The organism is Leptolyngbya sp. CCNP1308, assembly GCF_034932455.1.
Classification (GTDB): Bacteria; Cyanobacteriota; Cyanobacteriia; order Phormidesmidales; family Phormidesmidaceae; genus Nodosilinea.
The window spans coordinates 1-56883 of the sequence record NZ_JAYGIH010000078.1 but is presented as its reverse complement, the minus strand read 5'-3'; the positions used below and the strand labels follow the sequence as shown (position 1 = coordinate 56883).

52 protein-coding genes, 1 pseudogene and 1 riboswitch (1 of these 54 only partly in view) are annotated in these 56883 nt (G+C 57.7%); of the genes and pseudogenes, 25 read left to right on the top strand and 28 right to left on the bottom strand.

Annotated features, from left to right (window positions below; translation table 11 throughout):
• The 4 genes from VB780_RS23415 to VB780_RS23400 form a co-directional block, all read left to right on the top strand.
• Positions 1-351 carry the 3' portion of a hypothetical protein gene (locus VB780_RS23415; protein WP_323353600.1) on the top strand. It extends 252 nt beyond the left edge of the window, so the window shows 351 of its 603 coding nt (coding positions 253-603); its start codon lies off the left edge, out of view; it ends in the stop codon at positions 349-351.
• Between the two features lie 108 nt (positions 352-459).
• A complete protein-coding gene (locus tag VB780_RS23410; RefSeq protein ID WP_323353599.1) occupies positions 460-858 on the top strand; it encodes a gamma-glutamylcyclotransferase in 399 nt (132 codons plus the stop codon).
• Between the two features lie 398 nt (positions 859-1256).
• Entirely contained in the window at positions 1257-3572 is a 2316-nt protein-coding gene (locus VB780_RS23405; RefSeq protein WP_323353598.1) for a PAS domain S-box protein, read from the top strand.
• A 19-nt stretch (positions 3573-3591) separates the two neighbouring features.
• Positions 3592-5721 (top strand): EAL domain-containing protein, encoded by a 2130-nt coding sequence (locus tag VB780_RS23400; protein ID WP_323353597.1) that lies wholly within the window; start codon positions 3592-3594, stop codon positions 5719-5721.
• Between the two features lie 4 nt (positions 5722-5725).
• Here the strand turns inward: VB780_RS23400 and selD are convergent, their stop codons facing one another.
• Entirely contained in the window at positions 5726-8026 is a 2301-nt protein-coding gene (gene selD / locus VB780_RS23395; protein ID WP_323353596.1) for a selenide, water dikinase SelD, read from the bottom strand.
• A 122-nt stretch (positions 8027-8148) separates the two neighbouring features.
• Between selD and VB780_RS23390 the strand changes: the two genes are divergently transcribed.
• On the top strand, positions 8149-8862 hold the full coding sequence (locus VB780_RS23390) for a PRC-barrel domain-containing protein (protein ID WP_323353595.1): 714 nt from the start codon (positions 8149-8151) through the stop codon (positions 8860-8862).
• Between the two features lie 313 nt (positions 8863-9175).
• On the opposite strand, the gene VB780_RS23385 is transcribed toward VB780_RS23390, so the two are convergent.
• Positions 9176-10306: a cob(I)yrinic acid a,c-diamide adenosyltransferase gene (locus VB780_RS23385; RefSeq protein ID WP_323353594.1), complete on the bottom strand. Its 1131-nt coding sequence runs from the start codon at positions 10304-10306 to the stop codon at positions 9176-9178.
• 157 nt (positions 10307-10463) lie between these two features.
• Between VB780_RS23385 and fraC the strand changes: the two genes are divergently transcribed.
• From fraC to VB780_RS23370, 3 genes are read left to right on the top strand one after another with little or no spacing between them, the layout of a single operon-like run.
• The gene (gene fraC, locus VB780_RS23380) at positions 10464-11054 is read left to right on the top strand and encodes a filament integrity protein FraC (protein WP_323353593.1); all 591 of its coding nucleotides are present in this window, start codon (positions 10464-10466) and stop codon (positions 11052-11054) included.
• A complete protein-coding gene (locus tag VB780_RS23375) occupies positions 11048-12070 on the top strand; it encodes a DUF5357 family protein (protein ID WP_323353592.1) in 1023 nt (340 codons plus the stop codon). Before fraC ends, VB780_RS23375 begins: the two co-directional genes overlap by 7 nt.
• 22 nt (positions 12071-12092) lie before the next feature.
• Positions 12093-12872, top strand: coding sequence for an ABC transporter permease (locus VB780_RS23370; RefSeq protein WP_323353591.1), 780 nt, complete (start codon positions 12093-12095; stop codon positions 12870-12872).
• Positions 12873-12886: 14 nt separating this feature from the next.
• On the opposite strand, the gene VB780_RS23365 is transcribed toward VB780_RS23370, so the two are convergent.
• The 14 genes from VB780_RS23365 to VB780_RS23300 form a co-directional block, all read right to left on the bottom strand.
• Positions 12887-13765, bottom strand: a complete 879-nt coding sequence (locus VB780_RS23365) for a DUF1206 domain-containing protein (protein ID WP_323353590.1) — start codon at positions 13763-13765, stop codon at positions 12887-12889.
• Positions 13766-13910: 145 nt separating this feature from the next.
• On the bottom strand, positions 13911-14486 hold the full coding sequence (locus VB780_RS23360) for an HdeD family acid-resistance protein (RefSeq protein WP_323353589.1): 576 nt from the start codon (positions 14484-14486) through the stop codon (positions 13911-13913).
• A gap of 231 nt (positions 14487-14717) precedes the next feature.
• Positions 14718-15809, bottom strand: coding sequence for a succinylglutamate desuccinylase/aspartoacylase family protein (locus VB780_RS23355; protein WP_323353588.1), 1092 nt, complete (start codon positions 15807-15809; stop codon positions 14718-14720).
• Between the two features lie 19 nt (positions 15810-15828).
• Positions 15829-16632, bottom strand: coding sequence for a cyanophycinase (locus VB780_RS23350; RefSeq protein WP_323353587.1), 804 nt, complete (start codon positions 16630-16632; stop codon positions 15829-15831).
• Between the two features lie 160 nt (positions 16633-16792).
• A complete protein-coding gene (nhaC, locus tag VB780_RS23345) occupies positions 16793-18265 on the bottom strand; it encodes a Na+/H+ antiporter NhaC (RefSeq protein WP_323353586.1) in 1473 nt (490 codons plus the stop codon).
• Positions 18266-18319: 54 nt separating this feature from the next.
• On the bottom strand, positions 18320-19441 hold the full coding sequence (locus tag VB780_RS23340) for a hypothetical protein (protein WP_323353585.1): 1122 nt from the start codon (positions 19439-19441) through the stop codon (positions 18320-18322).
• Between the two features lie 115 nt (positions 19442-19556).
• Positions 19557-20114, bottom strand: a complete 558-nt coding sequence (locus tag VB780_RS23335; RefSeq protein ID WP_323353584.1) for an LURP-one-related/scramblase family protein — start codon at positions 20112-20114, stop codon at positions 19557-19559.
• Between the two features lie 159 nt (positions 20115-20273).
• On the bottom strand, positions 20274-21530 hold the full coding sequence (gene arcA / locus VB780_RS23330) for an arginine deiminase (protein ID WP_323353583.1): 1257 nt from the start codon (positions 21528-21530) through the stop codon (positions 20274-20276).
• Between the two features lie 163 nt (positions 21531-21693).
• A complete protein-coding gene (locus VB780_RS23325; RefSeq protein ID WP_323353582.1) occupies positions 21694-23166 on the bottom strand; it encodes a basic amino acid/polyamine antiporter in 1473 nt (490 codons plus the stop codon).
• A 55-nt stretch (positions 23167-23221) separates the two neighbouring features.
• Complete coding sequence (locus VB780_RS23320) at positions 23222-23719, bottom strand: hypothetical protein (protein WP_323353581.1); 498 nt, start codon at positions 23717-23719, stop codon at positions 23222-23224.
• A gap of 91 nt (positions 23720-23810) precedes the next feature.
• Positions 23811-24305, bottom strand: a complete 495-nt coding sequence (locus VB780_RS23315; RefSeq protein WP_323353580.1) for a DUF1269 domain-containing protein — start codon at positions 24303-24305, stop codon at positions 23811-23813.
• A 144-nt stretch (positions 24306-24449) separates the two neighbouring features.
• Positions 24450-24839 carry a response regulator gene (locus VB780_RS23310; protein WP_323353579.1) on the bottom strand — a complete coding sequence of 130 codons (390 nt, stop codon included), beginning with the start codon at positions 24837-24839 and terminating at the stop codon, positions 24450-24452.
• A gap of 308 nt (positions 24840-25147) precedes the next feature.
• Positions 25148-27766, bottom strand: a complete 2619-nt coding sequence (locus tag VB780_RS23305; protein ID WP_323353578.1) for an Ig-like domain-containing protein — start codon at positions 27764-27766, stop codon at positions 25148-25150.
• 259 nt (positions 27767-28025) lie between these two features.
• Positions 28026-29657, bottom strand: a complete 1632-nt coding sequence (locus VB780_RS23300) for a TIGR03032 family protein (protein ID WP_323353577.1) — start codon at positions 29655-29657, stop codon at positions 28026-28028.
• Positions 29658-29837: 180 nt separating this feature from the next.
• On the opposite strand from VB780_RS23300, the gene VB780_RS23295 reads away from it, so the two are divergent.
• Positions 29838-30020, top strand: coding sequence for a hypothetical protein (locus tag VB780_RS23295; protein ID WP_323353576.1), 183 nt, complete (start codon positions 29838-29840; stop codon positions 30018-30020).
• A gap of 154 nt (positions 30021-30174) precedes the next feature.
• On the top strand, positions 30175-30543 hold the full coding sequence (locus tag VB780_RS23290; RefSeq protein ID WP_323353575.1) for a Lin0512 family protein: 369 nt from the start codon (positions 30175-30177) through the stop codon (positions 30541-30543).
• A 37-nt stretch (positions 30544-30580) separates the two neighbouring features.
• Here VB780_RS23290 and VB780_RS23285 read toward each other — a convergent pair whose 3' ends face one another.
• Positions 30581-31642, bottom strand: coding sequence for a potassium channel protein (locus VB780_RS23285; protein ID WP_323353574.1), 1062 nt, complete (start codon positions 31640-31642; stop codon positions 30581-30583).
• 292 nt (positions 31643-31934) lie between these two features.
• Between VB780_RS23285 and VB780_RS23280 the strand changes: the two genes are divergently transcribed.
• From VB780_RS23280 to VB780_RS23270, 3 genes are all read left to right on the top strand, one after another.
• On the top strand, positions 31935-34019 hold the full coding sequence (locus VB780_RS23280; RefSeq protein WP_323353573.1) for a M3 family metallopeptidase: 2085 nt from the start codon (positions 31935-31937) through the stop codon (positions 34017-34019).
• Positions 34020-34368: 349 nt separating this feature from the next.
• Positions 34369-35364 (top strand): DUF2382 domain-containing protein, encoded by a 996-nt coding sequence (locus tag VB780_RS23275; RefSeq protein ID WP_323353572.1) that lies wholly within the window; start codon positions 34369-34371, stop codon positions 35362-35364.
• 111 nt (positions 35365-35475) lie between these two features.
• Positions 35476-36282 carry a DUF2382 domain-containing protein gene (locus VB780_RS23270; protein ID WP_323353571.1) on the top strand — a complete coding sequence of 269 codons (807 nt, stop codon included), beginning with the start codon at positions 35476-35478 and terminating at the stop codon, positions 36280-36282.
• A gap of 3 nt (positions 36283-36285) precedes the next feature.
• Here the strand turns inward: VB780_RS23270 and pth are convergent, their stop codons facing one another.
• The 3 genes from pth to psbH all read right to left on the bottom strand — a co-directional run bounded on the left by pth (position 36286) and on the right by psbH (position 37679).
• A complete protein-coding gene (pth, locus tag VB780_RS23265) occupies positions 36286-36903 on the bottom strand; it encodes an aminoacyl-tRNA hydrolase (RefSeq protein WP_323353570.1) in 618 nt (205 codons plus the stop codon).
• 20 nt (positions 36904-36923) lie between these two features.
• Positions 36924-37280: a TatA/E family twin arginine-targeting protein translocase gene (locus VB780_RS23260; RefSeq protein ID WP_323353569.1), complete on the bottom strand. Its 357-nt coding sequence runs from the start codon at positions 37278-37280 to the stop codon at positions 36924-36926.
• 195 nt (positions 37281-37475) lie between these two features.
• Positions 37476-37679, bottom strand: coding sequence for a photosystem II reaction center phosphoprotein PsbH (psbH, locus tag VB780_RS23255; protein ID WP_190625761.1), 204 nt, complete (start codon positions 37677-37679; stop codon positions 37476-37478).
• A gap of 74 nt (positions 37680-37753) precedes the next feature.
• Between psbH and psbN the strand changes: the two genes are divergently transcribed.
• The 4 genes from psbN to VB780_RS23235 all read left to right on the top strand — a co-directional run bounded on the left by psbN (position 37754) and on the right by VB780_RS23235 (position 39767).
• Positions 37754-37885 (top strand): photosystem II reaction center protein PsbN, encoded by a 132-nt coding sequence (gene psbN / locus VB780_RS23250; protein WP_073607618.1) that lies wholly within the window; start codon positions 37754-37756, stop codon positions 37883-37885.
• A 182-nt stretch (positions 37886-38067) separates the two neighbouring features.
• On the top strand, positions 38068-38358 hold the full coding sequence (gene rpsP / locus VB780_RS23245; RefSeq protein ID WP_323353568.1) for a 30S ribosomal protein S16: 291 nt from the start codon (positions 38068-38070) through the stop codon (positions 38356-38358).
• 32 nt (positions 38359-38390) lie between these two features.
• Positions 38391-38738, top strand: coding sequence for a KH domain-containing protein (locus VB780_RS23240; RefSeq protein ID WP_323353567.1), 348 nt, complete (start codon positions 38391-38393; stop codon positions 38736-38738).
• A gap of 45 nt (positions 38739-38783) precedes the next feature.
• Positions 38784-39767 (top strand): PhoH family protein, encoded by a 984-nt coding sequence (locus VB780_RS23235; RefSeq protein ID WP_323353566.1) that lies wholly within the window; start codon positions 38784-38786, stop codon positions 39765-39767.
• A 4-nt stretch (positions 39768-39771) separates the two neighbouring features.
• On the opposite strand, the gene VB780_RS23230 is transcribed toward VB780_RS23235, so the two are convergent.
• Entirely contained in the window at positions 39772-40671 is a 900-nt protein-coding gene (locus tag VB780_RS23230; protein ID WP_323353565.1) for a 6-carboxytetrahydropterin synthase, read from the bottom strand.
• Between the two features lie 235 nt (positions 40672-40906).
• Positions 40907-40988, top strand: a riboswitch (Glutamine riboswitch).
• Positions 40989-41033: 45 nt separating this feature from the next.
• Between VB780_RS23230 and VB780_RS23225 the strand changes: the two genes are divergently transcribed.
• On the top strand, positions 41034-41450 hold the full coding sequence (locus VB780_RS23225) for a DUF4278 domain-containing protein (RefSeq protein ID WP_323353564.1): 417 nt from the start codon (positions 41034-41036) through the stop codon (positions 41448-41450).
• A 198-nt stretch (positions 41451-41648) separates the two neighbouring features.
• Positions 41649-42731, top strand: a complete 1083-nt coding sequence (psbA, locus tag VB780_RS23220; RefSeq protein ID WP_323353563.1) for a photosystem II q(b) protein — start codon at positions 41649-41651, stop codon at positions 42729-42731.
• A 221-nt stretch (positions 42732-42952) separates the two neighbouring features.
• On the opposite strand, the gene VB780_RS23215 is transcribed toward psbA, so the two are convergent.
• Both VB780_RS23215 and VB780_RS23210 read right to left on the bottom strand, forming a co-directional pair.
• Entirely contained in the window at positions 42953-43105 is a 153-nt protein-coding gene (locus VB780_RS23215) for a hypothetical protein (protein ID WP_323353562.1), read from the bottom strand.
• Between the two features lie 88 nt (positions 43106-43193).
• Positions 43194-47369 carry a PAS domain S-box protein gene (locus VB780_RS23210; RefSeq protein WP_323353561.1) on the bottom strand — a complete coding sequence of 1392 codons (4176 nt, stop codon included), beginning with the start codon at positions 47367-47369 and terminating at the stop codon, positions 43194-43196.
• A gap of 202 nt (positions 47370-47571) precedes the next feature.
• On the opposite strand from VB780_RS23210, the gene VB780_RS23205 reads away from it, so the two are divergent.
• On the top strand, positions 47572-48159 hold the full coding sequence (locus VB780_RS23205; protein WP_323353560.1) for a DUF2726 domain-containing protein: 588 nt from the start codon (positions 47572-47574) through the stop codon (positions 48157-48159).
• Positions 48160-48203: 44 nt separating this feature from the next.
• Here VB780_RS23205 and VB780_RS23200 read toward each other — a convergent pair whose 3' ends face one another.
• Positions 48204-48545, bottom strand: a complete 342-nt coding sequence (locus VB780_RS23200; RefSeq protein WP_323353559.1) for a XisI protein — start codon at positions 48543-48545, stop codon at positions 48204-48206.
• On the bottom strand, positions 48533-48949 hold the full coding sequence (locus tag VB780_RS23195; protein ID WP_323353558.1) for a XisH family protein: 417 nt from the start codon (positions 48947-48949) through the stop codon (positions 48533-48535). The genes VB780_RS23200 and VB780_RS23195 overlap by 13 nt, the downstream gene beginning before the upstream one ends.
• A 183-nt stretch (positions 48950-49132) precedes the next feature.
• Between VB780_RS23195 and VB780_RS23190 the strand changes: the two genes are divergently transcribed.
• Positions 49133-50395, top strand: a complete 1263-nt coding sequence (locus VB780_RS23190) for a lipid-A-disaccharide synthase-related protein (RefSeq protein WP_323353557.1) — start codon at positions 49133-49135, stop codon at positions 50393-50395.
• Here VB780_RS23190 and VB780_RS23185 read toward each other — a convergent pair.
• Entirely contained in the window at positions 50365-51711 is a 1347-nt protein-coding gene (locus tag VB780_RS23185; RefSeq protein WP_323353556.1) for a D-alanyl-D-alanine carboxypeptidase, read from the bottom strand. The genes VB780_RS23190 and VB780_RS23185 overlap by 31 nt on opposite strands.
• A gap of 203 nt (positions 51712-51914) precedes the next feature.
• Between VB780_RS23185 and VB780_RS23180 the strand changes: the two genes are divergently transcribed.
• From VB780_RS23180 to VB780_RS23170, 3 genes are all read left to right on the top strand, one after another.
• Positions 51915-52577 (top strand): Fe2+-dependent dioxygenase, encoded by a 663-nt coding sequence (locus VB780_RS23180; RefSeq protein WP_323353555.1) that lies wholly within the window; start codon positions 51915-51917, stop codon positions 52575-52577.
• 224 nt (positions 52578-52801) lie between these two features.
• The gene (locus VB780_RS23175) at positions 52802-54085 is read left to right on the top strand and encodes an imelysin family protein (RefSeq protein ID WP_323353554.1); all 1284 of its coding nucleotides are present in this window, start codon (positions 52802-52804) and stop codon (positions 54083-54085) included.
• Entirely contained in the window at positions 54082-55485 is a 1404-nt protein-coding gene (locus VB780_RS23170; RefSeq protein WP_323353553.1) for a di-heme oxidoredictase family protein, read from the top strand. Before VB780_RS23175 ends, VB780_RS23170 begins: the two co-directional genes overlap by 4 nt.
• Positions 55486-55506: 21 nt before the next feature.
• On the opposite strand, the gene VB780_RS23165 is transcribed toward VB780_RS23170, so the two are convergent.
• Positions 55507-55872 carry a hypothetical protein gene (locus VB780_RS23165; protein WP_323353552.1) on the bottom strand — a complete coding sequence of 122 codons (366 nt, stop codon included), beginning with the start codon at positions 55870-55872 and terminating at the stop codon, positions 55507-55509.
• 506 nt (positions 55873-56378) lie between these two features.
• On the opposite strand from VB780_RS23165, the gene VB780_RS23160 reads away from it, so the two are divergent.
• The gene (locus VB780_RS23160) at positions 56379-56597 is read left to right on the top strand and encodes an NblA/ycf18 family protein (protein WP_323353551.1); all 219 of its coding nucleotides are present in this window, start codon (positions 56379-56381) and stop codon (positions 56595-56597) included.
• 199 nt (positions 56598-56796) lie between these two features.
• Here the strand turns inward: VB780_RS23160 and VB780_RS23155 are convergent.
• Positions 56797-56883, bottom strand: a pseudogene (locus VB780_RS23155) (IS5/IS1182 family transposase); the annotation flags it as partial.

Genomic DNA, 56883 nt, shown 5'->3' with positions numbered 1-56883 from the left:
ACGCGGCGGGGCTATGCGGTGTGGGCCCACGAACCCGGAGCTAGCTATGCCCCCCCGGCCCAAAAGCCAGGTTACACAATTCGCCCGGTGTTTGGCCCCCAACCCTGCCTGATGGTGAGCGACGAAACCACCTACCAGACCTGCCGACTACAGGTGCCCGACGTGACTAAGCCACTGATGGCGCTCACCTATAACGATCGCTACTACAGCTTTTTTAAGCAAGACATCGATGCCGCGAAGGTGTTGGATATTGCCGCCAAACTAGCCCGTCGGGGCGATGAAACCCTGCTGGTGATTGAGCCATCCACATTTACGCTGGCGCTGCTTGAGCCCAATGGCCGACTGGTTTAGCCGCTAGATGATGGACTGTATACAAAAAACTGTGTCGGTGGCGGCGTGATCCCCTAAGGTAATAACTTGAAACCTTTTCACGCTATCTCCGGCACTGGATCGCTCGCCATGACTGACAATACCGAAAACATTACGGTCTTTATCTGTGGTTCGGCCCTGCGCGGCCAGCCCGACAACCAAAATCTCCAGGATGCAGACTTTATGGGAGCGGCGGCAACGGCGCCCATCTATCGACTGCACGCCGTTAAGGATGGCTGGCACCCCGGTATTTATGAAGTTGAGACGGACGGCATTTCGATTCCCGGTGAGCTGTACGCAATGACACCGGAGCAGTACGACTACCTAAAAGACAACGAGCCGCCGCACATGTATCCCCACGAGGTGAAGCTGGCGGATGGGGGCAGGGCGATCGCCTTTCTCTACCCCAAAGCCCTGATCGACGAGCACGGCTGGCCCGATATCTCGGCCCACGGCGGTTGGGCGGCCTATAAGGCAGCGACGGTATAAATTGCTGAGTCAAATACTTAATTTTGTTGGCAAAAAACGCTGCTGTAATGCCCAACTAGAGACCGGCCTCTAGTTGGGTGTTTCGTTTCAACCGCTGCTTGGCTGAGGTTTAGACGCTAACAGCAGGTGTAAATCTACCCAAAACCTTGGCCTACAACTCTGTGGACTATTGTTAATTTGCCCCCAAGGAAACGTTGTTTTAAGTTTTCTCGGGAATTATACGTAAAGTCTGGCCAGATGTTACAGCCCAGTCGCCAGGGTCATCCAGCACAATAAACCAAGTCCAGATCCAGATCCCGAGCTGGACTTGGTATAGCTCAGACCAATCGCCTCGTTGTGTCGGTGCTATGCCAAACCTCTAACCCATTGAATTGTTGGCGATCGCCAGGGAGAACCCCATGACCCAGGCTGAGAGTTCAGTCAGTTTTGCCCGACAGCGGCAGGTGCAGCAGCAGCTCGCCGAAATTGAAACCATCTACCAGTCGGCCCCCATTGGCCTGGGAGTGCTCGATCGCGAGCTGCGCTTTGTGCGGGTTAACCAGCGACTAGCAGACATGAATGGGCTGCCAATCGACGCGCATCTGGGCCGTACCGTTCGGGATCTGTTGCCCAATTTGGCCGACCAGGCCGAGGCCATGCTGCGCCCCATTCTCGAGACAAGCGAACCGCTGCTGAATGTGGAGATCAGCGGCGAAACCCCAGCCCAGCCCGGCGTACAGCGCGCCTGGGTCGAGAGTTTTTGGCCACTCAAGGATGGCGATCGCATGATCGGCATCAGCATCGTGTGTGAAGAGGTGACCGATCGCAAACGCATGGAGGCCGAGCGTCAGCAGGCCCTAGACGACCTGCGCCAGGCCAAGGACGAGTTAGAACAGCGGGTGGCCGAGCGCACCGCCGAACTCTCTGAGATCAACGCCGACCTACGCCAGCGAAAATCGATTCTGCGCAGCTTCTTTAACAGCGCGGCCATGCCCATGGGCATCGTAGAGCTGCATGACAACGATATTTTGCATCTTTCTGACAACTGGGCCACCGCTGAGTTTTTTGGCACCACTCCCCAGGCGATGGAAAATCAGTTCGCCAGTGAGTTAGGGGTACTCCCGGCCACCCTTGAGCGGTGGATTACCTCCTACCGCGAGGCCGATTGCACCCAGGCCCCGGTGCGGTTTGAATATTACCAAGACACTGGCCCTGGGCAGGGGCGCTGGCTGGCTGGCAGCGTGTGCGCCGTTGCGGGTAGCTCTGGCGGCCCGCCCCGCTTTTCCTACATTCTCGAAGATATTACCGAGCGCAAGCAGGCCGAAGAGACCCTGGCCCGCCGCGAAGAACAGCTGCGGCTCACCCTCGAATTTACCCATATTGGCACCTGGGACTGGGATGTGCAGCAGGACACCGTGATCTGGAACGACAACCACTTTAAGCTGCTGGGGCTTGACCCCGATCACACCGACGACCCCTACCAAAGCTGGCGGCAGGCCATTCACCCCGACGATTTAGACCGGGTTGAGCAGGCGCTGCAGGATGCCCTGCACCAGCACACCGATTACGAAACCGAGTACCGGGTGTTTTACCCCGACGGCACCATGCGATGGCTGGTGGGTCGGGGCCGGGGCCTGTATGACGCAGACCAACAGCCCATTCGCATGCTGGGGGTGATTCTTGACATCAGCGAGCGTAAACGCGGCGAAGCCGAACGCAAACGAGCCGAGCAAATGCAAGAATTTCAGGCGGTGATTACCCGCAATATGGCCGAGGGGATTTGCGTAGTCAGGGCCGACAACGGCCTGATTTGCTACGCCAACCGCAAATTTGAGCAAATGTTTGGCTATGGCGTGGGTGAGCTAGACGAAAAGCATGTTTCAATCGTCAACTACGCCACCGAGGCGGTGAGTGCCGAAACGGTCAACCAAACCATTCGTCAGGCGGTGCTAGACAACCTGGAGGCCACCTACGAAGTGCACAACGTTAAAAAAGACGGCACGCCGTTTTGGTGTAGCGCAACCACCTCAGTGTTTGATCACCCAGAGTATGGCTCAGTGCTAGTGGCCGTGCATCAAGATATCAGCGATCGCAAAGAATTCCACGAAAAACTCCAGGCGTCTCTACGAGAAAAAGAACTGCTGCTCAAAGAGATCTATCACCGGGTCAAAAACAACCTGCAAGTGGTCTACAGTCTGCTCAACTTGCAGTCTCGTAAGGTGTCTGACCCAGTGGCTCTGTCGGTGCTGAGAGATAGCCAAAGCCGGGTGAGGGCCATGGCTCTGGTGCATGAAAAGCTCTACAAATCTGATGATTTAACCCGCATCGATCTGGCTGACTATCTTCACAGTTTGGCCTACAGCCTGCTGGAGACCTATCACTCTGGCAGTAACCCCATCGCCCTGCGACTAGAGATTGAGCCCTACAGCTTAGACATTGAAACCGCCCTGCCCTGCGGCCTGATTCTCACCGAGCTGATGTCAAATTCCCTTAAATATGCCTTTGCTGACGGTAGGTCTGGTGAGATTGCCATCACCTCATCCCTGGGTGCTGACCAGCAGCTTACCCTTAGGGTGCAAGACAATGGCCTGGGTCTACCCGGCGAATTTGATCTGCGGCACATGTCTTCGCTGGGGCTGAGTTTGGTGCAAAACTTGGCTAAGCAGCTAAAGGGAACTGTCACGATTTTGCCCCAGCCCGTTGGCACTGCTTTTCAGATTACCTTTCCCTCGTAGAGACGGTTTTAGGAATAGCATGGACAAGAAGACCATTTTGGTCGTCGAAGACGAAATTGTGATCGCCATGGACTTGCAGGCGACGCTAATTGATTTGGGTCATGAGGTGCCCGAGATTATCACCTCCGGTGAGGCCGCCGTTCAAAAAGCGCTAGAGCTACGTCCCGATCTGGTGTTAATGGATATCCACCTCAGCGGAGCGATGGATGGCATTACTGCTGCTGCCGCCATTACTGAAGCCCTGGACATTCCAGTGATTTATTTAACCGCCTACGCCGACGAAGACACCCTGAAGCGGGCCAGCTTCACGGCCCCCTTTGGCTATATTCTCAAACCCTTTGAAGCGAGGGAACTGCGCGCCAATATCGACATTGCCTTCTATAAACACAGTCTTGAAAAGACCATTAAAGAGCACCGCCAGTGGCTGCTAGCCGTCTTAAACAGCATTAGCGAAGGGGTGGCCGCCAGCGACACCAGCGGCCTGATCAAATTTATGAATCCGGTGGCCGAAGCGCTGACGGGCTGGACTCAAACTGACGCCGTGGGGCGATCGCCCGCCGAGGTCTTTCGTTTTCTAGACGAGGTGACGCGCAACCTGATCGACAGTCCCCTGCTGAAGTCGCTGCACGAAAACCACACCGTGTACCTGCCAGAGAACGCGCTGCTGCTGTCTAGGCAGGGGCGTGAAATTCCGGTAGCAGACAGTGCGGCCCCTGTCTACAACGACCAGGGCCACCTGGAGGGGGCGGTGATGGTGATGCGCGACAGCACCGAGCAGCGGTACATGGAGGCCCAGCTAGAGCACAATGCCCTCCACGATGCCCTCACCGGGCTGCCCAATCGCGCCCTGTTTTTAGACCGCCTACAGCAGGCGATCGATCGGTCGCGGCGATCGCCGGAGTTTGGCTTTGCCGTTATGCTGCTCGACCTCGATCGCTTCAAAAGCATCAACGATACCCTTGGCCACCTAGTTGGCGATCAGCTATTGGTGGCGATTGCCCCTCGATTGCAGACCCACCTGCGCAACATCGATACCGTAGCCCGCTTGGGCGGCGACGAGTTTGCGGTGCTGCTAGAAGACGTTACCGACGTAGCCGTTGCCTGCCGCACCGCCGAGCGCATTTTAGAGGATCTCGCTCCCTCTTTTATGATTGGCAACCACGATCTGTTGATCACCGCTAGCATTGGTATTGTGCTGAGTTCGATTCCCTACGAACAGACCACCGATCTCCTGCGCGATGCCGATATTGCCATGTATCGCGCCAAGGCCCGGGGGCGCGGCGACTACGAACTGTTCGATCTGGCGATGCACAGCCAGGCCCGAAAACTCATGGAGCGAGAGCACGCCCTACACCATGCGATCGCCCATGATGAACTCGTGGTGCACTACCAGCCCATCGTTTCTTTGGCCACCCACGAGGTCACCAGCCTAGAAGCCCTGGTGCGGTGGCAAAAGCCTGACGAGCCGTTGATCTATCCAGACGAGTTCATTACCCTGGCTGAAGAGATGGGCCTCATCACCACCCTTGATCAGTGGGTAATTAGGGAAGCCTGCCAACAGCTACAAGCCTGGCAGCAGTTGGGAGCAGGCGCCTGGGTCTTAGCCGATAGCCACTTGGCCAGACGAGCCAACAGCACCGAGCCAGCCCCAACCCTATCAATCAATGTCAACCTATCGAGCAACCACTTTGCCCAAAAGAATCTCGTAGAGACCTTCGCCAGCATTCTGCAAGACACCGGCCTCAGCGGTCACCATTTGAAGCTAGAAATTACCGAGAGCGTATTTATTAAAAATGCCAAAGAAGCCGCTGCCATGCTCAAGCAGCTCAAGCAGCTCAACGTGCAAATTTGCCTGGATGATTTTGGCACCGGCTATTCATCGTTTAGCTATCTGCATCAGTTCCCCATTGATATTGTCAAAATCGATCGCTCCTTTATCCAAGACATCGGCACCGATGCTGAAAAGCTTGCCATTGTGCGGGCCATAGTAGGTCTCTGCCACACCCTGGGCATGGCGGTGACCGCCGAGGGCATCGAAACCCCCCAGCAGCGAGATATTTTGCAAGATTTGGGCTGTGAGTACGGCCAGGGCTACCTGTTTGCCAAGGCTACCGATGGGGCCACGATTACCCAAAGTCTGCGGATGTAGCCAGTCATCCCTCCCGGTTGAGTTTCAGCAGCCACCCAGCATCGGTGCCAGCCCCCACCTTGCCGACCTGAACGGCAGCGCTATAACCTCGGCTGTGGAGAACATTTAGGCAATCTTGGACAGCGAGGGCAGGCACAGCGGCCAACAGCCCGCCAGCGGTTTGGGGGTCAAACAGCAGCGGATAGAGGGGATGGCTCGTCGTAGCAGGATCTATGAATTCAGCGACCTGAAGATTCTGGGGATGGAGGGTGCTGAGCAGGCCTGCGGCCAGGGTATCTGTGGCACCAGCGAGAACGGGGAGCGCGTCGAGGTCTAGGGTCGCCGTGACCTGAGAGGCCCGCACCATTTCGAACAGGTGCCCGGCCAGGCCAAAGCCGGTGACGTCGGTGCAGGCGGTGGCCCCGTGGGCGCGGAAGATCTCAGCGGCGGCTTGGTTGGGGGTGAGCATGTGGGCGATCGCCCCTTCAATCCACCTCCCCTTGGCCTTGCCCTGCATATCGGCGGCGAACAACGTCCCGGTTCCCAACGGCTGAGTGAGAATCAGCCCATCGCCGGGCTGCATTCCCCCTTTGTGCAACAGGGCGTTGGGGCTGGCGATGCCGTTGCAGGCGAAGCCGAGGGCTAACTGGGGGCCAACCGTAGTGTGGCCGCCCACCAGCGGAGTATTGGCGGTCAGCAGTCCTTTGTAGGTGCCTGCCAAGATTTGGTAGAGCATTTCGGCCTGCTTGGCGGGGGTGGCGTAGGGCACCTGCACTAGGGCCAGCACCGTGTGGGGAGTCGCACCCATGGCGTAGAGATCCCCCAGGCAGTGCTTGAGGCAGATCTGGGCAAAGATAAACGGATCATCGACCAGGGCGGTGAAGTAGTCCACGGTCTGCACCATCACTTGGCCAGGCGGCACGGTGACTACGGCAGCATCATCAGGGGCATCTAGGCCAATCAAGACAGCATCGCTAGCCACTTCAGGAAAGTCTTGGCGCACCCGGCGGAGGGCTGCGGTCAGGGCGGTGCTGCCCACTTTGGAGCCGCAGCCGGCGCACTGGGGTTGGGGGGGTGAGGGAGGGTGTAGGGCTTTGCCCTTCTCGAAGATTGGGGGTGGGGGTGTGGGGCGGGACATCTGACCCACGGGGAGATCGCGGAAGCGGGCCATGAATTTGCGATCGATGTGGTCTTTCCATCGGTGGGCTAAGGGCGACTCGATGGAAATCGGGCCTCGGTCGGCGATCGCCCCTCCATGCCCCGTTTCGATCAGGCTGAGAAACTGGCGCTGGGGGCGAAAGGGTTTGAGCGGTTCGCCCTGCACAAAGCGGCGCAGGTTGTCGGTCAGGGGTGGCCCCTGGCGCACAGCAAACACCCCGGCCTTGGGGCGAGGATGGTGCACCATGGTGGCCACATCCCCGGCAGCAAACACATTGGGGTGAGAGATGGTTTGCAGGGTATCGCCCACCTGAATAAAGCCTCTGTCAGTGAGGGATAGACCAGAGTCTTGCAGCCAATCGGGGGCGCTGGCGCTGGTGACCCAGAAGACGCGATCGCACTCCACTGCCAGCCCTGACGATCCCCTCACCACGCGCTGACCGCTGGCTTCATCCAGGCAAATTTCCTTAACCTCTTCGTTGAGGTGGAGGTGAATGCCGCGATCGCGCAGCACTCGCTCCAGCCGACGACGCGTCCACCGATTGCGCTCGGGGGCCAGTTCCTTGCCCCGGTGAAACAGGTGCAGCGTCAGGTTATTCACCGACTGACCCAGATCCTCTAGTAGCCCCACCAGCCGTTCTTGGATACCGATAGCCAGCTCCACGCCGCCTACGCCACCCCCTACCACTGCCAAAGTGAGCAGTTTTTGGGGATTCACCGCCACACTGTCAATCAAGTGCTGCCACTGGCGCAGCAGAGCGGGCACGGGTTTGGCGGCGATCGCATACTCTGCCGCCCCCGGCACCGACAGCGTCGCCGGGGTGCTGCCCGTATCGATCGATAGCACATCGTAGGCCAGGGGCGGATGGTTGGCACACAGCACTCGCTGCTGGGTCAAGTCGAGCCCTGTGGCGCGATCGACGACTAGGCGGCACTGGGCAAAGCGGGTCAGCGGTCGCAGGTCGATGTGGGCCTCGTCAAAGCTATAGCGCCCGGCCACATAGCTGGGCAGCATGCCCGAGTAGGGCGTATCGACCAGGTCGGTCAGCAGCGTCAGCCGCACTCCAGGCATGGGAGCCATACCCCATCGCCGCAGCACCAGAGCGTGGGTGTGGCCACCCCCCACCAGCACCACATCCGTTGAAATTGTTGGTTCAGTCTGCATCATGGCCTATATCAATTCTCTCAATGTATGCCTCTTGGAGCTAGGCCCGTCTATCTGTTGAGCGATGGAGAAGCCTTACATTTTCGGTAGTTTTTAAGGTAGGACAAACCAAAGGAGGCTTCACTATGCCTTTGCATCGACTCAAAGATTACTATCCTAACTACCGTGGGACTTTAGCTGACGGGCAGATGGATAAAATAACCTCCTATTCTGTTTATGCCCAGGGCGAAGATAAAGTGGGGTCGGCCAAAGATTTGTTGGTAGATGATTCCGGTCATTTTCGCTACTTAGTAATTGACACTGGCCCGTGGATCTTTGGGAAAAATGTGCTATTACCCATTGGTCTAGCCCAATTTAGCTACGATAACACCTGCGTCTATGTCGATGGCTTAACCAAAACCCAGGTCGAACATCTGCCCGAATACCATGACGATATGGTGGTGGATGAGCACTACGAAGAGCGCGTCAGGGGGGTCTATCAACCCATTGCTCAGGGGCGTTCTAGTCGTCAGTTTTTAGGCCACAACTACATTCCTTCTGAGGCACAAAACTACTCCCGGGCGGGCGATTTGCGGCAGATGCCGCCTCTGGGCAATATGGCTAGCACAACGGACGCCGGCGATGATGCCGTAGCCGGAGATCTGCGACGCATGGGGCCGATCGCCGCCCCAGCGCGTCAAACGGTGGGAACCCCGGCGACGGTTCACCCTGGCGACGAACCGCACAACGCTAATGTCTACGATCAGCAAACTGGCTTCTACGGCCTGAGTGATGAAGATAACCACGGTTTACTGCGTTCCTACGAGGAGCGCTTAGCCGCGCACCGCAAACGCAATTGAGTGAAATAAAGTTGGCCAAGTATCCTGGGGCAAGAACTTTGGGATAGTGCTGACAATCACGCTTTTTGCTTGGATTGTAGAACTGCGATCGCGCCTCGCCAAATCGAAGCAAGATTCTGTAGATTGGGAAAGTCCCAGCAACTCCTCAAAGTGCATGCTGGATTGGATTATACAGTTGCGTTGTCCAATTCAACAACCAATAACCCGCCAATAAAGCCCTGACCGAAATCACCACTTCGGCCAGGGTTTTTTGCTTGAATTTGTGAATCTCTGCGCTTGTTCTTGTGGGAGAGTTAGCGAAATTAGTTCAGCTTTAAAAGTCGACGCCGCGCTTTAGATCAATGCCTTTTTCGGCGTAGTGCTTGTGGTTGAACACCTCAGAGTGGGTGCTGGCCAATTCAAAATAGGCGGGGCGATTTTTGCAGCGCCCGGTGATAATCACTTCAGTACCGCGAGGTTTGCGCAGCAGCGCCTGAAGAATCGGTTCCTCGGGCAGTAGCTCTAGATCGACGGTGGGGTTGAGTTCGTCGAGGATAATGGTTTTATAGAGGCCCGAGGCGATCGCCGTGCGAGCAATCTCCCATCCCCGTTCTGCCTCCACGTAGTCAATTTCCTGCTGCTGCCCCCGCCAGACGATCGCGTCCCGACCGCAGCGCTGGTGATCGACCAGGTTGGGGTAGATTTTGCGCAGGGCCGCGATCGCCGCATCTTCCGTATAGCCGTTGCCCCCCTTGAGCCACTGAATAATCAGCACCCGGTGGGAGAAATCTTGGCTAATGCCTCGCCCAATCGCCTGGAGTGCCTTGCCCAGGGCGCTGGTCGATTTGCCCTTGCCCGAGCCGGTGTAGATCTCAATGCCCTCGATGCCCTCAATGCCCTCGGGTTTGGGCTGGGGTTTCATCTCAGAGTGCAGGTTGGCGACATCGAGCAGGGGCTGGGGGGCCCCGCGCCCGGTGGCAATGATCTCCAGGTGGTCGGGTTTGTTACGCAGGGTTTTGGCCACCTCATCCACGTTGAGCAGGCCCAGGTCGAGCACCGGGTTGATTTCGTCGAGCACCACGACCGAGTAGAGGCCCGAGGCGATCGCCCCCTTGGCCACATCCCAGCCCCGCTGGGCCTCCTGCTTGTCAAATTTAGTGATTTCCTCAGGGCCAAAAAACTCGGCCCGCCCGGTGCGCACCTGGTCAATCAGGTGGGGAAAACCCCGCTGGAGCGCCTCAATGGCGGCATCTTCGTCGTAGGTGCGGCCCGGCCCCTTGAGAAACCGCAGCAGCAGCACCCGGCTCTCCAAAAAATTCTGAATGCCCAGGCCAATGGAGCGCAGCACCACCCCCAGCGCCACCTGAGACTTACCCTTGCCCTCGCCGTCATAGACGTGAATTTGCCCTGTGATCCGCTCGTTGCCCTGCTGGGCGGTGCGAATGCCGATGCCGGTTCTAACCATGGGTGTTGCGGATTGCGTAGGTAGGTGTGCGGATGTGTGGATTCTTGAGCGGCCCGATCTAAAATCTTAGCGAAAGCCGGGCCGAGGTTATACCCTTGAGAGTGCACCGGGAAACTCCCACCAGGGGTCGAGATTTGCGACCCATCCACCGCGCCCCATGCCCATCAACGATTTGCTATCAGAACTTGGCATTTTGCCGCTGCGGGCGATCGCGGTACAGAGCATGCTGCTGATGGTGGCCATTGTGCTAGAAGCCATGGTGCTGCGCCAGCAGCTACAGCTAGGCTACCGCCCCAGTATGCAGTATGCCGCCACCCTCAACCTGCTGGCCACCAGTTTGGGCTGGGTCGCGTTTTTGGCCATTGAGGCGGTGCTGCCCCTGTCCCTGCGCAGCCAGATTATTAGCTATGTGCTGTTCAATCGGTTTTATACCAACACCTGGTACGACGCGCTGCCGGTAGTGGTGGTGGTGGTGGCGATCGCCGCCTTCTTTATCACCTACTGGATCAAGCTCCAGGGACTGCTCTGGCTGCTACAACTGCTGGGTCAAAAGCCCGTAGAAACCACCCCCGAGGCCATTGAAGGCGATCGCCGCCAGCGCTACGAGCGGGCCCGGCAGGCTCAGCTGGAAGGGCGGCAGGGCCACTCGCCCCGCGCCCTAGCGATGCTCCAGGCCAATGCCGCCAGCTTTAGCGCCATCTTGGTGCTGCTATTGCTAATCAACCAGAGCGGGGTGCTGGGATGGTAGGGTTTTTCGGTTTTTTGCGGCAAACCCTGATTGAACTGTGGCAGGCGGTGCTGCCGCCGCGCTACTTTTCCTGGCAGACCGTCATCTACATGAGCCTGTTTTCGTGGCTGATGTCGCTGCTGGCCCGCCTGCTGGAAACCACGGCCTTCACCATTGGGCTGCTGGCCACCATCAGCTGGATCTGCCTGGCCCTGGGGGTGGGCTGGGCTTTAGAAACCAACAAAGTCAGGCTGTTTGGCATTCCCGTTGCCCCCTGGGTATCGGGGGCGATTCTGTGTATCTTTTTGTTTGGGTCGTGGGGCGGGCGGTGGCTCCAGCCAGCCCTGGTGTCCTGGCCCCTGGTGTCCTTTGCGGTAATTGCGGTGCCCAGTCTGGTGAGCTGGGATTTTGCCCTAAAAAAGCCGTCACCCATCGTGCGTCAGCAGCTGGCGCTGCTGTTTTGCCTCAGCCTGTTGTTTAGCAGCTGGTTTCAGTTTTACTTTCGCATTCAAACCTGGGTGCGCGAGTACCCCAGCCTGGTGGCCGACAGCGTTGACCACAGCGCCTTTGTCTACCGCTTTCCGGGGCAGGGGGTAGCGCTGCCCGCCGGGGTCACCCACCTTACCATCGCCGAAGAAATGCTGCGGGAGCAGATCGACAACAAGCCCTGGCCCTCGGTAGAGCGGTGGCTGCTCAACCTCGAAGGCCAGCGCCAGGCTATGCAGCGGCGGGTGCAGTCGCAGATGGGTCGCGACGCTGACCTAGAAGATTCGCTGTGGCAGCTCGATTTTCAGCCTATGTCAAACGGCGACGGCTACACCCTCAATCTGTGGGCGATTTGGTCGGGGCCAGCGGCCAACCCCAGCGGCTACTACCTAGAAAAAACCTGCCTGCTGATGCCGGTCAACCGGGGCGGCCTGGTAGACGCCGAAACTGCCGCGCCCGGCTACACCACCACCCAGTGGTCTAGCCTCACCTGCGAGCTGCAAACGCCGCGCCAGGCTGGGCATCCTAGGGACACACAACAGCAGGGCTAGGGAGATGGGAGTGGTTAAACCAGTGGTGTTATCTCGGGTGGGGGTGATTGCCCGCACGGTGTTTTTGGAGGTAATTCGCGATCGCATTCTCTACCTGGTGGCCCTGTTCGCCCTGCTGCTGGTGATCGCGCGGGTGCTGCTGCCCGACATCTCCGCCGGAGCCGAAAACAAGATTTTGATGGATCTGGGTCTAGCGAGCATTCACCTGCTGAGCGTAATTGTGGCGGTGTTTGTGGGCACCGGCCTGATCAACAAAGAAATCGAGAAGCGCACGGTGCTGGTGCTGATCGCCAAGCCCGTCAGCCGGGCCGAGTTCATCGTCGGCAAGCACCTGGGCCTGACGGCGGTGCTGGCGGTGCTGATTGCCGCCCTGGGAGCCATTTTTATCGTGGTACTGGGGGTCAGCGGCGTGCCCTTTTCCCTGGGCAGCATTGCGCTGGCGCTGCTGTTTATGACCCTGGAGGCGGCGCTGCTGGTGGCCGTGGCCATGGTGTTTGGGGTGTTTACCAGCTCGCTGCTGGCCACGCTGCTCACCTTTGCGGTGTACCTGATGGGCCACCTCAGCCAAGACCTGGTGGCCTTTGGCAACCTCAGCGAAACCCCGGCGGTGCAGCGCCTCACCAACGTTCTCTACCTGATACTGCCCGATCTAGAACGCCTCAACCTGCGCAATGGGGCGGCCTACGGCTTCGAGTTGCTGCCCACCGCACCAGAGCTTTGGGGCCACGCCCTCTATGGGCTGCTGTACACAGCGCTGCTGCTGGCGATCGCCAGCCTGATCTTCTCACGCCGCCAGTTTTAAGCCCCAAAGCAGCGTTAGGGCTGGCGGGGAAGGGTCGGAAATTTGCGGTAAAAGGCGGCAATTATCATATAGACCGCGTAGGCAATAAACCCAAAGGCGATCGCCCCCAGCCAAATTTTTCCCCAATAGTCATCGTCTAGCTGATCAAACACATAGCTAAGACCTCCAGCAGAATCGAAATCTAAGAAGTAAGCGGCCTTAATTAAATAGCTACCCACTAAGATAAAGCTGATTCCCCGAGCCGTAATGCCAAGTTTGCCAATCCAGATCACCCACCGCTTCACCAAACTATCGAGCTCGGCGTGAAACTTGCTGATGTAGCTGCCGGTAAACGCCCCGTAGAGGTAAGTCAGGCCCACCCCCACGGTGCAGCATCCTACCCCCAGCAGCAGCCAGGGGCCAATGGCACGCTCAAACAAAACCTCCGCCAAATCTTCGACGGTGTCATCTAAATCAATGGCCAGGCCCAGGGCCAAATTGCCAGCGGTGCGGGCAATCCCCAGGTAGGCCAGGCCGCTAATCCCATAGGCACACCGCTGAATCACCTGACGAATATCGAGATCTTCTGAGTGGCCTGGGTCGAAGAACGCCTGAATAAAGCGCCACAGCACATACCCCAGCAGCCCTAAGGCTAGCAGCCCCAGAATCAGGCTACCCAGGTATTGGCGGCCTAGGGTGAGCAAAACCCCCTCACTGCCAGTAACCTGCTGGCTGTAACGCAGGTCATGGATGGCAAACAGTCCGATTAAACCGTAGAGCGTGCCCTTAGCTCCGTGGCCGACGCGGATAAACTGCTGCACCTGGGGAACCTTGACCAAGCCGTAGGCCAGCCGCTGCGCTGCACCCATCACCTGCGGCAAGAGATGACGAATTAGGCGTTTGGGTAGGCGCATGGCGGTGGGCAGGTTCTATCCAACGACGAAAATGGCATTGTACGAACTGGGGCGATCGCAGGGGCAGCAGCAGGGTCTCGACAGACTGACCCGAATCTTGAATTGCGAGTTGTGGAAGACCTCAATTAGACAGCAAAACCAGCCCTTAAACATCTACCGAAGGAGTATCGCCCACAGCTTTGCGAGCAGCTAGCGCCGCAGCTAGCAGGCTAATGCCAGTCAGCAAAAGGCTAATGCCCACGTATAGCCCAATCAGCCAGAGGGCGCTGACGGGCCAGCGATTGATCACCATAATGCCGAGAATGAGGGTAACAACACCGTTGAGCACCACCAGCCACGACATGCTGCGGCCCACCTTTTGGGTAATCCCCATAATGATGGTGTAGATGCCTTCAACAATAAACAAAATACCGAAAGCCAGGGTGAGGGCGAGCAGGGCGGCACCCAGATTCAACAGAATATAAAGGCCAGAGATGGCGTAGAGAAGACCCACAATCAGGTTAAGCCAAAAGCCCCTGACCGGATGCGATCGGAAGGATTGAATGACCATCAAAATACCGCTAATTAGGGCAATCCACCCCATCATGGCGGTAAAAAAGGCCGAAGCTACCATCGGCGAAATGATCGCCAAAATGCCCAGTACAATCAGCGCAACGCTAAGAAAAATTACCCAGCTAGTTGACTTTTTGATCTCGTCACTAGAGAGAAAATCAGTGGTCATGATCGTTTCCTGCAATTTTGTTATTAAGGGACGGCCAAATTGACAGACGTAAACTGAAACGACTGTAGAAATTGTATGCGGTGAAGAAAGGCGGCGAAATTAATAGATGTAAACCATCTTGACCGGAGTAATAAACCTCATCCCAGGCCAGAAGTGGAGTTCTGCCTGTGGAAAAATTACAGATCCCGATCTGGACTCGGTCTGGACTGGGTATAGATGTCAATCAGGTTCCTAATCTGCCCCGTGGCCCCGGCTGTAGAGAATCTGCACCACCCGCGCGCCGGGTTCGCAGAGGGCGTCACGGGCCACCACAGCGACTTCGCCCGTCACACTGGCCCGGTACTCGGCCACCACATCGCCAAAGGCATTGCGCTGAAGCGCTACGGGCTGACCGGGGATGACGCGATCGCGCAGCCCCACCAGCAATTCTAAAAACCCGCCCACCGTCGCTCGAATAGTCTCTAGGGTGTCGCCAAACACCGTGCCCACATCGGCGGCGGTGCGCCCCAGGGGGCCATCTACCATGCCGAAGTGCTTAAGCACGTTGAGACTGCCCTCCACCGCCAGGGCAATTTTTTCGGGTTCAAAGCGACGGCCCTCGCCAATTTCAATAGTCAGTGCCGGAATGCCCGCTTCCACCAAGGCCGTCTCTAGGGTGCCGCCCAGACCGGGATCATCTTTAATCTGCTCGACCGGAAACAGTTCCGCCATCTGCCGCACCGCTGGCTGGCGCAGGTCGGCAAACAGAAACAGGGTAAAAGCGCTGCCCGTAGTAATCGTGTGGTAGTCGAGCACCGCCTCTACATTGGGCACAAACAGCCGATGCCACAGCAGCCCAGCGTGGCGGGCGGCAGCATTGTCGGCGGTTTCATCGCCGGGCCAAACCCGGTTCATGTCGATGCCCACGCCCCCCTGCTGGGCGCTGGGCCACAGGGATCGCGTATATTCAAGGGCCGGGCGCGATACGCCCAGCACCGCCACCACCGTGCCGGTCATCGCCGCCGGGTCGAGCTGGGCCATCACACGCTGCACCGCGTCGATGCCGCTAACCTCATCGCCGTGGATGCCTGCCACCAGGGCAACGCAGGGGCCAGAGCCCGGTTTCCCGGGGGAGCTGCCTAGGCCCCTGGCCACCAGCACCGGCACATACCAGGGCTGCCCCGTGCCCATCTGCACTCCCTGAAAGAAAAAACGATGGGTCTGGCCCGCCGGCAGATCGGCCACCCCCAGGTGACTGATCACCGGTACCCCCTGAACAACATCGCCTGTGTAGATCGTTTTGACTGGGGTGGGAACGAAGGCGGGGTTGATCAGGGTGGTCATGGTTAGTTGCGATCGCGGCTTACACCAGTGGCTGGTGGGTCTTTAGATTAAACCGATAGCCCTGGGGTAAAATGTGCAGCTTAACACCACACAGCGCGATCGGCTCATCGTGGAGCAGACCTTCCAAGTTATTGTGGGTGGCGCTGGTTTCATCCACCACCGTAACGGCTCCCCGACCAATCACGGTAAACTCGTCGCCCTCCACAATAATGCCCGTGTCTTCGTCAATGCCCAGGCCCAGCACCGCCGGTTGCAGCACCAGGGCGGCCAGCAGACGACCTAGGCGACCCCGCTGGGCAAAGTGCTGATCGACCACAATGCCCGGCAAAAAGCCCATGCCCGGCCCCATCTCAACCGCATCGACGCTGGGGTTAGACACTGACGTACCGCCCACAATCATCTCATCGGGCATCATAGCGGCTCCGGCGCTGGTGCCGCCAATCACCGCCCCTTCTCGGTAGCGCCGTTGAATGGCCTCGTCTAGGGGCGTGTCCTTAATAAAGTCAACAATCCGTGACTGGTCGCCCCCGGTGAAGAAAATGCCGGTGGCCTCTGACACTTTGCGAATGCCGTCTTCCCGCTCAGAGTCTTCGCGGCGCTCGGTGTTGACGATTTCTACCGACTCGGCCCCGATGCGCTCAAACACACGAATATATTGGTCGCCGACTTCGCCAGGCAGGCTGGTGGCGGCGGTCATAACGGCAATCCGGGCGTTGACGCCCCCGGCAGCGCGGACAAATTCGCGCAGTACGGTGCAGTCGCCTTCCTTATCTTCTGCGCCGCCAATAATAACCAGCGCGCCGGGTTGTTGATCGGTACCCATAGTGATGACTCCTTGAGGTGTCTATAAAGGGATTTTTGGGGTATCTGTTGCTACAGAATTCCAGCATCCCAGATTGACGAGCCAGTTGTGCTATATCCATCGGCTGAGTCTTGGGGGCACGGGTGGGTGGGCCGGGCTTGCCTGGGTGGCAGGGGATTGGCTAAACCTCCTCCATCAGGTCGGTGGCGGGGGGCAGCTTGGCAATTTTGAAGCCGGTAATACCGTAGGCCAGCGAGAGCAGCGGGCTGGCGATATTGAAGATGGCGTAGGGCAGGTAGAGAAAGGTGGACACGCCCAGGGTGACCGACATAAAGGCTCCGCAGGAGTTCCAGGGAATCAGGGCCGAGGTGACGGTACCGGCATCGGCGGCGACCCGCGACAGGTTTTGGGGCTGCAAACCCCGCTTTTCAAACTCGACCCGAAACATGCGGGCGGGCAGCACCAGGGCAATGTACTGATCGCCGGCAAAAATATTCAGCCCAATGGCCGTGGCGACGATGGTAAAAAACAGCCGCCCGGTGGTTTTGGCCCGCAGCAGCACCGGGTTGATCAGCTTGGCCAGCAGGCCAAACTCTTCCATCAGGGTGCCAAAGGTGACCGCGCCAATGATAATCCAGAGGGTGTAGAGCATGCTGTCCATGCCGCCCCGAGACAGTAGGCGATCGACGTCGGCAATGCCGGAGTTTTCTTCAAAGCCGTTGGCCATGGCCAGCCAAATGCCTTTGACAAACACCAGGGGAGCGGCGGTTTCGGGCTCGTTGACAAACCGGATGATCGCCTGGGGCTGGAGCATTACCGCCGTGCCCCCGCCCACCAGGGCCGCCACCATAATCGCCAGGGAAGCGGGCACCTTGCGGTAGGAGAGAAAGCCCAGCACAAATAGGGGAATCAGGGCCAGGGGCGTAATCCAAAACAGCTGGTTGAGCTGGGTGAGGTCGGTGGCGGTTTCGACCCCGGCGGTGACTTCGGTTTGACTGCCCAAAATGGCAAACACAATCAGGGCGATGACAAAGGCTGGCCCAGAGGTCCACAGCTGGGCGCGAATGTGGGTGTAGATATCGACCCCCACCAGTTGGGCGCTGAGCACGGTGGTCTCTGAGAGGGGAGAAGTTTTGTCACCAAAGTAGGAGCCTGAAATGACGGCTCCGGCGGTGACTACCGGGGAGACCCCCAGCAGGGAGGCGATGCCCACCAGCCCGACGCCAATGGTGCCTACGGTGGTCCAAGAGCTGCCGATCGCAACGGAGACGATGCCGCAGATCACCGCTGAGGCCAGGTAAAACCAGTTGGGTTCCAGGATCTGAATACCGTAGTAGACCAGGGTGGGAATGGTGCCCGCCATGTTCCAGGTGCCGATTAGCGCCCCCACCGCCAGCAGAATAAAAATAGCGCTGACAATGGAGGAGACGGCCCTGCCCCCGGCAGCGCTAATCTCGGCCCAGGGATGGCCATTTTTGAGAATGACCAGCGAGGCCACCATGGCGCTGAGCATGAGAGCGACCTGCACCGGGCCATCGATCGCATCTAGTCCAAACAGCAGCACGGCACTGCCAATCAGCACCACCAGCACGAGCAGGGGAATAATGGCGTCTAGAAACGTAGGCGATCGCGGTACCGGCGGGGACTGAGCCATGGGTGCCTCCTAGGTGAGCGGTGGGGCCTTAGCGGTCTCTATTGCCCCCTCGATTTAGTAGCGCAGCGTTAGGGCAACGCGATCGTAGTCGGCCAGGGCACCGTCGTCCATCAGCATCACCTCGCCGCCCTTGGCGAGAACGGCTTCGATGATTTCGTCGATCGCATCATCCATTACCTCGGTGCCGCCCTTTTCCTCGACGACCTGAAGACCGCCTTTTTCATCGACCACGGCGGGAATGTGGTAGCCGTTTTCGACCAGCAGCAGTTGGCCGCGCCCTTCGTTGGCCAACTGCCAGATTTCCCCTAGGGCAGAGGCCACTTTTTTCTCGCCCATGGCGGTGTCGAGGGCGGCCAGGGCGTCGGCCCGCTGCTGGGCGCGCACCTGCTGCACAATGGGCCATATCTGGGGCATCAGATCGGCCTCGGTGGCGCTGTCAAAGTTGCCGGTGATGGTGCCCGCAATCTGAGACTGGTACTGCGACACTTCTTGAAAGAAGGAGATCTGGCGAATTACCCCGCCGACGATAATCGGCAGCGAGTCGTCTGCGGCGTAGGCGGTAAAGGCGCGATCGACCGACTGAAAGAAGCGGCGATGGCGATCGTCGATGTAGGCCGAGTCGGCCAGGTCGGGCAAGGCGGTGGTGGCTCCAGGGCCTTCCATTTGCAGCGGAAAGTCGGTGTTGTTGACCTCTTCGAGGGTTTCGCCGGTGCCCGCCAGCAGACGGCTGGCGTTTTGGCTGAGCAAAAACACCCAGTAGCGCTGGGCGCGGTGCAGCCCGTAGACCAGGTCGCGGGTGGCGAAGCTCTGGTCGATAATCACCCGCTTGGGCACGGTGAAGGGCAGGTAGAACTTTTTGGCAAAGTCGTGGGCGACAAACAGAGCCAGACCGTCGAGGGCGTAGGCGTAGTCGATGTCCTCCACCAGCGCGTCCAGATTCTTCAGCAGCGGCTCTAGCTCGCGGGTAGAGAATTCTTCGGAGAGGCGATCGCTGGCTTCTTTAACCAGGTTTTTGACTCCGATCGGGTCCTGCTTATTGTCGGGGGAGGTGCGGTGGGTGGGCAGCAAGATCGACAGGGCGGGCACCTTGGTGAGGGCTTGCAGCTCCTTAAGGTCGTGGCGGGTAATCATGGCGGCAATCCTGTGGTGTTGAGCGGTAGGGTGGGCAATGCCCACCGTTAAACTTGCGGAGTGGCGATCGCCTCGGTGGGCAATTTCACGGTTGGGTCTGGGGGCTGGCTTTGGGGGGGTGTGGGCAATGCCTACCCTACGGGAATGTTGGCAGTTAGGCTTAGGGATGGGCCATACGATCGAGGGCGACGGTGACGGCCAGAATCAAAATGTCGTTCTGCGAAAGCTCAATCTGCACGCCGTAGGTATTGGCGATGCGAAACCAGCGTTTAGAGACTTCGGCCACTTTGCGCCCCTCTTCGCCGATGGTGTATTCGTAGTCGAGCACGTTGCCCCGCACGGCCAGGTCGGGGCCGTCGCCGACTTTGACCGTCCAGCGATCGCGCAGGGGCGAAATCAGCGCCTTCTTCACCGTGGCCAGGGGCTCATCGTTGGCCCCTTCGATGGTCATGGTGTCTTTGATGGTGAGCAGCTTTTCTTGGATTTTGCACACCCGGTTGCCCTGCATGTCTTCAAAGAAGAGGGTGTTGCGAATCCGCAGCAGCTTGCCGTCCACCTTAAAGGCTCGCTTGCCCTCGCCATCTTCAATCCAAAAGTCATCGCCAAGGGAAAACAGGCTTTCCCGCAGGCGGTACTGGGTGGCCGTGCCCCGGCGGCCAAATACCTCCCGTTCCTCTTTACGCTGCTCGCGGCGGCTAGGTCGATCTTGGTTGAACATTTGGTTTCCTTAGGTAGGGTGGGCACTGCCCACCATTAAACTGAGGGTCGGCGTAGGAGATTTGGCAAACACGGCCTTGACCAGAGGCAGGGCGAGTTGAACCGTTGGTAGATAAGGGTTGATGGTGGGCAGTGCCCACCCTACGATGAAAGGCTATGCCTAGAAGTCGACGGCGTCACGGATGATGGGGCAGGTCATGCAGTGGCCGCCGCCGCGCCCGCGCCCCAGCTCGGCCCCGACGATGGTGACGACCTCGACGCCTTCTTTGCGCAGGGCGGTGTTGGTGACGGTGTTGCGGTCGTACATCACCACCACCCCCGGCTCCAGACATACAGCGTTGTTGCCGCTGTCCCACTGCTGGCGTTGCTCCTGGTAGGCGTTGCCGCCGGTTTCTACCACGCGGATTTTCTTCAGGCCCAGGGCGTCGGCGACCACTTCGACAAAGGTTTTGGATTCTTTGACAATCTCGTAGCCAGGGGCCTTATCGCTGGGGTAGATCGAGAAGGGCACCACCTGATCCATAATTGGCGGGAACAGGGTGACTAGGTCGCGATCGCAGAACGTAAACACCGTATCCAAGTGCATGGCCGATCGCAGTTTGGGCATGCCCGCCACAATCACCCGCTCGGCCCCACCCTTGGCAAATAGGTTCTGCGCCACCTGAGTAATCGCCTGGTAGGAGGTACGCTCGCTCATGCCCACCAGCACAATGCCCTTGCCAATGGGCATCACATCGCCGCCCTCAAAGGTGGCAGTGCCGTGGTGCTCGGTGGGGTCGCCCCACCAGATTTGAAAGTCGGCATCTACAAAGCTGGGGTGAAACTTATAGATCGAGGTGGTCAGCACCGTCTCTTCGTGGCGGGCGGGCCAGTAGAGCGGATTGAGAGTAACGCCACCGTAGATCCAGCAGGTGGTGTCGCGGGTGTAGAGGGTGTTGGGCAGGGGGGGCAGCAGGTAGCCCGCGTAGCCATCGTTATCCTGGGCCAGCTTGAGCAGCTCGCTGCCAAAGTCGAGGGGCATGTCGTAGACCGCCAAACCGCCGATCAGGTATTCGGCCAGCTTGGCCGGGGGCAGCTCATCGAGGAAGGCCCGCACGTCATCCACCAAACCCAAACCCACCTCGTTGGGCACAATCTGCTGGTCGAGAATCCACTTTTTGGCTGCGGGGATGGCGACGGTTTCGGCCAGGATCTCGTGCATTTCGATTACGTCAATGCCGCGCGATCGCATCTTCAGCACAAAGTCGGCGTGGTCGCGCTTGGCCATTTCCACCCACAGCACGTCGTCAAACAGCAGGTCGTCGTTGTTGCTGGGGGTGAGGCGCGAGTGGGCCAGTCCGGGCGAGCAGACCATTACCTTGCGCAGCTTGCCCACTTCGGAGTGGACGCCGTAGGTTGGGGTAGAGGTTGTTGTCATAAATAGCTCCGTTGAGAGGGGAAGGGGAACTTCAAAGTTCAAAAGGCAAAAGGCAAAAGGCAAAAGGCAAAAGGCAAAAGGCAAAAGGCAAAAGGCAAAAGGCAAAAGGCAAAAGGCAAAAGGCAAAATTTTGAACTTTGAATTTTGAACTTTGAATTTTGAACTAAATCGAGATTTGTCCGGAGATCAGCCCTACCAGAGCAGTAATCGCCGCGATCGCCGTCACCGTAAACAGCACCAGTTCCCAAAAGCCAAACACCCGCAGCCCCTGCTCCCGCCGCGACAAAAAGAACAGCACCGTCCCCGGCACCAAAATCAACGCCGCCAGCAGCAGTTTTTCGAGCCCCCCGGCCACCAGCATCAAAATGGAATACAGCACGGCCACAATGCTGATCACTAGTTCGCGGTTGCGGCCACTGGGTTCGGTTTCGTAGGTTTCGCGGGTAAGGGCTAGCTTGAGCGCAAAGGCCGCCACCAGCAGATAGGGAATCAAAGACATGGCGCTGGTGAGTTCCAGCGCGAGGGTAAAGGCGTTTTGGGCAAACAGCGTAACGATCAAAAAGCTCTGCACCACAATGTTGGTCATCCAGAGCGACCTAGACGGCACCTTCTGAGCATTCTCATGGTTCAAAAAGTTGGGCATCAGGTTGTTTTTGGCGGCCATAAACGGCACTTCCGCCGCAAACAGCGTCCAGGCCAAATACGCCCCCAGCACCGAGATAATCAGGCCGATGCTGACAAAAATATTGCCCCAGCGCCCCACCACGACTTCCAGCGCCCCCGCCATCGACGGGTTGCGCAGCTCCGCCAGCTCCGCCCGAGGCAGCAGGCCAAAGGGCAGCATCGTCACCAAAATCAGCAGGCACAGCACACCGACAAAACCCAGCACCGTGGCCACCCCCACATCCGATCGCTTTTCGGCATAGCGAGAGTAAATGCTGGCCCCCTCAATGCCGATAAACACAAACACCGTGACCAGCATGGTGTTGCGCACCTGCTGCCAGAGGGGTTCTGAGTAGCCCTCGCCCCCTAGCAGATTGGCCATAAACACCTCGGGGTTAAAGGCAAACAGCAGAATAAAGAGAAACACCAAAATCGGCACAATCTTGGCGATCGTGACAATGGTGTTGAGCCCGGTGGCCTGCTGCACCCCACGCAAAATCATGAAGTGAAACAGCCAGATAATCACCGACGACACCGCCACCGCCTGCACCGTGTTGCCGTCGCCAAACACCGGGAAAAACGTGCCCAGGGTGGACTTGATCAACACAAAATACGACACGTTGCCGACGCAGGTGCTGGCCCAAAAGGCCAGGGCCGCCAAAAAGCCGATGTAGTTGCCAAAGCCCGCCTTGGCGTAGATAAACACCCCCGAATCTAGCTCGGGCTTGCGCTGGGCCAGGTTTTGAAACACAAAGGCCAGCATCAGCATGCCGACCCCGGCGATCGCCCAGGCAATCAGCCCGCCCACTACCCCGGTCGCTCGACCAAAAGCGGAGGGCAAAGTAAAAATACCCGCCCCCACCATTGAGCCAACTACCAGGGCCGTCAGCGCCCAAACCGACAGCGTTTGCTTCTCAGTTTCAGTGCCATAGCTAGGGTCTATAGCAGTTCCAAAGTCCTGATCTGAGGTCATACTTATCTCCTGCGTACCTAAATCGGGGTGCTGCTAACGGGCTAGGGGCTACTGACTAAAACTGCTCTAGCCCTAGAAACTCGGTCTTGCTGTTGTCGGCGATCGTGCTGCAATCGCTGGAGATCACCCGCGCGTCAAACACCTCAATTCGGCAGGTGCCAGTGGTGTTGGTAATAATCCGCAGGTTCGCCGAAGAATCAAAGCTTCGTACCCGCGTAAACAGACTAAAGCTGTTGGCACTGGCCGGGTCATCGGTGCGCCGGGTAATGGCCCCGCGATACTGCACCCGCGCTGGCGACTGACCGCGCACATTGGACGGCAAAATCTCCGTCAGCTCTAGGCCAAAGTTTTCGCCATCGAGGTTGAGCGTCACATTGGCATTGCGGCCTCGGTTAAAGGAGGCTCCCTGCGCCACCCCTCGCCCCTGGGCCAAATTGGCTGGGGCAGGCCGATTGGGAATTTGGGCCTGGGTTGCCCCTGGGGCAATTAGAGCAATGGCGAGGGGCAAAATTGCCACCCCTAGCCCGATGCGTGAATTGGGTTTCTTAAACATTTAGTGCTACTGCATCACTGAAAAGTTGGAAGAGCATGAGGGGATTCGGTGCGTCATGCCAAGCGATGACGCACCCTGCTGCTGGGATGGCTTACAGCTCAGCGCCGAAGTCTTCGCGCAGCTTGGCCTCTTGCTCCGCTGAGAGGTTTGACTGAATCAACTCGCCCACCTCCTCAGGGGCAAAGGCTTCGCTGACCTTGTCCACCGTCACCTGGCCGGTGAGCAAAAACAGCGCCGAGGTACCTTCGGTCACTTTGGATCGCAGATCTTTGATGAAGTCGTCGTTGATACCGTAGTCGGTAAATTTGCCCGATAGGGCACCGGCAGTGGCACCCACAATCAGGCCAAACAGCGGCACCAAGAAAATCAGGCCAAACAGCATGCCCCAAAAGGCCCCACCCAGAGCACCGACTCCGACGGTGCTCACGGCCTGGTTAGTCTTGGGCTTTTTACGCCCCACGGGCCAGGTGACGATCGCCGCATCTAGCACTTTGACGATCTCCTGCTTTTGCAGGTCTCCCAGCTTAGCCAGCGCCTTTTCGGCCCCCTCGGGGGTATTAAATTTCCAAACCGTTAACGTAGACATAATGTTCTCCTGTTAGTTCTTTTCTTCAGTTCATAACGAAATTTCAGGAGCGGCATTTCAGCCCATTCTCCTGAGCCAAAACACCATAGCGCACCTGCTAGGCTAGGGAGTAGGCTTGACGCTACAAAGCGATAAATTAAACAGTCAGTCAGCAGACTTATTTAAACTCATCAGTCGAGATACCTGTGACGACAACGTAGATGGATTAAAAGGCTTGCTAATCGCGCCAGAAAAACCCATCTGGCGAAACTCTTTTAGCGTGAACCAGTTGGCCCGATCGCTAATTAAAAGTATAGGCACTGACTCGCTTACAGAATATCGCTTTAGCTGCTCAACAAGCAGTAAAGCATCGTTTTCAGGGGTAGATGCATCAATCAAAATGACATCTGGACGCTTCTCTTCGCATAGTTTAATGCCTTCTTGAATAGATTCCGAAAGCCTAACCTCCCAATCCCCAAGCTCACTTAGGCAGTCGCCTAAAACATCTCGAAGACCAGCTTCGTTCTCAATCAAAAGGATTGAATGACTGGGCATATTTAGCCCCTTTATATTCCCTGAGAAGGAACGCCCTATGCTTGGAATTGGTCTATCTTCCAAGCATAGGCAAAGCGAGATGACTTAAGGCTTAGAGTAAAAGAATCCTATAGGAAAGTTATAGGAGCAAACAGATAATCTACAACTCATCTCATTTAGATTGCGGGGCGACGCTCCCTCACCAGCCATACCGCCCAAAAGCGGCAACCCCAGCGGTAGACGCACTCTCAAGGAGCTGTCTACCGCTGGGGCTGGGATAGAGGCAAACTATAGGTCTCTAATTATCTGATTCTCTATTGAGCAGAGCGCTAGGCGATCGCCAAATTGGCCAAGCTACCGCTGAACCCGGTAATCTCAATCACCCCGTCGCTGGCAGATTGGAACCCGGCGGTACCATCGTTAAGGGCAACAAAGGTACGAGAGCCGAGGCTAAAGGTGGCGGCCCGGTTAGCCCCAAAGCTGCCGTTGGTCAGCACAGCCCCAATGCCCGCCTGTGTTAGGGCATTCACGGCTCCCAGTTCGGCGACATTGGCGGCGCTGACGGTAGTAGGGCCATCGATGACATCGGTGCCAATTTGCAGATCGGTGATGCGATCGAAGTTAGCGAGCAACGAATCGCCCAGGGTGAGATAGCGGAACGTATCTGGCCCATTGCCGCCAGTTAACACATCGCCACCCCCACCACCGACCAGCACGTCTGGACCATTGCCGCCGTCGAGGATGTCGGGGCCGTTGTTGCCGGTGAGGGTGTCTTTGCCGTTGCCGCCTGTTTGTCGAGAGCCGATTAACAGGTTGACTGCGCCGGGTGTGGTGCCGCCTTTGCCATCGCTCAGGGTGTAGCTAAAACTGCCATTGCCACTGCCCGTCGGGTTAAACGTGATGAAATCATCGGCAGCGTTGGCAGGGGTGCCGTTGTTATTGAGCACAACGCTGCCACCTGCTGGATTGCTCACCCCGGTAATGGACAACACATCGCCTTGGTCAATATCGCTGTCGTTTGCCAATAGGCTAGCCACCGAAATCGTTAGCGGGGTGCCCTGGGTGGCAACCAGAGAGTCTGCGCCCGCTACAGGGGCATCATTGACGCCATTAATCGTAACGGTGATGTCCTGCGTATCGGTGCCATCGAATGAGGTGACGGTAAAGGTTTCGGTCTTGGTCGCCATAGCACCGAGCGATTGCACCGCACTGTTAGCGACGCTATAGCTCCAGGCTCCGGCTTCGGTAATGCTGAGGCTGCCCAGGTTGCCATTGGCGGAGGCAACGGTGGTTTTGAATTTGCTCTCTCCGGTATCCACATCCGCAACGGTAAGGCTACCCGTAGCGCTGAGGTTGCCGCTGACCACATTCAGGTCTTCAGTGACGGCCCCGGTTGCCGTGCCGCTGATGCTGGCGGCATCGTTGACGCTGTTGACCGTTAGGTTGACGGTAGCGGTTGCCGTGCCGCCATTGCCATCGCTGATGCTGTAGGTAAAGCTGTCGCTGCCGTTGTAGTTGGCATTGGGTGTGTAGATCAACTGGTCATCGGTCAAGTTGGTCGGGGTACCGTTGTCGTCGCGGGTGACGGTGCCGTTGGTGGGGTTGGTGAAGCTGGTGAGGCTGCGGGGGTTGCCATCTGGGTCGGTATCGTTAGCCAGGACGTTAATCGTGACGGCGGTGTCTTCGTCGGTGGTGGCGGTGTCGTTGGTGGCAACTGGCGGTTGATTGGGAGGGTCAGCCAGGGTAATCGTGGCAGTGGTGTTTGCACCCAAGGTGTAACCCAATTGATCGACCAGCGTGAGAATTACTGTTTCGCTGCCTTCTGCCAGATTGTCAGCGATCGGGGCAACCGTGACAGTGGCAGTGGTCGCTCCTGCTGCAAAGGTGACCGTGCCAGGAAGGTTGGTGTAGTCAGTCCCATTGGTGGCAGTGCCGCCCAGATTGTAGGCAACGGTGAGACCACCAGCTGGAGCCGCTTTGCTGAGGGTGAGGGTGAAGCTACCCGGTGTACTGGGTTCAACCGCATTGTTGCCAGCCGCGACGCTAAGGCTGGGGTCGTTCGCCGTGTTCTCGAAGAATCTGGTATCGCCGAGAAGGTCTCCGATGAAGGCATCGAGGTCGCCATCGTTATCAAGATCGGCAAAGGTGGGAGTGCTCCAAAACCCGACATCGCTCAACCCAAAGGGGTTGGCGACGGGAGCGGCAAAGCTGGGCGCTGTCCTCGTGCCTGTGTTCTGGAAGAAAAACGTGTTGCCATCATCTTCTCCGATAAAGGCATCGAGGTCGCCATCACCATCCACATCGGCCAAGGTCGGAGCGGCGTAATCAACCGAGGCAGTAAGATCGCTCAGCCCGAAGGGGTTGGTGACAGGAGCGGCAAAGCTAGGCGCTGTCCTGGTGCCCGTGTTCTGGAAGTACAGCGTGTTGCCAGCACTGTCTCCGATGAAGGCATCGAAATCGCCATCACCATCAATATCGGCAAAGGTGGACTTGTTCCAATCCCCGACACTGCTCAGCCCAAAAGGGTTGAGGACGGGAGCGGCAAAGCTAGGCGCTGTACTCGTGCCTATGTTTTGAAAAAACGTCGTGCCACCGTAATAGTCTCCAACAAAGAGATCGAGGTCGCCATCGCCGTCAATGTCAGCAAAGGTGGGACTGGCATAAGTCCTGAACCTACCCGGTGTTGTGACATCGACTAGCCCAAAGGGGTTGTTGACGGGAGCCGCAAAGCTGGGGGCTGTCGCCGTGCCGTCGTTACGGAAGAAAAACACACCAGCGGGAATGCTGTTGATGGTGTAGCCGACAAAGAGATCGAGGTCGCTATCGCCATCAATATCGGCAAAGACCGGATCGCTGAAATAGGCATTGCGAGGATCGGGAAGGATATCAATAATATTTCTCAAGCCAAAGGGATTGGCGATCGGGGCGTTGAAACTAGGTGTTGCCATAGTTATTTTTTGGGTGAAGTTATAAAGAGCAGTTGAGAAAATACCCTGGAGCTGTGCTGTAACGGGTTCCCTCACCTCAGATTGCACAGGGTCAGAGGCAGGGCTGGTTTTGCCCACCGAAGTGACTTAACCCGAGCCACGCCGATGGTTTGTGTTTTGTGGGCAAAACGTTGTGTTTTGATCTCGACAGATCATGGTTTAACCTCGGTACGACATGATTTGAAATGATGTGATTTGAAATGGCGCGCCTCACGCACGGTCACTGGCGATGATTCAAAACTTTGAGCGATCGCCGCGACGCACTGACTCCATCCACAGCCTCCGGTAGCGACCACTGGTGCTGATGCAGCAACGGCTCTAACGCCGCACTGGTGAGGGGTGTCACGGCATAGGTCAACTCCACCTCAACGCAGCCCTGCCCCACCAGGCTTTGCTCCAGGTGGCTGACCAACCGCTTGCCAATGCCCTGTTGCCGACAGGCGGGTGCCACAAACAGCGACAGCAGCTCGGCTCGCTGATCGGGCAAGCATTCGGCGATCGCCATTCCTACCATCTCGCTATTGATGGCGGCAGAGATGCCCACCAGCTCACCGCGCTGCGGCTGAGAGCCCCAGCGCCTTTGCAAGCTAGGAAAAGTAAAGGCATCGTAGTTCGCCAGGTTTTCAGGGTTGAGGTGAAAGACCCGCTGAAACTTGACGGCAAGGGGCGTGGGGGAGGAAAGCAGCTGTGGCAGAGGGGGCGCAGGTTGCGGCGCCTCCCAGGCTTCCTTGGGCAAACCGGGAACTGGCGCGATCGCGCCTTGGCTGGGACGTTTGACCGTGGGCTTGGTGGTGACAATGCCGTTGGAACCTGGAAAGGTCACCAGTCGCTGAATGTCTTCGCTCTGAAGGCCCAATGCTTTGGGCTGAAGCACACCGGGCAGCATCACCACATCAAACAGTTCTTCGACCACCCCGTCGAGGTGCAGCCAGTGAACGGTTTCACTTGTGGTCAGGTCGATCACCATCAGACCACACTGCGGTTCTCTGCCCTCTTTGGCGAGGCGTTCTTCGAGCAGCAGTCCGCTAAAGGTGCGCGATCGCAGCTTCGACAAGCCGACGAATGCGTACTGTTCAAAAAACGCTAGACCGCGCACAAAACCAGGGCAAAAGGCGATCGGCACAAATTCGTGCCCGTCGAGATAGCCCAACTCACCTGTCCCGGAGTTGAGCAGCCACAGCTTGCCCCCATACCATCGGGGCGAATGCGGCATAGATAACCCCGTTGCCACAATCTCACTACTGGGCACATGAATCACCACCCCGCCATTCACCCGCTGGTCACGCCAGCCTGCGGCGGTGTTGGTAGCGCTACAGGCTGTGACATAGGCGGGTTGGCCTTCCCTTATGGCTAAACCGTTGAGATGACAACGGTCTTCGGCAACCAGCTTAGAAATAAAGGGCGGCTGCCAGACGGGGGAAAAGCTATAGCCGGGTTTGAGAGTGGCGAGGCAGCTAAAGTCTGTATTGACAAACAAAATGTCTGGGTGTTCTGCCCCCGGTTGCTCAGCAGACCGGTGAGTAAGCACGACATCGTGAATATTCAGGTCACCCGTCGTATAAGCCAGCCTGGGAACGTAAAGCCGATCTGCCCCAAGATGTTGAGTGCCTGGCTCAAGGCAATTTTCAAACTGCCAAAGCTGGTAGCGGGTGCTCATGTAAAGGCGATCGCCCTGGGCGTAGAGCCCCATGGGTTTATCGAATAGCCGTTCGTGCAATGCCAACCGATTGTCTGGGGTAGTGCCCACAAAAAACAGGCGGTTGGTTTGGTAGGTGGTAAAAGCAACGCTGAGCGATTGCTCCCGCAGCCAGGCAGCTAAGTCAGGAGACGCCGTGAGTTCTAATGACGCCATTTTGAGATTAGGTTGAGAAAGTTAAGGTTTTAGCCGTGTAAAGCGAACGAAACGAACTTTGTGACTAGGCATGTTCAACAAAACCAGATGCAGTTGAACCCGGTCAAAATGTCAAATTGTCCATGGCAAATTAGCGCGACGAGCGCCGCGCTAATTTGCTATAGAAGGAGATTAAAAATTGTGCTGGCAACAATTGCCAACATATTAAAGCTAGGCTATGGCTGCTCAAACAAAATGAATCAGGGCAGACTGATCATGCCTTGCGCACCTAAAATCCAAATGAAAGACAGCCTCCTAAGGGTGAGCCTTGCTACTTTTATTGAAAGTAAATTAGATGGTTTCACGGATGCTATCAAGGCCTAGCAATTTTACTTTATACAATCTTTAAGACCAGATACGGACGATCACCACTATTCCTAACCCTTAAAAGCTAAAAATCGTCTTTCAGCACTGATATTCGCCCACCAAGGCACTTACCCCTAGAATCAAGGATGATATTCATAACTGAGGATGCGCTGTGGCCCCCAAGCGACTGATTATTGAGATGGGAATGGGCGTCGATCAGCACGGCCAGGATCCCACCGTGGCGGCGGCCCGGGCAGTGCGCAATGCGATCGCCCACAACGCCCTCCCCGGTGTCTGGGAAGTTGCCGGGCTCAGTCACCCCAACGAGATGCTGGTCGAAGTGCAGGTCGCCGTTCCCTTTCCCGACCAGGTGCGCCAGGAGGAGGTGCTGGCCGTGCTGCCCTTTGGCCAAAAGACTCTGGTGCTGAAGGAGGGCGGCATGGTGGTAGCCGGGCGCGCTATCCCTGAACTAGACGATAAGAATGACGATATGTATGTGGCGATCGCTGCCGTTACCGTATCAATTCCCGACCAAGGCTAGCGATTTTGGATTTTGGATTCAGGAGTTCAAAATCGCCCTACCTCAACCGCGCCCCCCGGTAGCGCATCTCCTTCTTGATTGCGCTCTGCTGGGCAAAGTTGGGCATATCCCCCTGGTGCCCCATCAAAATAATCGAGTCACCCAGGGCCAGATAGGTGGCCCGGCTGGGGTGAATGATCACTTCGCCGTCGGCCCGACGCAGGGCCACAGTAATAAACGTGCCCTGGCCCTTGACCTCAATGTCGCCAATGGTGCCGCCAATCAGCGGCGAAGCAGCATCAACCACCAGCTCGTTGAGCTGAATGTCTAGCTCGGCCAAAAACTCGTTCAGCCCGTGCTGGCCGTCGGTCTGCGATAAAAAGTCTACCGCTGAGGGATGGCTGATCAGGTGGGCCATCCGCAGGGCGCTAATGCTGGCGGGCAGCACCACGTGGTTGGCCCCCGCCAGCCGCAGCTTTTTCTCGGTGGAGGGCATTTCGCCCCGGGCCAAAATCATCAGGGCCGGGTTCATTTCCCGCGCCGTCAGGGTAATAAACACATTGGCGGCGTCGTTGGGCAGCACCGTGGCCAGCGACTTGGCGCGATGAATGCCCGCAGCCTCCAGGGCGGTTTCATCGGTGGCGTTGCCCTGGTGCATTAGATAGCCCTGCTCCTGGGCCAGGGTCACTCGCTCAGGGTCGCTATCGACAATGATAAACGGCTGGCGATCGCGCTTCAGCTTGCGGGCCACCAGCTGGCCAATGCGGCCAAAGCCGCAGATAATCACGTGGCCTTCTAGGCTGTCAATTTCTTTGGTCATACGTTTCACATTGAGGGCTCGATGAATTTCCCCTTCGGTGATCATCTGCACAAAGCCCGACACGGTGTAGGCCACCGACAGCGCTCCAGCAATAATCACAAAAATCGTAAACACCTTTAGCGGCGGCGAGTTGAGCGGCTGCACTTCGCCATAGCCCACTCCAAAAATCGTAATCACCACCATATAGATGGCATCGAGGAAATTCCAGCCCGCCACCATATAGCCAATGACCGCCGCCACCACCGTCAGCGAAAAGAAAATAATTCCTGTAACAATCCGCCGAAACGAGCTATTCAGCATCAACACCTCAGACAGGGCTCAGGCCTCGACAGAAATCAGATCAGTTTTCAAATAAAGGCTATGGTAATTGACAGCCTGCCCCGCAAAGAGTGCGGCACATAGCAAATTGCGATACACTATAAAGCAAACTCATAATGACTTCGACTAAATCCACTATCTACTAAAATGCTGGCCGTGCAAGCGGCGGCCCTAAGGGCTTTGGGCGTTGGCAAAGCCTCTCCGGCGGAGAATCGCTCCGGCCCAGCAGTTCTATCGTTTTTGTCCCCTCCTACATCAAATTGACCCTGCGACTATGACAGCTACCACTCTGCAAAATCCCCTTCTCATTGGTGCCGGTCTACCTCCCTTCGCCAGCATCGAAACCGGCCACATTGTGCCGGGCATTACCGCTCTCCTTGACGACCTCACCATCGCCCTAGAAAGCCTGGAAGCCCAGGTCACCCCCACCTGGGAGGGCCTGGTAGAACCCCTCACCCGCATCGAAGAACGCCTGGGCTGGAGCTGGGGCATTGTCGGCCACCTGATGGGGGTAAAAAACAGCCCCGAGCTGCGCGCCGCCTACGAAACAGTGCAGCCTCCCCTGGTGCAGTTTGCCACCCGCCTGGGCCAGAGCAAGCCCCTTTATGAAGCATTCAAGCAGCTTCGCGCCAGCAACCAGTGGGCCAGCTTCGACCCTGCCCAGCAGCGCATCGTCGAGTCCTCGATTCGTGAGGCCGAGCTGTCGGGGGTGGGCTTAGAGGGAGCTGAAAAAGATCGCTTCAACCAGATACAGCAGAGCCTGGCGGAACTGACCAACAAGTTCTCCAACAACGTACTCGACGCCACCAATGCGTTTAGCCTCACCCTCACCACCACGGGCGAAATCGACGGCCTGCCCCCCAGCCTGCTGGCCCAAGCCGCCCAGGCCGCCCGCGACGCTGGAAACGAAAGCGCCACCGCCGCCGCTGGCCCCTGGCGAATCACGCTGGATTACCCCAGCTTTGGCCCGTTTATGCAGCACAGCCGCCGCCGCGACCTGCGCGAGCAGCTCTACCGCGCCTTTGTCACTCGCGCCTCTGAGGGCGACCTCGACAACAGCCCCAACATCGAGAAAATTCTCGATCTGCGCCACGAAATGGCCAACCTGCTGGGCTACGCCACCTACGCCGACCTCAGCCTGGCCCGCAAAATGGCTCCTTCGGTTGAGGCGATCGAAAAGCTGATGGGCGAGCTGCGGGTCGCCAGCTACGACACCGCCGTCAAGGAGCTGGAGGAACTTAAAGCCTTTGCCCAAGCGAAGGGGGCCGCCGAGGCTGACAGCCTCACCCACTGGGATACGGCCTTCTGGGCCGAGCGCATTCGCGAAGAAAAGTACGGCCTCAACGACGAAGAGCTGCGCCCCTACTTCCCCCTGCCCCAGGTGCTCGACGGTCTGTTTGCCCTAGCCCACCGCATCTTTGACATCACCATTGCCCCCGCTGACGGCGAAGCCCCGGTGTGGCACCCCGACGTGCGCTACTTTCAGGTGCTGAATAGCGGCGGCGACCCGATCGCCCACTTCTACCTCGACCCCTACAGCCGCCCTGCCGAAAAGCGCGGCGGAGCCTGGATGGATGACTGTATTAACCGAAGCAAAATCAACAACCAGGTGCGGCTGCCCGTGGCCTACTTAGTCTGCAACCAGGCCCCCCCAGTAGACGGTAAGCCCAGCCTGATGACCTTTCGGGATGTTGAGACTCTGTTCCACGAGTTTGGCCACGGCCTTCAGCACATGCTGACCAAGGTAGACTTTACTGGCGCATCGGGCATCAATAACGTCGAGTGGGATGCCGTCGAGCTGCCCAGTCAGTTTATGGAAAACTGGTGCTATCACCGCAACACCCTACTCACCCTGGCCCGCCATGTGGATACCGGCGCGCCCCTGCCCGAAGATCTGTACCAAAAAATTGTTGCCGCCCGCACCTTTATGACCGGCAGCGCCATTCTGCGCCAGGTGCGCTTTGGCTGGACGGATATTGAGCTGCACCACCGCTACCGCCCCGGCAGCGGCGAGACGGTGACCGCCGTCAGCCAGCGGATCGCCGAGCAGTCCTCCATTCTCAAGCCCCTGCCGGAGGATGCCTTTCTCTGCGCCTTTACCCATATTTTTGCCGGGGGCTACGCGGCGGGCTACTACAGCTATTTCTGGGCCGAGGTGCTCAGTGCTGACGCCTTCGCCGCTTTTGAAGAAGCTGGGCTAGATGATGAGGGGGCGATCGCTGCCACCGGTCGCCGCTTCCGCGACACGGTGCTCGCCCTAGGCGGCAGCCGCCACCCCATGGAGGTGTTCAAAGCCTTCCGGGGCCGCGAACCCAGTACCCAGGCGCTGCTGCGCCATCGCGGGCTGGTGGCCGCTTAGCATCCACCCTTCAAATCGATAGCTATAGCCCAGGGTTTTCAGGAGCCCTGGGTTCTTTTTGGGTACCAGAATGGCCACTAGAACTACCGGCGCTGAGGAAAGCTAGCGATCGCCCTCGGCAGCGTAAAAAATATGCTCAGAGCCAACCGATGCCCGTCCTACCTATATAAATTAAGTCCGGCTTGCTGCAAAATTCACAACTTTAAAAGGGGCATATCGCTACAAAGAGAGCGCCTACACTACAAAAAAGCTATGCCTATTGAAATTACAACCGTCCTTCCATTGACCGATAGGCCAAAGCAAATCGAGACTTAGCATGAGGCCAAGACGAAACATAGGAGGCTTAATTATGCCTTTGCATCACCTCAAAGATTACTATCCCAACTATCAGGACACCCTAGCTGATGGGCAAATGGAGAGTATTGATTCCTACTCCGTTTACGCCCAGGGTGAAGACAAAGTTGGCACGGCCAAAGATCTGCTTGTAGACGAATCCGGTCGGTTTCGTTATTTAGTAGTTGACACCGGCCCATGGATTTTTGGGAAAAACGTTTTGGTACCGGTCGGCGTGGCTCGGTTTGACTACAACAAAAGCCGCATCTATGTACATGGCCTGTCTAAAACTCAGGTTGAAAATCTGCCTGAGTATAGTGACGATACTGTTGTAGACGAACGGTATGAAGAGCAAGTTAGAAGTCAGTACCAACCCATCGCCCAGGGCCGCTCTAACCGTCATTTTCTAGGCAGTAATTACGCTGCATCCAACGATGCCGCCAACATGAATCCCTTAGATTCTAACCGGATGAATTCCTTAGAGGCGAATCAGCAGCGCACCCAAGCTCCTGTGGGCAATACTCAAGGGGTCAAAAAGATCCGAGAGACCATGGCTCGTCAAGACATGGCTCAGCCAGCGCCCAATCTGTACGATCGCGAGCCCAGCTTCTATGGTCTAAGCGACGAAGACAATCACGGTCCTCTGCGGCTGTATGAGGAGCGTCTAGTAACCCACCGCAACCGCGCCAAAGTGGGCGAAGTAAGCGTAGGCAAACGCGTTGAAACCGAAACAGCTGAAGTTTCTGAGCCGATCGAGAAAGAGCGCATTGTGATCGAAAGACGCGATGTTGTCGATCAGCCCGCCGTGGGAACCGGCCACACCTTTGAGAATCAAGAAGTGGCACGAATGGAAGTTTATGAAGACCAGGTCAATGTCGAGAAAGAGGCCTTTGTTCGTGAAGAAGTGGACGTTCGCAAAGAAACCGATCGCGAGCTAATTCGCTCGCGGGAAAAGGTGCGCCGCGAAGAGTTAGACGTTAACACCGACGGCAGCCCTAGACTCGACCGATAGAGTCTCAACCAGGAGATCAGTTAGTTTCTCCCTAGAATGTGAGAGGACGTAGCTGCGGCTACGCCCTCTCATTATCTGTTTCAAGTATTAGTTGCTTATTTGCGTCTCACGATGTCTCAACAACACCTGATTAACAGTGATGTCTTCGATCGCTCCGGATATCTAATCGGCAATGTAATTGAAGTTCAATCCTCAACGGCCACAGATTTTTCTCTTATCGTGCAGCCCTTAGGTAGCAATCAAGGGAGTCAAGCCCATATTCACAGCACCTCCATCACAGATATAGACTCTGAGAAAAAGACGATTCATGTCGATCGAGATCAGCATGAATTTACTCCCAACGCCGGTCAGGGAATTCAGCTGGTTGAAGAGCGCTTAATCGTCAATCGCAAGCGCGTCAAAGTGGGCGAGATCAGCGTGCGCAGGGTAGTCGAAACCGAGATGGTAGAGGTACCCATTCGACGCGAAAAGCTTGTGGTCGAAAGAATCGGCGACAGTGCCGATCCAGTCGAGATTCCGCTGGGGGAAACTCAGTTCCAGGGCAATGAAATTGATGCTCAGCCAGCGGGTAGCGATCGCAGTCAAGACACCACCGCTAGCGGCAGCTTTGAGACTATTCAGGATGCGATCGCCTTTCTCGACGCCGTTGTTCAGCAGCCAGGCCATCCCTGCGAAAAAGTTAGAGTGGCCATCCTCCTCGACGGGGATAACGGACTCAAGGGAACTCTCTATGAGTTTGAAAATCCCCAAACCGCCATTCAAAAAATCTCACGGCTGGACAAAATTTTGCTTAACCAGTGCAATCAGGTTCGCCTAGAACTGTTCCTCAGCAATCCTGCCCTGCGACGCACCTACCAAGACTGGATTACCCAATACCCTTCCTCCATTCAGGATTTTGGTGACGAACCCAGGCTCTAGCGCTCAGTCACCGCTCAGATCTACGGGGTTGTAGAGACTCATCGCCTTTTCGACGCCGTCCTGTAGAACCTTCTCTAACGCGCGCAGGCTGGTATCGACCACCGCATCCATAGTGCTGCGCTCAACCTTAGAAAAATTGCCCAGCACGTGGGAAACAACGGCTCCGTCGCCGCCGCGATCGCTGGCCCCAATCCCAATCCGCAGCCGAGGAAAATCTTGAGTGCCCAGGTGAGCGATCGCCGACTTCATGCCGTTGTGACCCCCGGCAGACCCCGTCAGCCGCAGCCGCAGCCGCCCTACGGGCAAATCCATATCGTCGTAGACCACCAGCACCTGGCTCGGTTCTAGCTTTAGCCAGTCCAGCACCGCCCGCATCGACTGACCCGAGCGGTTCATGTAGGTCAACGGCTTGAGTAGGTACACCTTCTGGCGTGTCGGCCCAGACCCCGCGCCGTACTCCCCCTGAAACCGCCGCTCCTCCTTGAGGGGCACGGCCCAAGTCTTAGAGATGCGATCGACCACCTCAAAGCCAATGTTGTGGCGGGTGCCCGCGTACTTATCCCCCGGATTGCCCAACCCCACAATTAAGCAGGGTAGCGGGGGCGATGCAATGTCAGCCATAGGTCAACGATCCCCAGACTCTACGCAGGGGAATCAGTTTCGGCGGGCTCGGCAGCAGACTCTGGGCTGCTGCCGCTTGTATTACTCGGCTCCAGCGGAGCAGCGGCAGCCTCGGCCTCAGCCAACGGCTCAGGCGGCGTCAGCACCTTGGGAGAGTCAGGCTCTAGGGTAGCTTTCATTGGCTCAGTCACCGCCTTTTCAATCTGCTGAGCTTCCTTCTTAAACTCTTCCTCAAACTCCCGAGAGGCCTCCTGAAAGCCCTTAATCGCTTTTCCCATGCTGCGGCCAATTTCGGGCAGCTTTTTGGGGCCAAACACCAGCAGCGCCAGCACCATAATTAGCGCCATCTCTGGCAAACCCACACCAAACACGTTCATAGACCAACTCTCGAGTAACGACGGCTGTACAAACTACCCAATGCGGTGCATCAACTATGCCTGCATCAAACGGCAAAAGAGGCTGGGTAGTCAAGGGTCTACGCCAGCCTCAGATTAGTAAATTCTGGATTTCACATCCAAAGTGCGTTGGCAAAGTCTAGAACCCGACCGCTAGGGCCAGCCTCCCAAACATCCCTAGAGACCTACACTGCGCCAGTCCACATCAAAGCTTTCCAGCACGATGGAAGAATTATAAAGCTGCAAAATAATCAGCAGAAACACGAAGAACAGACCAATAAAAACCGCCATCAGAGGGGTGGTGCCCCAGCCGGGAGCAACCTTGCCGTACTCAGAGTTGAGGGGCTTCAACACGTCTCCTAACCTAGTCCGTTGTGCCATGGATCCTTCCACAATCAACACTTTATAGTTCGTAATATTATAGGATGGGGTGGTTTCCTATTCTCATAAACCCCATGGAACCTGCAACAGTTCTTATCATTTCCGTAGCTGCCGTAGTGGTAGCCGTGACTGGTTACTCAGTGTACATGTCCTTTGGCCCTCCGTCCAAGCAGTTGGCCGACCCCTTCGATGACCACGAAGACTAGGGTGATTGGGTCGATGTTCCCAGCTCTGGGCATCGGCCCAACCGCCTCAGGTTTTCTGCCCAGCGTTATTGATTCCGAGGGTTTCTAGTGGTAGGATTAGAAACCTGTGGATTTATTTTGGCTATCTTGCCGCAATCCTTACTGTTCAGAACTTTCAACCTTACGAATGTTGCTTTACCCCTATGATTAAGCTTCGACTCAAGCGTTTCGGCAAAAAGCGGGAAGTCAGCTACCGCATCGTAGCTATCAACAGCGATGCCCGCCGCGACGGCCGCCCCCTCGAGGAAGTTGGCTTTTATAACCCTCGCACCGACGAAACCCGGCTCGATGTGGACGCCATTACCCGTCGCCTAGAGCAGGGTGCACAGCCCACCGAAACCGTGCGACACATCCTTGAAAAAGCCAATTTGATTGAGAAGCGTAAGACCACCTTCAAGACCGCAGCGAAGCCTGAAGTCAAAGCTGAAGCTTAGGTCACCCATTACCTTTAGCCCTTGCCCCCGACATGGATAGCCCTGACTTCCCAGGACTGGTTCGGTTTTTGGTAGAGCCCTTTTTAGACTCGCCTGACTCTTTGCGCATAGACTGTGAAGAGAATTCGGTACAGTCTAAAATGTGGATCCGCATCGCCTTCAAGGGCGACGAGCGGGGCAAGGTATTTGGTCGAGGTGGGCGCAACATTCAGGCGATTCGCACTATTGTGCGGGCCACGGCGGCTTTGTCGGGTTGGTCGGCCTACGTAGATGTCTATGGAGCCTCGGAGCAGGAGGCCGGTGCCGACTCCCGATCGCACAGTGGCCCGCCCCGGCGCGCTTCAGACAAGCCCAAACCCCAGCTGCGTCCCAAATCTTAGGAGATCGGCCCCAGCGGGCCTGACTTATTCTGGCAAATGCTTTAAATGGACTCTCCCTTGCGGATTGAACTGCCGACTCCAGAGGGCGCTGTGGCCCTGGCGGGTTACCGAGAAGAAAACATCAAACTCCTGGCCAGCCAAACTGGAGCATCTCTAGTACTGCGCGGCCAGGAGTTATTTATTTCGGGCACTGACAGCGGGGCCGCCCTGGCCCAGCGGTTAGTCATGGCGCTAGAACCGCTGTGGAACCAGGGGCAGCCGGTGACCACCGCCGACATTATGACGGCCCGTCACGCCCTCGACACCGATCGCATCGACGAACTCCAGGCCATTCACCAGGATGTGGTAGCACGTACCCGGCGGGGGGAAGTCGTGCGGGCTAAAACCTTTCGCCAAAAGCAGTACGTCAAGGCCCTGCGCAGCCAGGATATGGTGTTTTGCATTGGCCCGGCGGGCACCGGCAAAACTTTTTTGGCCACCCTGGTAGGCATCCAGGCGCTGCTCAACAATGAGTTTGAGCGGCTGATTTTGACTCGCCCAGCGGTGGAAGCCGGAGAGCGTCTCGGATTTTTGCCGGGAGATTTGCAGCAGAAGGTCAATCCCTACCTGAGACCGCTTTACGACGCCCTCCACGAGCTGGTAGACCCCGAGAAAATCGCCAACCTGATGGAGCGCGGCATTATCGAGGTGGCCCCTTTGGCCTATATGCGGGGGCGCACCCTCAATAACGCCTTTGTGATTATGGATGAGGCCCAAAATACCACTCCAGCCCAGATGAAGATGGTGCTGACCCGCCTGGGCTTCAAGTCGCGCATGGTGGTGACGGGGGATGTCACCCAAACCGATCTACCGGCTGACCAAACCTCGGGACTGGCGATCGCCCAGCAGATTCTCAAGGGAGTCAACGGCATTGCTTTTTGCCAGCTCAACCAGGCAGACGTGGTGCGCCACCCGCTGGTGCAGCGCATTGTGGCCGCCTACGAAACCTACGAGAGCCGAGTGACCAAGCGAGAGAGTCGGCCTCGATAGCCGGCTAGACGGTGGCAAGCTCGGGCGCAGCCGCCGCCACAGCATCACCCACCGGCACCGAGGCGTAGACTTCGGCAGAGTTGTTGGGGCTTTCGATTAGCTTCACCTTGTGGAGGCTGGCTCCGAGGGTTGCGATCGGGCCTTGCAGCAGATCGCGAATGTGAACGGCGATGTTCTCGGCGGTGGGCACCACCTCGGCAAAATAGGGAATGTCTTTGTTGAGAAAGGTGTGGTCAAAGGGCTCGACCACATGCTCGTCAATAGCCGCCTGGAGCGCGGCTAAATCGACCAGCATGCCGGTGCGGGGGTCGATTTGGCCCTTGACGGTGACTTCGAGGTGATAGTTATGGCCGTGGCCGTGGGGGCGGGCGCACTTGCCGTAGATCTCACAGTTTTCTTCATAGCTGAGCCGGGGCAAGGCTAGGCGGTGGGCGGCGCTGAAGTGGGTGCTGACGGTGAGAAAGGCTTCCATATCGTTACCTGAGTAGTCGGACCAGAGTTCGGGATGCTCGAAAAGCTGAATGTTGACGATGGGCAAATGGGGGGCGAGGCGATCCCAAATTGCCTTGGCGATGAATTCGGTGGTGGGCAGAGTGCGCTGAAATTCTGGCCAGACGTCGTTGAGATAGGCAAAGTCGAGCTGGGCGGTGACTTCTTTTTTGATCACGTGCTTGACGTCAGAGAGGTTGAGCACCATGCCGTACTCGTCGAGGTCGCCCTCTATGGCGACGTAGAGCACATAGTTGTGGCCGTGGCCAGGAAAGCTGGTGCAGGGGCCAAACTGCCGGGCGTTTTCGGCGTCGCTAAGCTCGTTTAGCCAGTAGCGATGGCTGGCAGAAAACTGCGCCCGGCGGTTGATAATGCATTTCATAGGAGCCAGACCCCCCAGGGCTACGGTGGTCACGTTAAGCAACCGTTACATAACCAGCATAGTTCAAATTGCCTGCCCTTGAGGAAACGCCCTTGCCGGGCGACCCATAGGTGGAAAAGGTAAAGATTTTTAGTGATGCGATCGCAACCGCTACGGCTCAAACCCTTGTCAGACAAGCTGTTCCCTTCGATAGATATCGGCTCAAATCGAATGCTATGGCTTGCTGACATCAGGAAGATTTAGTAAAATTGAATACAGAAAGTACGTTGACGTTCATCTGAGGCCGGCTGGAGATTATTCCACTACGCCCTAGACGGAAGTAAGGAGATTGGCTCCCGAAGGAACGCACCCTGCTTAGGCAGTTTGTTAAATCCTTTGTCAACAAGAGGCGTGACATGAAACTTTGCTATCGCGGCGTAGATTACGATTACAACCCGCCTTCTCTAGAAGTGCGCGACAGTGAACTCACCGGTTGCTACCGGGGTCGTTCGATGAAATTCTCCTATGTGAGCCATGTGCCGGTGCCTCAGCCAGTGGCTAACTACACCTACCGTGGCGTTGGCTACAGCACCAATTCCCAGGGACAGGTAGTGGCTTCAGCCACGGTTCCTGAGCGTCAGCCAGTGTTTCAGGCTGGGCGAATTGCGGCAGGCAAGGGGCTAAATGCTCGGCGACACCTGCTGCGCGAGGCCACTGAAGCCCACCGTGTTAACATTCAGCAGTCGATCAAACACCGCATTGAGGTCGCTCGTGCCCAGGGCAATGACCAGCTGCTGAGGCAGCTTGAGGACGAGCTTCACCAAGTAGCCTAGGTTTTGTACTATCGACTCAGCTTTTGCTGGAGCTGGAGCAGTGAGGGGCATCCCAATAAGGGGTGCCCTTTTTTTTGGGCGTGCTTTGCAAAGGGAATAGATTACAAAATAGCTAAGCAGCTTGACAGATATATAGCCATAAAGCTATATATGGATGTGAGGCAGTAGCCTTACTTCACTTATTCCTTTGTTGCAATCATGACTACATTATTAGAAAGCCGCGATCGCGGCAGTTTGTGGGGGCGATTCTGCGACTGGGTAACCAGCACTGAAAATCGTCTGTATGTAGGTTGGTTTGGGGTCTTGCTCATTCCCACCGCCCTGGTGGCAGCGACGACCTTTATCCTGGCGTTTATTGCAGCTCCGCCAGTGGATATTGACGGCATCCGTGAGCCGGTTAGCGGCGGGTTGCTCTACGGCAATAATCTGATGACGGCGACGGTGGTACCGACATCCAATGCGATCGGGCTGCATTTTTATCCCATCTGGGAAGCCGCTAGCCTCGATGAATGGCTATATAACGGTGGCCCTTACCAAATCATTATTTTCCACTTTCTGATTGCCATCTATGCCTATATGGGTCGGCAGTGGGAGTTGAGCTATCGCCTAGGCATGCGGCCTTGGATTCCGGTAGCCTTTTCTGCCCCAGTTTCGGCAGCAACTGCGGTGCTGTTAATCTATCCGATCGGTCAAGGCAGCTTTTCAGATGGATTAATGCTGGGCGTTTCTGGCACGTTCAACTTCATGATTGTGTTCACCGCCGAACACAATGTGCTGATGCATCCCTTTCACATGCTCGGTGTCATTGGCGTCTTTGGTGGGGCTTTGTTCTCCGCTATGCATGGGTCGTTGGTGACATCTTCGCTGGTGCGCGAAACGACGGAAGGGGAGTCTCAAAACTACGGCTATCGATTTGGTCAGGAAGGAGAGACTTATAACATCGTGGCTGCCCACGGCTACTTTGGCCGCCTGATATTTCAGTACGCCTCGTTTAACAACTCCCGATCGCTCCATTTCTTCCTGGCAGCTTGGCCAGTGGTGGGGATTTGGTTCGCCTCCCTCGGCATCAGCACTATGTCGTTTAATTTGAATGGGTTTAACTTCAATCAGTCCATCCTAGACGGGCAAGGGAGGCCCATCTCTACCTGGGCCGATATCTTGAATCGGGCCAATCTCGGCATTGAAGTTATCCACGAGCGCAATGCTCACAATTTTCCGCTCGATCTTGCTTCGGGTGAGGCACAACCGGTTGCCTTAGCCGCTCCTGTAATAGCGGGTTAATCTCTCTAGCCACTGACCGTTTTGACACAACGCTGCAATAACTTTATAGCGCTCTCTAAAGGGGCGCTATTGCTTTTCATATCTCCAATTCAACACCCCGATAAATGACTGATGTAGTTGTAGGCAGTCTGGTTAAAATATTTTCCCTAGAACCCGGCCCCTCACACCCGAGAAATTGCGGCATATGCTCTACGGCAGTCTCGCGGGCCTAGACCGCACCATCAAAATTCTCCACGGCTACGGCTGCGTTGACCTAACGACTGGTGCGATCCCACTCCCGCGCTGCCCATCAGCAATGCTTCGAGCAGAGTCGAAACGTAGTTGCCGAGCGGAGTCGAGGTATGGATGGTGAGTATGACCAAAACCTTGTTCATAAAGTGAGTTTCCTGACTCTAGGGGTCGAGTTCCTTGCCTGCTTTCTGCCAAAGCTGGGCTAAAAGCAAAGGAACCCGGCCCCTGGGGTTAGCGCAGCTGCGAGGCAATGGTTTCGAGCAGGTCACTGAGGTCGTAGGGCTTGAGCAAGAAGGCGCTGGCTCCGGCGGCTAGCGCCGCCTCTTGGTAGGTGGGTAGGCCGCTGGTGGCCACGATTTTGACGCTGGGCCGCATCGCCTTGAGCCGCTGAATCAGCGTAATGCCATCCATGCCGGGCATCATCATATCGACCACCACCAGATGGGCCGACTGCTGAGCAAAGTAGTCTAGCGCCTTAAAACCATCGTTGGCCATCACAATGCGGTAGTTGTAGTTGAGCAGCAGCGATCGCACCGACTGCTGCACCGAGGTGTCGTCCTCTACCACCAGCAGCAGTTCGCCCTGGCCCTGCTGAGGGGCGTTGGGCCAGTCGGCCTCGGGGGCATCGCTGGCCGAGGGCTGGGTAAGGGCGGGCAAATATACCTGCATCTGGGTGCCCCGCCCCACCTCGCTGACCACCCGCACAAAGCCATCGCTGGCCTTAACAATGCCCAACACCGTGGCCAGCCCCAGCCCGGTGCCCTGGCCGGGGGCTTTGGTGGTAAAGAAGGGGTCAAAGATGCGATCGCGCAGCCCCGGGTCGATGCCGGTGCCTGTATCGGCTACGGTGAGCCGCACGTACTGGCCCGTCTGGGCATCGATATGGGTCTGGGCCAGAGCCGCATCCACGGTCACTAGCTCCGCTGAAATAGTCAACCTGCCGCCCGTGGGCATGGCGTCGCGGGCGTTGACGCAGAGGTTCATCAGCACCTGGTGCAGGTGGGTGGGGTCGGCGCTGACTCGCAGTTCCTGGCCCCGGCCCACCCCTCGCTCCGGCAGCCGCAGGTCAATGTGCTTGGGCAAACTCTGCTGCAAAATATTTCCCAGGTCTTGCAGCAGCGGCCCCAGATTCACCTCCGTGCGCGCGCCGCTGCTGCTGCGGGTGATCGACAAAATCTGCTGCACCATGCTGGCCCCGCGCTTGGCGCTCTCTTCTAGCAGCCGCAGATGATCCTGGGCTTTGTCGCTGAGGTGGCGCTGGGTGAGCCGCAGTAGTTGGGCAATGGTGACAATCGGGGTAAACACATTGTTGAGGTCGTGGGCAATGCCGCTGGCCAGCCGCCCTAGGCTCTCTACCCGCTGGGCCTGGTAAAACTGCGCCTCCAGAGCTTTCTTTGCGGTGATGTCGGTCTCGACCGAGAGAATGAATTTGGGCCGTCCGGCCTCGTCGTTGACTAGAGTCCAGCGGGTGGCGACGGTGATGGCCTGGTCGGTTTTGGTGCGTTTGGCGAGTTCGCCCCGCCACTCGCCCCGCTCAAATAGGGTGGGCATCATCTCCCCGTGTTGGGCGATTTCGCTGTGCAGCAGGTCGTAGGCTTTGTGGCCCAGGGCCTCGGCGGCCTCAAACCCGTAGAGGCGCTCGGCTCCCTGGTTCCAGTAGAGCAGCCGGTGGTCGAGGTCACGCACGGTAATGGCATCGGAGGCGATGTCGAGCAGGGCTGCCTGTTCGCGAATTTTGCGCTCGGCGGCTTTGCGTTCGGTGATGTCGCGCCCCTCGGGCACCAGCATAATCACCTGACCCTGTTCGTTTAAGACGGGCTTGATGGAGAAGTCAACCCAGGCGGTAGAGCCGTCGGCCCAGACATGCTGGTTTTCCATGCGTATAGTGTCGCCCTGGGCAGCGCGGCCAATCGCCTGCCGCAGGCGCTCCCGCTGCTCGGGAAAGTGATCCCACCAGGGTGTGAGCCAGAAGGGTTGACCAATCACCGCCTCGGGGGTGGCCGCAATCACGCTCAGGGCCGTGCGGTTGATGTCGAGCACCGTGCCGTCGGTTTTGAGCAGGCCAATAAACTCAAAGGTGCTGTCAAACACTGCCCGCAGCTTGCGCTCACTCTCTTGGAGGGCCACTTCGGCCCGCCGCCGCTCGGTGACATTGCGAAACAGCACCGCCACCTGGCGCAGTTCCGGCGCGCCGAAGCGAAAGCCAAACACGTCAAACCAGCGCTCCATTTCTTCGGCGTGGTCTTCAAAACGCACGGGTTCTCCGGTGATGGCCACCCGGCCTAGCTTTTCAAACCAGTGGGTTTCGAGGTTGGGCACCATTTCGCGGACGCGTTTGCCCTTGGCGTCCGCAAGCCCGGTCTGCTGGGCAAAGGTGGGGTTGATGTCGAGAAAGCGGTAGTCGATGGGGCGATCGCCCGCGTCAAACAGCATCTCAATCACGCAAAACCCCTCGTCCATGGAGTTGAACAGCAGGCGATATTTTTCCTCTGACTCGCGCAGGGCAGCTTCGGAGCGTTTGCGTTCGGTGATGTCGATCGCCCCGCCGTAAACCCGACCGTCGTCGGCATAGAGGCGCGCCTTCCACAGCAGCCAGCGGTAGGAGCCGTCTCTGTGGCGGTAGCGATTTTCAAAGGCAAAGGTGTCGCGCCCTTTAAACAGCTCGGTGATTTCGTCGGCGGAGGCGGCCAGGTCGTCGGGGTGGACAAAGTCGCCCCAGGGAATGGCGGTCATTTCGGCCACCGTCCAGCCCAGGGTTTGCTCAAAGGTGGGGCTGACCCAGTGGAAATGACCGTTGCGATCGGTGATTACTTGGAGGTCAGAGCCCACCGCTAAGAACCGCTCGCGATCGCGCTCTAGCTGCTTGCGCTCGGTGACATCGTAGTTGACGGAGGTCACCACCCAGCAGTCGTCGGCGATTTTTTGCGAGGCATAGTCGCTGCAAAACCATCGCATTTCCCCATCCCGATGGCGAAACCGATATTCGGCAGTGGCCTGGCCCTCGGCGTAAAAGGTTTCAAACAGGGGCATCAGCACCTGGTCGCGATCGTCGGGGTGCACCTGGGAGAGCCAAAACTGCTTGTCGGCGTAGACGCTGCGGGGATAGCCAAACAGCTGTTCGCACCCGGCTGACCAGTACTCGTACTCCCAGTCGCCGCTGCTGTCGACCCGAAAGCTAGCAATGGCGGCGATCGCGCTGTCTAAAATGCCGCTGAGCTTGGCCTCCGACGCTTTGAGCGACAGCTCTAGCCGCTTGCGCTCCGTCACATCGCTAAAGGTAACGCTGAGCCTGCCGCTGCCGGGTGTGCCCATCGGCTTAAACGAGGTCGAAAACCAGCGATCGATTGGTGCAGCGTAGTCCTCCAGGTGCACGGCCTCACCGCCAAACCCCACCCGACCCACAGTGTCAAACCACACCTCCGCCAGCCCTGGCAACACCTGCCGTGCCCGCCGACCGATCACCTGCTGGCGGGCAATGCCCGTAGCCCGCTCAAAGGCCGGGTTCACCTCGATGTACAAAAAGTCAAAGCCGCCGTCGTCGCAGCGCAGCGCCTCGCCAATCAAAAACGCCTCGTCAACGCTTGAAAACAGCCGCCGATACTTCTCTTCTGACTCGCGCAGGGCCAGATTGGCCTGCTTGCGAGCGGCTTCGCCGCGAACCCGCTCGCTGATATCCAGCACTGAGCCAATGTAGCCCTCAAACTCGTCCTCCATCCCCAGCCAGGGGCGCGCCGCGTCGATCACCCAGCGGTATTCGCCGTCGCGGCGGCGCAGGCGATACTCGATCCGAAAGTTCTGCTGACGCTGGGTGGCGATGAGAAACGCGGCCTTGGCAGCGGCGCGATCGTCGGGATGCACGGCCTCCACCCAGCCCAGCCCCAGCCCCGTAGCCTCGCACTGTCCGGTAAATTCATACCAGCTCCGGCTTAGGTAGGTACAGTGGCCGGTGGCATCGCTCACCCACACCATCACCGGAGCGTAGTCGGCCATATTGCGAAAGCGGGCTTCGCTGCGAGCCAGTTCCACCACGGGGCTGATCGCAGCGGTGGGCTTCCCTAGCAGCGCGCTGATCCGCCCTACCAGATTCACCGCGTCCACGGGTTTGAGTAGGGTTTCGGTGGCCCAGGGGGGTGCCGCCATCGCGGAGTCGGTAAGCAGCAGAATTGGGGTGGGTGAATATCCCTGGGCCTGGCTATGTTCCTGTAGCGATCGCCCCAGCACAGCATTCTCTGCCCCCGCATCCAGCACAATTAGGTCGTAGCGGCCCTCCAGTGCTCGGCGTAGAAGGCTGGGGCGATCGCAGGCTTCGCCAATGCAGACCACCTCTACGTCGCAAGCTACGCTAGCCAGCAGCAGCTTCAGCGCCTGGGCAACTAGGGGTTCGTTTTCCAAAACCAGAAGTTTCATCACGCATCCCAGGAACAACGGTCTTTTCAGATCCTAAGGAAATCGAGGGGCGATGGCGGGGAAAAATGGCCGTTTTGCAATGAAACCGTCGTTCTTCACGAAGAAACATTGAGGCGATGTTTCCCCAGCCCACGTCAGGCTGCCCTGAACTGAGCCACCTGGGGGAACCCTAGCGTCAACGCCCACCGGAGGTTGATAGCCCGTGTCATCCCTAATTTTTTTGTTGCTGATTTGTACCGTGGTAGGCGTAGGGGGACTTGTCCTCCTGGGCAGCCAGGGAAACCTGAAGCCGCCTCAATCTACCCAGGGCAGCGAGAACAATGCTGGCCAGTCCTACACCTACAGCTGCCAAAAGTACCTGTTTACCCGTACAGAGCTAACCTTCTATAGAGCCCTGCAGGCAGCCACCCAGGGTCAGTATCTGGTGTTTGGCAAGGTGCGAGTGGCCGATGTGCTCAAACCCCAGACCGATAACCGGGGCGACTGGCAGCGGGCCTTTAACAAAATCTCGGCTAAGCACTTCGACTTTGTGCTGTGCGACCCAGCTAGCCTCAAGATATTGGCGGCAGTTGAACTTGACGGCAGCAGCCACCAGCGCGGCAATCGCATCAAGCGAGACGATTTTCTCAACCAGGCCGTTGCCAGCGCCGGACTGCCGCTGATCCGCTTTTTAGTGCAGGAATCCTACAGGCAAGAGGCCATTCAGCGCGATATTGCCAAAACGCTGGGGGCTGTAAAACTAAAATCAACACCAAAGCCCATGCGTAAAACTCGCCCTCAATCGAATTAGCGCACCCAGATCAAACTCTTCAACAGCAATGATTCATGCCAAATTTATGCCCAGGCAAATTCTGTCATAGAACGTTTTTTGGGGTGTTGAAAGCCCAAAACAATATCCTCTGGAGGAACTCCGGCCTCTAATAAATCATTGGCAATGCCCTGTTTTGTCCAATCTTCTTCAATCCAAATTTTGTCTTGTTCTAAGCGGAGATAGACGGTTACCCCAAAATCTCGCCGTTTGCCAGTCCATCCCACATGGAACCAGAAGTAATGATCGCGATCTGGATCGAAAGCAACGCATTCTTGCACCTCAGCTTGGTTTGAGTCTGCGGCCCAATCTCGATATTCGGTCAGAATTTTTTGGATGATTTGACGATACTGATCTAATTTATCCATTGGATAATCTCCTGCTCGTCGATATTGACCACAAAAAATCTAATTTGGCTGGAGCGGACTAAAAACTCAACGCCTTCGCGGCTGAAGAAATTGTGGTAGGTCATATCATCAATGGCTAAATAGAGATCATATTCAGATGCCGTTTCTTGAAGCAGCACTTGATACACCTTATATTGACCGACCGCTAGGTGGAAGTCAGTGATCAAAGAGCGTCCAACAAAGCTTTTGATTTCGACGACTATTTTCTGCCCGGCTCGTTCAGCCGCTATGGGTTGCTCCGCCGCCAAGTCCGCATACAAATCGAGGTCTTTATACTGAATGCGATACGGATCCGCAAGAATTACCCAACCGTCTTTGATTAAGGCTGCCTTGACTGCATCGTGATAGAGGTCTTTAGCTGGCACATCATTACCCTATCTAGCCCGGCTTGATTGTCGTCTACCTCGTAGCCATTGAGGTAAATTATAGCCGTCAGCTCGGGCCAGTTTTATCGACTAGCCAGAGATTTCAGTGCCGTTAAGCTGCCCTCTCCAAAACCTGAAACACGGTTTTCTGTTAGGGTTGGGGATGGTATTGAGTTCCCCCCGATGAAGCTACTCTGCATTAGCAATGGCCACGGCGAAGACGGCATTGCGGTTCGCATTCTCAAGCAGCTGCGCCAACTGCCCGGTGCGCCAACCCTAGCTGCGCTGCCCATTGTGGGCGAAGGCCGCGCCTACGAGAAAGCGGGCATTGCCATCCAGGGGCCGACCCAGGCCATGCCCTCCGGCGGCTTCATCTATATGGATCGCTCCCAGCTGTGGCGCGACTTGCAGGGGGGGCTGGTGGGGCTGACCCTGGCCCAGCTCAAAACCGCCCGCCAGTGGGCCAAGAGCGGGGGCAAAATTTTGGCAGTGGGGGATATTGTGCCCTTGGCGATCGCCTGGCAGAGCGGCGCTGAGTACTTCTTCATTGGCACCGCCAAGTCGGAATACTACCTGCGCAACGAAACGGAGCGATTGCCCGGTCGCCCCCCGCTGGAAGGTTGGTCAGGCTCGGTCTACGTGCCCTGGGAGCGCTGGCTGATGGCCCGCCCCCGCTGCCAGGGAGCCTTTGTGCGCGACCAGCTCACCGCCGACCTGCTGCAAAAGCTGGGGGTGCCCGCCCACTACCCCGGCAACCCGATGATGGATGACCTGGACACCAGCGCCGACAAGCTGGCCCGACTGACCGCTACCTTTATTCCGGCCCCAGCGGTACTCACCCTGGCGCTACTGCCCGGCTCCCGTGCGCCCGAGGCCTTTGACAACTGGCAGCGGATGGTGAAGGCGATCGCATCGGTCATGCAAACCTTCGGCGATCGCCAGATTCGCCTGCTGGCGGCCCTCGCCCCCGCCCTCAACCTGGCCGCATTTAAAGATGTCTTGCTAGACGCCGGGTGGCAGCCCGCCGTGGGCGAGTACCTCACCTTTCAGCGGGGCAATGGCATGGTAGTGCTCACCACCAACGCCTTTGCCGAATGCCTACACCTGGCCGACGCGGCGATCGCCACCGCTGGCACCGCCACTGAGCAGGCGGTAGGACTGGGCAAGCCCGTCGTCACCTTCCCTGGCCCTGGGCCACAGTTCACCTATGCCTTTGCCGAGTCGCAGTCACGGCTGCTGGGGCCATCGATCATTTTGCTCAGCCAGCCTAGGGAGGCGGGGGCGGCGCTGAAAACTTGCCTGGCCGATGGCCCCCGTCTCCAGCGCATTGCTGAGAATGGCCGCCGCCGCATGGGGTCGCCGGGGGCTGCCGGGGCGATCGCCAAAGCCCTGCACCAGCACTACGCCGAGCCGCCCTACTCCGACGCGACATCCTGGGCCGCCTGATTGCGGCTGGGGTCGCCGTAGCGAAACGGCCCCGTCTGCATCACTACCTTCGTCCGCATCTCGGCGGGCGCTTCCGCTGCGCCCCAGTGGGCCTGAATTGCCTGCAACAGCTGGTCTTGCTGCACCCTCAGGTCGGGGATATCCCAGCCCTTGTTGATAATGGCAAACCACACCGGCCCCTTTTCGGCGGTGGGCACCATGCCCGCCAGGGCGCTAACCTCTGCCAGGCTGCCGGTCTTAACCGCTGCTGTGGCAGGAATGCGGCGATCGATCAGCGTGCCCACGTCTTCCCCTGATACCGGCAGCACATCGGCTACCGAGAAACCCTGGGCACTCAGCTCCTGCTGCATCGCCACCGTCATCGCCACCGCCGCCCGCGCCGACATCTGGTTGTCTACCCCCAGCCCCGACCCGTTGACCAGGCTGAGTTCACCCACGGGTAAGTCTGCTGCCGCTGTCGCCTTGGCCATCACCGGCCCCGGCCCACCCGCCAGGTCGGCGACCATTTCTGCCATCACGTTGTTGCTGTAAATATTCATCGCCTTGAGCAGGGCCACCAGCGGCAGCGACTGGTGCTGCACCACCCATTCCACGTCGCTGGTCTCTAGCTCCGCCGCCGGTACCCAGCGAGGCGTACCCGCTACCTGTAGGCTGGGTTGCGGCGTGCCGGGCGGCAGGTTGGCGTAGGCCTGGCGTGCCTCCCAACTCCAGGTTGAAGCCGACATCGCCTGCTGCAAATCCGCCAGAGAATCTGCCAGCTCTTCCTCAAAATTCATGGTGAAGGAGCCGCTGACCAAAATCTCCCCCGTCACCCGCTGAATGCCCAGTTCTTGCAGGCGGTTGGCCAGCACAATGCCCTCTTCCCACACAAACAGCGGGTCACCGCTGCCCTGAATCACCAGGTCGCCGTCGAGCACGCCATCGGATTGGAGGGTGCCGCGCATACCTACCCGAGTCTCGAAACTGTGGTCAAGGGGCCAGGTTTTCAGCGCAGCCAGGGTGGTCGCCAGCTTGGTCAGCGAAGCGGCGGGCATCAGCACATCTCCCCGATGCTGGGCAATCATGCGATCGCCCACCTGAATCCAAACGCCCTGGTCGGGCACTGACCAACCCTGCCGCTGCAGACCCGCCACGTAATCAGCCACGATCGCCTCTACCACCGGGTCGCGGGCCAGCTCTGCAATCCACGGCGACTGCCACTCGATTTGCAATGCGGCAGGGTTGAGCCCCGACGGCTGTAAAATTTCGGGTTCTCCCGTGCCTAAAAGGATTGAGAACAGGCCCAAGGAAAGAGCCAATAGCGATTGGGAAGCCACGGATTGCGAATCCTCCACGCGGTGTAGCCCAGGGGTGTGGGCGATACCCGACTAAGATACACCAGATGGTGGGGAGTGGGGGTGGGGGAGTGGATGGGTGGGAGAGTGGACGGGCGAGAGAGTAGATAGGGCGTTCGGGGATAAGGGGAAAGGGGGTTTGGAATCTTTTAGTCTGTAGTTAGCTGTATTTTTTGCTGGGGCCGATGATTGTCTGTATTAGCGATCTGCTGAGCCCGGATGAGGTGGCTCAGATTAAAGCGGGATTAGGCCAGGCCGAGTTTGTGCCGGGGGCGACGACGGCGGGCTGGCACGCCAAGCTGGTCAAGCAAAATGAGCAGGTGGCTAAACAGGCGGCTGAGCCCTTGAAGGCAGTGGTGCAGAATGCGTTGGCGCGCAACGCGTTGTTTCAGGCGATCGCCTTTCCTCGCATCATCCACTCGCTGTTGTTTAGCCGCTATGGGGTGGGCATGAGCTATGGGCGGCATACGGACAATGCTCTGATGGGGGGCGCTAATTTCTATCGCTCAGATCTGTCGTTTACGGTGTTTTTGAGCGGGCCAGAGGAGTACGACGGCGGCGAACTGGTGATTGAGGGGGCCGACAGCGAGCAACCCTACAAGCTGGCGGCGGGCAGCGCCATTGTCTATCCATCGACCACGCTGCATCGGGTAGAGCCGGTGGTGAGGGGCGATCGCACCGTGGTCGTGGGCTGGGTGCAAAGCCTGGTGCGCGATGCCGCCCACCGCGAAATTCTCTTCGACCTCGAAACCGTGAAGCGCACCCTGTTTGCCCAAACCGGCAAAACCCCCGAGTTTGACCTGCTGACCAAGACCACCGCCAACCTGCTGCGCCAATGGGCCACCTAGGAGCGTACGGCCCTTTTGCGGCAAGAACTATTATCAACAAAAAAGCCTGCTATCCATCAGGAACAGGCATAAAAGCGAATTCTTGGAGCTAGATTGCGCTGAAATCCCCCTAGACCAAGGACTTCTCAGCCCAACGATATTCACTGCTTGAATTCTATTTGACAGTAATTCCCATTTGAAATACAGTCTGAAACTATACATTTCATCGTGACGTAGGGTTTTTCATGAACGCTCGATACAAGGCTGTAGACCTGTTTTTGGCGGCGGGGGTAATGGTGACGGGGGCGCAAACCGCCGCCCAGGCAGGTGTAACAGTCACCCCCGAGGGTATGGGTGGCAATGCCGACGCAACGCTAGTCAGTCAAGGCGCGGTCTGTCGTCCGATCGCCGTTGATGGTGGCGGCGAGGGCGGCGGCGCTGATGAGGGCGGCGAGGGTGGTGAAGGTGGCGAGGGTGGCGAGGGCGGTGCGGCCTTACCCGCTGAGACGGCTGAAACCGTTGTGCTAGCGCCAGAGGATCAGTTTCGCGATCGCCAGATCATCACCGATTTTGTCGATGCCCTGATTGTGCCCAACTACGAGCAGCTCACCGAGCGATCGGGGGCGCTGTCGGAGGCGATTGCCGCCTTTGTGGCTGTGCCCACCGAGGAAACCCTGACCGAGGCCCGGCAGGCCTGGTTGGCCACCCGCCAGCCCTGGGAGCAGAGCGAAGCCTTTGCCTTTGGCCCCGCCGCATCCCTAGGTTTGGATGCCGAACTGGACGACTGGCCCCTGAATGAAACCGACGTGCAGGCGGTGCTAGAGAGCGAGAATGCCCTCACCCCCGAGTACGTGGCCAGTTTGCAGACCAGTCAGAAGGGCTTCCATGCGATCGCCTTTCTCCTCTTCGGCACCGATGCCGACAAACCGCTGGAATCGTTCACCGATCGCGAGCTAGAGTATTTGGCCGCCATTGGGCCGGTGTTTGACGGAACCGCCAACGCCCTGCTGGCCAGCTGGACTGAGGGCATTGACGGCTTCCCCGCCTACCGCGATGAGTTTGTCGAGGCCGGGGAAGACAGCAATACCTACCTCACCGTGCAGGCCGCCGGGGAAGAGATCGTCCAGGGCATTCTGGGGATTTTAGACGAGCTGGGCAACGTCAAAATTGGCGAAGCCCTAGAGACCCAAAACCCATTTCTGCTGGAGGCCCGCTTTGCCCAAAGCTCCCTCCAAGACTTTCAAGACAACTTGCTCAGCGCCCAAAACGCCTACCTGGGAACGTATCCGGCGGCCAACAGCGAAGGCAAAGGGCTGCAAACGTTTGTGGCCTCCGTTGACCCAGCCCTAGACGCCGAAATTCAAGCTCAGATGCAGATCGCCCAAACGGCGGTGGCCGCCATCCCTGGCCCGATTGAGGAAACCCTGTGCGACCCCACGGCCCAGCCCCAGATCGAGAATGCCGTGGACAGTATTGCCACCCTGTTTGAAACCTTTGAGCAGCGGGTGCTGCCCCTCGTTCAGCAATGATGCCATTCACTGTCAGGCTCCAGCGGGGGCGGATTCGTCACGCGCTGCTGGCGCTGATCGCCCTCGGGTTGGGGGTGGCCCTCTCGGCGCTGTTGCGATCGCCCGCCGCCGCCCAAACCCCCCGACCCCAGGCGGGTGGTGATACCACCATCTACAGCCGCACCTCCCGCGCCTACGAGCAGCCCGCCCCCAATCTCGACGCCTACTGGGCTGAGCGCCACGCCGTGGGCGACCTGGCCTTTGAAGCCGCCTTTGTCACCGCCCCGGCCCAGGTCAACCCCGGCCTGGGGCCGCTGTTTAACGGCACCGCCTGTGCCGGGTGCCACATCAAAAATGGTCGGGGTCTGCCCGAGAAAGGGCAGCGGGCCGTGCGGGTCAGCCAGGTAGAGCCGGGGATTGGGCATGGCAGCGATTATTCCTTTGCCCTAGAGGTCGATTCACCGGGGGCAAATACCCCGGCGGTGCCCGGCATTGGCACCCAGCTGCAAGAGCAGGGCGTGCATGGCCATGCGCCCGAGGGCATTGTGCAGCTCACCTGGCAAGACGAGTCGGGCACCTATGCCGACGGTACCGAGTATCAGCTGCGATCGCCCCAGATCACCCTGCTGACCCTCGACAGTTCTCCCTTCCCCGAGGACATTGCCATTTCCCACCGCATTCCGCAGCCGGTGTTTGGGGCGGGCCTGCTAGAGGCGGTGCCCGAAGCCGACCTTTTGCAGCGGGCCGACCCCGGCGATCGCGACGGCGACGGCATTTCCGGCCGCCCCAACCGGGTGTGGAATGTGATCGAGCAACGCCCTACCCTGGGCCGCTTTGGCTGGAAGGCCAACACCCCCACCCTGTTGCAGCAGTCGGCCTCGGCCTACGTCAACGACATGGGCGTCACCAACCCGCTGTTTCCCGAAGCCGATGGCGCAATGGATATCGCCATGGACACCCTAGAGGCGGCGGCGGTCTACGTGCAGACCATCGGGGTACCCGCCCGGACGCTGCTCGATGACCCCCAGGTGCGGCGGGGCGAGCAATTGTTTGCGGCGGCCAACTGCATCGCCTGCCATGTCTCTGAACTGCGCACCGGCCCCCACGAAATTCCGGCGCTGGCGAACCAGACCATTCACCCCTACACCGACCTGCTGCTCCACGATCTGGGGCCAGGGCTGGCGGATGGTCGGCCCGATTTTGAAGCCTCGGGCAGTGAGTGGCGCACGCCGCCGCTGTGGGGCGTCGGGCTGGCCCAAACAGTCCTCCCCTTCTCAGGCTTTTTGCACGATGGCCGCGCCCGCACCCTAGAAGAAGCAGTGCTGTGGCACGGGGGCGAGGCTGAGCTGGCTAGGTCAACCTTTCAGGCCATGGCAAAGGACGATCGCGCCGCGCTGATTCGGTTTTTGCGATCGCTCTAAGCTCAGCGCTACGCCAACAGCCTAATTCTGCGGAATCGGTATCAGTCTCAGCGGGCTAGGGCCGATGGTATTTACCTCAGCGCAAATGCTTTTAGATACAGCGATAACGGTTTTTTTCAGTTCTGCGTCAACCAGACTGATCAGCGCAATGGGTACATCACAGATAAAGTCGGCAAGCGACATGAAGTCGTCGTAGAAATACTCAGCGGGCGTGTCTAAGGAGATTTCTGGGAAAGAAGATACCAGCGTTAATCCAGTGACTGTAGCTGCCGTAGGGTGGGCACTGCCCACCATTGGGGAAACTCTTTTACAGAAGTCGCCTAAAACCTTGTACTGCCTCAGCACCTCAAGCCGCTCAGTCTCTTGGGTAAGTGTGTTGGCTTTCATTAAATTGCCGTACTGCCTTACTTCATCCTATAGAAATCATTCTAAAAAGCTCCCCAACAAGCATGGGATACGAAATCCGATTTGGTAAACCCCAATTCATGATCAGGAACCCTGTAGGGGCGTAGCATGCTACGCCCCTACAAATCGGGGGTATTCATTCGGGATTTAGTATGAGTTGCGAACGAAGACTTGACAGTGCTCAACGTGCATCCTTTAGAAAGACTTAGGCGATTTCTAGAAAACTTTCTCCCAGTGGTGGGCACTGCCCACCCTACGTCGGCGAAGGTCGCTGGATTAGAGAAGGGATAGTTTTTTCTGGAGATCTCCTCAGCGCCAGAGAGCCCAAGGTCTAGAGAGTCGGTTAGGGGCTGATGTTCATCGAGTCGAAGGCCTAGGGAAAAGAGGCGACAGTCAAGCTGAGTACCACGTAAGACAGAGATATCCACACAACCTTTAATAAAGTGTTACATTCATAGACATGAAGTCAAATTAGAAGAGACGTCATCATGGATATTCGTCAAGAGTTACCCCTTGAGCAACAGTTCGAACTGCGGGTGTTTGAAGAGCAAGTTCAATCGCTTTCCCCAGAGGACGCTCAAACTCTACTCGTGCAGCTTAAAGAAGCCATGCTGTACCAATCCACCACGTTTCGGGAAATTTTAAAAAACACCTGGGACATTGGTAAAGGCCCTGACTTTGTGCACGAAGCATTAGCAGAAGGTTAATTTCTCTTGTCAGAAATGCCAATGCTCTTAAAACAGCTCACGTTTTGTGGGAAAACCGACAATTAGCCCAGCTTTTCCAAAACATTCAAACCGGAAAAGCTGGGCTAGTGTTTTATCGAGCGTCTGTAGTCTGTAGCGCTATTTCACAGGTTTTGGATAAGAGGGTGTTTGAAAAGTCGGATGGGGTCAAAAATCATGCTAATCGCCTGACCATGATACGGATCATGGCGAGGTAAATGAGGGTTTCCGATGTTTCCGGCAACCGTTCGTAGTCTCGCACCAAGCG

Excerpts from the sequence above, each read along its gene's own strand:
- VB780_RS23410 (WP_323353599.1), top strand. The coding sequence starts at position 460 with ATGACTGACAATACCGAAAACATTACGGTCTTTATCTGTGGTTCGGCC.
- VB780_RS23405 (WP_323353598.1), top strand. The coding sequence starts at position 1,257 with ATGACCCAGGCTGAGAGTTCAGTCAGTTTTGCCCGACAGCGGCAGGTG.
- VB780_RS23400 (WP_323353597.1), top strand. The coding sequence starts at position 3,592 with ATGGACAAGAAGACCATTTTGGTCGTCGAAGACGAAATTGTGATCGCC.
- selD (WP_323353596.1), bottom strand. The coding sequence starts at position 8,026 with ATGATGCAGACTGAACCAACAATTTCAACGGATGTGGTGCTGGTGGGG.
- VB780_RS23390 (WP_323353595.1), top strand. The coding sequence starts at position 8,149 with ATGCCTTTGCATCGACTCAAAGATTACTATCCTAACTACCGTGGGACT.
- VB780_RS23385 (WP_323353594.1), bottom strand. The coding sequence starts at position 10,306 with ATGGTTAGAACCGGCATCGGCATTCGCACCGCCCAGCAGGGCAACGAG.
- fraC (WP_323353593.1), top strand. The coding sequence starts at position 10,464 with ATGCCCATCAACGATTTGCTATCAGAACTTGGCATTTTGCCGCTGCGG.
- VB780_RS23375 (WP_323353592.1), top strand. The coding sequence starts at position 11,048 with ATGGTAGGGTTTTTCGGTTTTTTGCGGCAAACCCTGATTGAACTGTGG.
- VB780_RS23365 (WP_323353590.1), bottom strand. The coding sequence starts at position 13,765 with ATGCGCCTACCCAAACGCCTAATTCGTCATCTCTTGCCGCAGGTGATG.
- VB780_RS23360 (WP_323353589.1), bottom strand. The coding sequence starts at position 14,486 with ATGACCACTGATTTTCTCTCTAGTGACGAGATCAAAAAGTCAACTAGC.
- VB780_RS23355 (WP_323353588.1), bottom strand. The coding sequence starts at position 15,809 with ATGACCACCCTGATCAACCCCGCCTTCGTTCCCACCCCAGTCAAAACG.
- VB780_RS23350 (WP_323353587.1), bottom strand. The coding sequence starts at position 16,632 with ATGGGTACCGATCAACAACCCGGCGCGCTGGTTATTATTGGCGGCGCA.
- nhaC (WP_323353586.1), bottom strand. The coding sequence starts at position 18,265 with ATGGCTCAGTCCCCGCCGGTACCGCGATCGCCTACGTTTCTAGACGCC.
- VB780_RS23335 (WP_323353584.1), bottom strand. The coding sequence starts at position 20,114 with ATGTTCAACCAAGATCGACCTAGCCGCCGCGAGCAGCGTAAAGAGGAA.
- arcA (WP_323353583.1), bottom strand. The coding sequence starts at position 21,530 with ATGACAACAACCTCTACCCCAACCTACGGCGTCCACTCCGAAGTGGGC.
- VB780_RS23325 (WP_323353582.1), bottom strand. The coding sequence starts at position 23,166 with ATGACCTCAGATCAGGACTTTGGAACTGCTATAGACCCTAGCTATGGC.
- VB780_RS23320 (WP_323353581.1), bottom strand. The coding sequence starts at position 23,719 with ATGTTTAAGAAACCCAATTCACGCATCGGGCTAGGGGTGGCAATTTTG.
- VB780_RS23315 (WP_323353580.1), bottom strand. The coding sequence starts at position 24,305 with ATGTCTACGTTAACGGTTTGGAAATTTAATACCCCCGAGGGGGCCGAA.
- VB780_RS23310 (WP_323353579.1), bottom strand. The coding sequence starts at position 24,839 with ATGCCCAGTCATTCAATCCTTTTGATTGAGAACGAAGCTGGTCTTCGA.
- VB780_RS23305 (WP_323353578.1), bottom strand. The coding sequence starts at position 27,766 with ATGGCAACACCTAGTTTCAACGCCCCGATCGCCAATCCCTTTGGCTTG.
- VB780_RS23300 (WP_323353577.1), bottom strand. The coding sequence starts at position 29,657 with ATGGCGTCATTAGAACTCACGGCGTCTCCTGACTTAGCTGCCTGGCTG.
- VB780_RS23285 (WP_323353574.1), bottom strand. The coding sequence starts at position 31,642 with ATGCTGAATAGCTCGTTTCGGCGGATTGTTACAGGAATTATTTTCTTT.
- VB780_RS23280 (WP_323353573.1), top strand. The coding sequence starts at position 31,935 with ATGACAGCTACCACTCTGCAAAATCCCCTTCTCATTGGTGCCGGTCTA.
- VB780_RS23275 (WP_323353572.1), top strand. The coding sequence starts at position 34,369 with ATGCCTTTGCATCACCTCAAAGATTACTATCCCAACTATCAGGACACC.
- VB780_RS23270 (WP_323353571.1), top strand. The coding sequence starts at position 35,476 with ATGTCTCAACAACACCTGATTAACAGTGATGTCTTCGATCGCTCCGGA.
- pth (WP_323353570.1), bottom strand. The coding sequence starts at position 36,903 with ATGGCTGACATTGCATCGCCCCCGCTACCCTGCTTAATTGTGGGGTTG.
- VB780_RS23260 (WP_323353569.1), bottom strand. The coding sequence starts at position 37,280 with ATGAACGTGTTTGGTGTGGGTTTGCCAGAGATGGCGCTAATTATGGTG.
- psbH (WP_190625761.1), bottom strand. The coding sequence starts at position 37,679 with ATGGCACAACGGACTAGGTTAGGAGACGTGTTGAAGCCCCTCAACTCT.
- psbN (WP_073607618.1), top strand. The coding sequence starts at position 37,754 with ATGGAACCTGCAACAGTTCTTATCATTTCCGTAGCTGCCGTAGTGGTA.
- rpsP (WP_323353568.1), top strand. The coding sequence starts at position 38,068 with ATGATTAAGCTTCGACTCAAGCGTTTCGGCAAAAAGCGGGAAGTCAGC.
- VB780_RS23240 (WP_323353567.1), top strand. The coding sequence starts at position 38,391 with ATGGATAGCCCTGACTTCCCAGGACTGGTTCGGTTTTTGGTAGAGCCC.
- VB780_RS23235 (WP_323353566.1), top strand. The coding sequence starts at position 38,784 with ATGGACTCTCCCTTGCGGATTGAACTGCCGACTCCAGAGGGCGCTGTG.
- VB780_RS23225 (WP_323353564.1), top strand. The coding sequence starts at position 41,034 with ATGAAACTTTGCTATCGCGGCGTAGATTACGATTACAACCCGCCTTCT.
- psbA (WP_323353563.1), top strand. The coding sequence starts at position 41,649 with ATGACTACATTATTAGAAAGCCGCGATCGCGGCAGTTTGTGGGGGCGA.
- VB780_RS23215 (WP_323353562.1), bottom strand. The coding sequence starts at position 43,105 with ATGAACAAGGTTTTGGTCATACTCACCATCCATACCTCGACTCCGCTC.
- VB780_RS23210 (WP_323353561.1), bottom strand. The coding sequence starts at position 47,369 with ATGAAACTTCTGGTTTTGGAAAACGAACCCCTAGTTGCCCAGGCGCTG.
- VB780_RS23200 (WP_323353559.1), bottom strand. The coding sequence starts at position 48,545 with ATGGATAAATTAGATCAGTATCGTCAAATCATCCAAAAAATTCTGACC.
- VB780_RS23190 (WP_323353557.1), top strand. The coding sequence starts at position 49,133 with ATGAAGCTACTCTGCATTAGCAATGGCCACGGCGAAGACGGCATTGCG.
- VB780_RS23180 (WP_323353555.1), top strand. The coding sequence starts at position 51,915 with ATGATTGTCTGTATTAGCGATCTGCTGAGCCCGGATGAGGTGGCTCAG.
- VB780_RS23175 (WP_323353554.1), top strand. The coding sequence starts at position 52,802 with ATGAACGCTCGATACAAGGCTGTAGACCTGTTTTTGGCGGCGGGGGTA.
- VB780_RS23170 (WP_323353553.1), top strand. The coding sequence starts at position 54,082 with ATGATGCCATTCACTGTCAGGCTCCAGCGGGGGCGGATTCGTCACGCG.
- VB780_RS23165 (WP_323353552.1), bottom strand. The coding sequence starts at position 55,872 with ATGAAAGCCAACACACTTACCCAAGAGACTGAGCGGCTTGAGGTGCTG.
- VB780_RS23160 (WP_323353551.1), top strand. The coding sequence starts at position 56,379 with ATGGATATTCGTCAAGAGTTACCCCTTGAGCAACAGTTCGAACTGCGG.